Source organism: Methylomonas koyamae (assembly GCF_019669905.1).
Lineage (GTDB): Bacteria > Pseudomonadota > Gammaproteobacteria > Methylococcales > Methylomonadaceae > Methylomonas > Methylomonas koyamae.
Map to the genome: position 1 here is coordinate 4701644 of NZ_AP019777.1, position 57101 is coordinate 4758744.

51 protein-coding genes and 2 pseudogenes (2 of these 53 running past the window's edge) are annotated in these 57101 nt (G+C 58.5%); 30 read left to right on the forward strand and 23 right to left on the reverse strand.

Translation table 11 applies throughout. From position 1 onward, the window contains the following. On the forward strand, positions 1 to 4074 hold the 3' portion of the coding sequence (locus MKFW12EY_RS21160) for a filamentous haemagglutinin family protein (protein WP_221053719.1). It extends 6297 nt beyond the left edge of the window; the window shows 4074 of its 10371 coding nt (coding positions 6298–10371); the start codon falls outside the window, past its left edge; its stop codon occupies positions 4072 to 4074. Between the two features lie 240 nt (positions 4075 to 4314). On the opposite strand, the gene MKFW12EY_RS21165 is transcribed toward MKFW12EY_RS21160, so the two are convergent. Both MKFW12EY_RS21165 and MKFW12EY_RS21170 read right to left on the reverse strand, forming a co-directional pair. Further along, complete coding sequence (locus tag MKFW12EY_RS21165) at positions 4315 to 5484, reverse strand: glycosyltransferase family protein (RefSeq protein ID WP_221053720.1); 1170 nt, start codon at positions 5482 to 5484, stop codon at positions 4315 to 4317. Between the two features lie 25 nt (positions 5485 to 5509). Further along, entirely contained in the window at positions 5510 to 6916 is a 1407-nt protein-coding gene (locus tag MKFW12EY_RS21170; protein WP_221053721.1) for a hypothetical protein, read from the reverse strand. A gap of 150 nt (positions 6917 to 7066) precedes the next feature. Between MKFW12EY_RS21170 and MKFW12EY_RS21175 the strand changes: the two genes are divergently transcribed. From MKFW12EY_RS21175 to mtgA, 9 genes are all read left to right on the forward strand, one after another. Further along, the gene (locus MKFW12EY_RS21175) at positions 7067 to 8044 is read left to right on the forward strand and encodes a hypothetical protein (RefSeq protein WP_054763409.1); all 978 of its coding nucleotides are present in this window, start codon (positions 7067 to 7069) and stop codon (positions 8042 to 8044) included. A gap of 87 nt (positions 8045 to 8131) precedes the next feature. Continuing rightward, a complete protein-coding gene (locus tag MKFW12EY_RS21180; RefSeq protein ID WP_221053722.1) occupies positions 8132 to 10516 on the forward strand; it encodes a penicillin acylase family protein in 2385 nt (794 codons plus the stop codon). Positions 10517 to 10774: 258 nt separating this feature from the next. Continuing rightward, positions 10775 to 11251 (forward strand): type IV pilin protein, encoded by a 477-nt coding sequence (locus MKFW12EY_RS21185; protein ID WP_054763410.1) that lies wholly within the window; start codon positions 10775 to 10777, stop codon positions 11249 to 11251. A gap of 10 nt (positions 11252 to 11261) precedes the next feature. After that, entirely contained in the window at positions 11262 to 14135 is a 2874-nt protein-coding gene (locus MKFW12EY_RS21190; protein WP_221053723.1) for an EAL domain-containing protein, read from the forward strand. Between the two features lie 79 nt (positions 14136 to 14214). Next, positions 14215 to 14721, forward strand: coding sequence for a type VI secretion system lipoprotein TssJ (tssJ, locus tag MKFW12EY_RS21195; RefSeq protein ID WP_054763412.1), 507 nt, complete (start codon positions 14215 to 14217; stop codon positions 14719 to 14721). Between the two features lie 259 nt (positions 14722 to 14980). Continuing rightward, positions 14981 to 15484: an RNA polymerase sigma factor gene (locus tag MKFW12EY_RS21200; protein ID WP_054763370.1), complete on the forward strand. Its 504-nt coding sequence runs from the start codon at positions 14981 to 14983 to the stop codon at positions 15482 to 15484. A 139-nt stretch (positions 15485 to 15623) separates the two neighbouring features. After that, positions 15624 to 16583 (forward strand): FecR family protein, encoded by a 960-nt coding sequence (locus MKFW12EY_RS21205; RefSeq protein WP_221053724.1) that lies wholly within the window; start codon positions 15624 to 15626, stop codon positions 16581 to 16583. Positions 16584 to 16684: 101 nt separating this feature from the next. Beyond that, positions 16685 to 19117 (forward strand): TonB-dependent siderophore receptor, encoded by a 2433-nt coding sequence (locus MKFW12EY_RS21210; RefSeq protein ID WP_054763369.1) that lies wholly within the window; start codon positions 16685 to 16687, stop codon positions 19115 to 19117. 734 nt (positions 19118 to 19851) lie between these two features. Continuing rightward, positions 19852 to 20505, forward strand: a complete 654-nt coding sequence (mtgA, locus tag MKFW12EY_RS21215; RefSeq protein ID WP_245006382.1) for a monofunctional biosynthetic peptidoglycan transglycosylase — start codon at positions 19852 to 19854, stop codon at positions 20503 to 20505. A gap of 16 nt (positions 20506 to 20521) precedes the next feature. Here mtgA and yjgA read toward each other — a convergent pair whose 3' ends face one another. The 5 genes from yjgA to MKFW12EY_RS21240 are packed head-to-tail and all read right to left on the reverse strand — an operon-like array spanning position 20522 to position 24200. Next, on the reverse strand, positions 20522 to 21184 hold the full coding sequence (gene yjgA, locus MKFW12EY_RS21220; RefSeq protein ID WP_221053726.1) for a ribosome biogenesis factor YjgA: 663 nt from the start codon (positions 21182 to 21184) through the stop codon (positions 20522 to 20524). Between the two features lies 1 nt (position 21185). Continuing rightward, entirely contained in the window at positions 21186 to 21368 is a 183-nt protein-coding gene (locus MKFW12EY_RS21225) for a hypothetical protein (protein WP_054763368.1), read from the reverse strand. A gap of 28 nt (positions 21369 to 21396) precedes the next feature. Continuing rightward, complete coding sequence (locus MKFW12EY_RS21230) at positions 21397 to 21984, reverse strand: phosphoheptose isomerase (RefSeq protein WP_054763367.1); 588 nt, start codon at positions 21982 to 21984, stop codon at positions 21397 to 21399. Between the two features lie 3 nt (positions 21985 to 21987). Beyond that, positions 21988 to 22356, reverse strand: coding sequence for a YraN family protein (locus MKFW12EY_RS21235; protein ID WP_054763366.1), 369 nt, complete (start codon positions 22354 to 22356; stop codon positions 21988 to 21990). Then, on the reverse strand, positions 22356 to 24200 hold the full coding sequence (locus MKFW12EY_RS21240; protein WP_221053727.1) for a penicillin-binding protein activator: 1845 nt from the start codon (positions 24198 to 24200) through the stop codon (positions 22356 to 22358). Before MKFW12EY_RS21240 ends, MKFW12EY_RS21235 begins: the two co-directional genes overlap by 1 nt. A 19-nt stretch (positions 24201 to 24219) precedes the next feature. Here MKFW12EY_RS21240 and rsmI point away from each other — a divergent pair, with 19 nt between their 5' ends. Continuing rightward, positions 24220 to 25074 (forward strand): 16S rRNA (cytidine(1402)-2'-O)-methyltransferase, encoded by an 855-nt coding sequence (gene rsmI / locus MKFW12EY_RS21245; protein WP_064023168.1) that lies wholly within the window; start codon positions 24220 to 24222, stop codon positions 25072 to 25074. Positions 25075 to 25079: 5 nt separating this feature from the next. Here rsmI and MKFW12EY_RS21250 read toward each other — a convergent pair whose 3' ends face one another. The 4 genes from MKFW12EY_RS21250 to MKFW12EY_RS21265 are packed head-to-tail and all read right to left on the reverse strand — an operon-like array spanning position 25080 to position 28102. Further along, a complete protein-coding gene (locus MKFW12EY_RS21250) occupies positions 25080 to 25385 on the reverse strand; it encodes a hypothetical protein (RefSeq protein WP_054760735.1) in 306 nt (101 codons plus the stop codon). 38 nt (positions 25386 to 25423) lie between these two features. Continuing rightward, on the reverse strand, positions 25424 to 25978 hold the full coding sequence (locus tag MKFW12EY_RS21255; RefSeq protein WP_054760734.1) for a DUF2058 domain-containing protein: 555 nt from the start codon (positions 25976 to 25978) through the stop codon (positions 25424 to 25426). Positions 25979 to 26031: 53 nt separating this feature from the next. Further along, the gene (locus MKFW12EY_RS21260) at positions 26032 to 27252 is read right to left on the reverse strand and encodes a hypothetical protein (RefSeq protein ID WP_245006383.1); all 1221 of its coding nucleotides are present in this window, start codon (positions 27250 to 27252) and stop codon (positions 26032 to 26034) included. A 4-nt stretch (positions 27253 to 27256) separates the two neighbouring features. After that, positions 27257 to 28102, reverse strand: coding sequence for an outer membrane protein assembly factor BamD (locus tag MKFW12EY_RS21265; protein ID WP_064023171.1), 846 nt, complete (start codon positions 28100 to 28102; stop codon positions 27257 to 27259). Between the two features lie 83 nt (positions 28103 to 28185). On the opposite strand from MKFW12EY_RS21265, the gene rluD reads away from it, so the two are divergent. Genes rluD through MKFW12EY_RS21280 form a run of 3 tightly spaced genes read left to right on the forward strand, consistent with a single transcriptional unit; the run spans position 28186 to position 30675 of the window. Continuing rightward, entirely contained in the window at positions 28186 to 29136 is a 951-nt protein-coding gene (gene rluD / locus MKFW12EY_RS21270) for a 23S rRNA pseudouridine(1911/1915/1917) synthase RluD (protein ID WP_054760745.1), read from the forward strand. Further along, a complete protein-coding gene (gene pgeF, locus MKFW12EY_RS21275; RefSeq protein ID WP_221053729.1) occupies positions 29117 to 29845 on the forward strand; it encodes a peptidoglycan editing factor PgeF in 729 nt (242 codons plus the stop codon). Before rluD ends, pgeF begins: the two co-directional genes overlap by 20 nt. Beyond that, positions 29842 to 30675: a ZIP family metal transporter gene (locus tag MKFW12EY_RS21280; protein ID WP_221053730.1), complete on the forward strand. Its 834-nt coding sequence runs from the start codon at positions 29842 to 29844 to the stop codon at positions 30673 to 30675. Before pgeF ends, MKFW12EY_RS21280 begins: the two co-directional genes overlap by 4 nt. Positions 30676 to 30697: 22 nt before the next feature. On the opposite strand, the gene MKFW12EY_RS21285 is transcribed toward MKFW12EY_RS21280, so the two are convergent. After that, the gene (locus MKFW12EY_RS21285; RefSeq protein WP_054760732.1) at positions 30698 to 31285 is read right to left on the reverse strand and encodes a Uma2 family endonuclease; all 588 of its coding nucleotides are present in this window, start codon (positions 31283 to 31285) and stop codon (positions 30698 to 30700) included. A 133-nt stretch (positions 31286 to 31418) separates the two neighbouring features. Between MKFW12EY_RS21285 and MKFW12EY_RS21290 the strand changes: the two genes are divergently transcribed. The 4 genes from MKFW12EY_RS21290 to MKFW12EY_RS21305 all read left to right on the forward strand — a co-directional run bounded on the left by MKFW12EY_RS21290 (position 31419) and on the right by MKFW12EY_RS21305 (position 35025). Continuing rightward, on the forward strand, positions 31419 to 32432 hold the full coding sequence (locus MKFW12EY_RS21290) for an AraC family transcriptional regulator (protein WP_221053731.1): 1014 nt from the start codon (positions 31419 to 31421) through the stop codon (positions 32430 to 32432). 251 nt (positions 32433 to 32683) lie between these two features. After that, positions 32684 to 33970: an NAD(P)H-binding protein gene (locus tag MKFW12EY_RS21295; protein ID WP_221053732.1), complete on the forward strand. Its 1287-nt coding sequence runs from the start codon at positions 32684 to 32686 to the stop codon at positions 33968 to 33970. Beyond that, entirely contained in the window at positions 33967 to 34440 is a 474-nt protein-coding gene (locus tag MKFW12EY_RS21300; protein ID WP_054760730.1) for a DUF2269 family protein, read from the forward strand. Before MKFW12EY_RS21295 ends, MKFW12EY_RS21300 begins: the two co-directional genes overlap by 4 nt. Positions 34441 to 34443: 3 nt before the next feature. Then, entirely contained in the window at positions 34444 to 35025 is a 582-nt protein-coding gene (locus tag MKFW12EY_RS21305; RefSeq protein ID WP_054760728.1) for a DUF4166 domain-containing protein, read from the forward strand. A gap of 38 nt (positions 35026 to 35063) precedes the next feature. Here MKFW12EY_RS21305 and MKFW12EY_RS21310 read toward each other — a convergent pair whose 3' ends face one another. Together MKFW12EY_RS21310 and MKFW12EY_RS21315 are read right to left on the reverse strand one after the other, a co-directional pair. Further along, on the reverse strand, positions 35064 to 36278 hold the full coding sequence (locus tag MKFW12EY_RS21310; RefSeq protein WP_221053733.1) for an EAL domain-containing protein: 1215 nt from the start codon (positions 36276 to 36278) through the stop codon (positions 35064 to 35066). A gap of 382 nt (positions 36279 to 36660) precedes the next feature. Further along, positions 36661 to 37176, reverse strand: a complete 516-nt coding sequence (locus MKFW12EY_RS21315) for a septal ring lytic transglycosylase RlpA family protein (protein ID WP_054760721.1) — start codon at positions 37174 to 37176, stop codon at positions 36661 to 36663. A 241-nt stretch (positions 37177 to 37417) separates the two neighbouring features. On the opposite strand from MKFW12EY_RS21315, the gene MKFW12EY_RS21320 reads away from it, so the two are divergent. The 5 genes and pseudogenes from MKFW12EY_RS21320 (at position 37418) to MKFW12EY_RS21340 (ending at position 40697) form a co-directional block, all read left to right on the forward strand. Beyond that, positions 37418 to 38716, forward strand: a complete 1299-nt coding sequence (locus tag MKFW12EY_RS21320) for an NAD(P)/FAD-dependent oxidoreductase (protein WP_221053734.1) — start codon at positions 37418 to 37420, stop codon at positions 38714 to 38716. 25 nt (positions 38717 to 38741) lie between these two features. Beyond that, entirely contained in the window at positions 38742 to 39263 is a 522-nt protein-coding gene (locus tag MKFW12EY_RS21325; protein ID WP_054760719.1) for a YcxB family protein, read from the forward strand. 20 nt (positions 39264 to 39283) lie between these two features. Then, positions 39284 to 39784, forward strand: coding sequence for a hypothetical protein (locus MKFW12EY_RS21330; protein WP_157199292.1), 501 nt, complete (start codon positions 39284 to 39286; stop codon positions 39782 to 39784). A gap of 498 nt (positions 39785 to 40282) precedes the next feature. After that, positions 40283 to 40378 (forward strand): annotated as a pseudogene (locus MKFW12EY_RS23345) (DUF4160 domain-containing protein); the annotation flags it as partial. 31 nt (positions 40379 to 40409) lie between these two features. Next, entirely contained in the window at positions 40410 to 40697 is a 288-nt protein-coding gene (locus MKFW12EY_RS21340) for a DUF2442 domain-containing protein (protein WP_245006384.1), read from the forward strand. A gap of 458 nt (positions 40698 to 41155) precedes the next feature. On the opposite strand, the pseudogene MKFW12EY_RS23350 reads toward MKFW12EY_RS21340, so the two are convergent. Together MKFW12EY_RS23350 and MKFW12EY_RS21350 are read right to left on the reverse strand one after the other, a co-directional pair. Then, a pseudogene (locus MKFW12EY_RS23350) lies at positions 41156 to 41853 on the reverse strand (transposase); the annotation flags it as partial. Positions 41854 to 41856: 3 nt separating this feature from the next. Next, complete coding sequence (locus MKFW12EY_RS21350) at positions 41857 to 43491, reverse strand: alpha-D-glucose phosphate-specific phosphoglucomutase (RefSeq protein WP_054760712.1); 1635 nt, start codon at positions 43489 to 43491, stop codon at positions 41857 to 41859. Between the two features lie 72 nt (positions 43492 to 43563). On the opposite strand from MKFW12EY_RS21350, the gene MKFW12EY_RS21355 reads away from it, so the two are divergent. Together MKFW12EY_RS21355 and MKFW12EY_RS21360 are read left to right on the forward strand one after the other, a co-directional pair. Then, entirely contained in the window at positions 43564 to 44118 is a 555-nt protein-coding gene (locus MKFW12EY_RS21355; protein ID WP_064023187.1) for a L,D-transpeptidase family protein, read from the forward strand. An 87-nt stretch (positions 44119 to 44205) separates the two neighbouring features. Further along, positions 44206 to 44484, forward strand: coding sequence for an Lpp/OprI family alanine-zipper lipoprotein (locus MKFW12EY_RS21360; RefSeq protein WP_082409752.1), 279 nt, complete (start codon positions 44206 to 44208; stop codon positions 44482 to 44484). A gap of 65 nt (positions 44485 to 44549) precedes the next feature. Here MKFW12EY_RS21360 and MKFW12EY_RS21365 read toward each other — a convergent pair whose 3' ends face one another. From MKFW12EY_RS21365 to MKFW12EY_RS21375, 3 genes are all read right to left on the reverse strand, one after another. Beyond that, entirely contained in the window at positions 44550 to 45509 is a 960-nt protein-coding gene (locus tag MKFW12EY_RS21365; protein ID WP_054760708.1) for a L,D-transpeptidase family protein, read from the reverse strand. Further along, positions 45509 to 46417 (reverse strand): recombination-associated protein RdgC, encoded by a 909-nt coding sequence (gene rdgC / locus MKFW12EY_RS21370; RefSeq protein ID WP_064023189.1) that lies wholly within the window; start codon positions 46415 to 46417, stop codon positions 45509 to 45511. The genes MKFW12EY_RS21365 and rdgC overlap by 1 nt, the downstream gene beginning before the upstream one ends. Before the next feature lie 450 nt (positions 46418 to 46867). Further along, complete coding sequence (locus tag MKFW12EY_RS21375; protein ID WP_054760706.1) at positions 46868 to 47431, reverse strand: YceI family protein; 564 nt, start codon at positions 47429 to 47431, stop codon at positions 46868 to 46870. A 97-nt stretch (positions 47432 to 47528) separates the two neighbouring features. Between MKFW12EY_RS21375 and MKFW12EY_RS21380 the strand changes: the two genes are divergently transcribed. From MKFW12EY_RS21380 to fdxA, 5 genes are all read left to right on the forward strand, one after another. Next, complete coding sequence (locus MKFW12EY_RS21380; RefSeq protein WP_054760741.1) at positions 47529 to 47873, forward strand: DUF2069 domain-containing protein; 345 nt, start codon at positions 47529 to 47531, stop codon at positions 47871 to 47873. Between the two features lie 9 nt (positions 47874 to 47882). After that, the gene (gene hda / locus MKFW12EY_RS21385; protein ID WP_054760703.1) at positions 47883 to 48575 is read left to right on the forward strand and encodes a DnaA regulatory inactivator Hda; all 693 of its coding nucleotides are present in this window, start codon (positions 47883 to 47885) and stop codon (positions 48573 to 48575) included. Continuing rightward, positions 48572 to 49510, forward strand: coding sequence for a ketopantoate reductase family protein (locus MKFW12EY_RS21390; protein ID WP_221053735.1), 939 nt, complete (start codon positions 48572 to 48574; stop codon positions 49508 to 49510). Before hda ends, MKFW12EY_RS21390 begins: the two co-directional genes overlap by 4 nt. A 219-nt stretch (positions 49511 to 49729) precedes the next feature. Then, the gene (gene fusA / locus MKFW12EY_RS21395; RefSeq protein WP_054760701.1) at positions 49730 to 51841 is read left to right on the forward strand and encodes an elongation factor G; all 2112 of its coding nucleotides are present in this window, start codon (positions 49730 to 49732) and stop codon (positions 51839 to 51841) included. Between the two features lie 148 nt (positions 51842 to 51989). Further along, positions 51990 to 52313: a ferredoxin FdxA gene (fdxA, locus tag MKFW12EY_RS21400; RefSeq protein WP_054760699.1), complete on the forward strand. Its 324-nt coding sequence runs from the start codon at positions 51990 to 51992 to the stop codon at positions 52311 to 52313. 142 nt (positions 52314 to 52455) lie between these two features. Here the strand turns inward: fdxA and MKFW12EY_RS21405 are convergent, their stop codons facing one another. From MKFW12EY_RS21405 to MKFW12EY_RS21420, 4 genes are all read right to left on the reverse strand, one after another. After that, on the reverse strand, positions 52456 to 53151 hold the full coding sequence (locus MKFW12EY_RS21405) for a DUF3240 family protein (RefSeq protein ID WP_231914809.1): 696 nt from the start codon (positions 53149 to 53151) through the stop codon (positions 52456 to 52458). Between the two features lie 109 nt (positions 53152 to 53260). Continuing rightward, positions 53261 to 53566, reverse strand: coding sequence for a DUF3240 family protein (locus tag MKFW12EY_RS21410; RefSeq protein WP_054760695.1), 306 nt, complete (start codon positions 53564 to 53566; stop codon positions 53261 to 53263). Then, on the reverse strand, positions 53563 to 56625 hold the full coding sequence (locus tag MKFW12EY_RS21415) for an efflux RND transporter permease subunit (protein ID WP_221053736.1): 3063 nt from the start codon (positions 56623 to 56625) through the stop codon (positions 53563 to 53565). The genes MKFW12EY_RS21410 and MKFW12EY_RS21415 overlap by 4 nt, the downstream gene beginning before the upstream one ends. Continuing rightward, positions 56625 to 57101 carry the 3' end of an efflux RND transporter periplasmic adaptor subunit gene (locus MKFW12EY_RS21420; RefSeq protein WP_245006385.1) on the reverse strand. 615 nt of this gene lie beyond the right edge of the window, so the window shows 477 of its 1092 coding nt (coding positions 616–1092); the start codon falls outside the window, past its right edge; it ends in the stop codon at positions 56625 to 56627. Before MKFW12EY_RS21420 ends, MKFW12EY_RS21415 begins: the two co-directional genes overlap by 1 nt.

The following is a 57101-nucleotide window of genomic DNA, read 5'->3' on the forward strand; positions in this document are numbered from 1 at the left end:
CTGATTTTGTCCGCCGCCGCCGGCAAGCTGACGTTGAACGGCACCTGGTCCGGGCGCGGCTACCAAACCGCGGTTGGCGGCAATTTCGCACTGGATGCGAAAACCGTCTCGGTAGCCGATTTCTCCGCAATCAATGCCTATTTGGCCGGCGGTGGCTTCGACGGCGACATCGGCCTGCGCCTGCGCAGCGGCGACTGGAGCATAGCCGCCGGCGATACGCTGGCCGCGCGCAATATCGCGATCAGCGTCGACCGGGGCCGGCTGGACGTCGCCGGCAGCCTCGATGCCAGCGCAGCGCAAGCCGGCGCGATCCGATTAGCGGCCGGAGACGAATTGCATGTGCTCGCCGGCGCCCGCTTGCGGGCGGTCTCTTCGGCTGCCGGCAAAACCGGGGGTTCGCTGGCGTTAATTGCACTGGATGCCGACGGCGACGGCCGCCACGGCGCCAGCATCGCCGGCGGCGCGCAGATCGACGTCTCCGGCGGTGCGGGCGGCAAAGGCGGCAGCGTCGACCTAACGGTCGCCCGCACCGGTGCCGACGATGCCGCCGTGGCGATTGCGCCCGGCACGGTTGCCGGAGCCGCTATGCAGCGGGTCACCGCCACCGCCCAATACCGCGATGCCGTTCTGTCCAACAGCGCGATCGCGCAGTGGCGCGACCAGACCGAGGCCTATATGGCCGCCGCCGGAAACAACCAGGCGCTGAACGCGCGGCTGGGCGGCTTCAGCTTGCAGCCCGGCCTGGACGTACAAAGCCAAACCGATTTGACCTTGGACCTGGCCCAATCGTTGAAGTCGGCCAGCTGGACCCAGGTCGGCAGCGGCAGCAAGCCGATCTGGTCCACCCAACTCCCGGACAGCGCCGGCTTGATCAACGCATTGCAGCAAGTATCTAAAACCGGCGCGATCGGCAAAAGCTTCAACAATGCCGGCTCGATGCTGGTGACCGCGTTCGAAGACGGCAGCGTTAGCTACAGTCTGGCGGATAACAGTTATTACTACGATGCCAATCCGCAGTCGCCGACCTACCGCACTTTATTCGTGCAAATCGCCGGCAATCCGAAAAATCTCAGCGATACGCTGGTCGCCCACAACGGTTGGGATTTCAATCTAGCCGCCAAAAATGGCGCCGACTGGCGTTACGGTGCCGGCCAAACTCCCGGCGTGTTGAGCCTGCGCAGCGCCGGCAATCTGGCGATCAACCAGAACTTGAGCGACGGCTTTGCCTTATACGACGACAAGCAGTTGGCGGCATTGCTCGGCCAAAGCTCCTGCTTCCAATGCTTGCGCACGCAAGTGCTGCAAACCGGCCTGTCCTGGAGTTTCGACCTGGTGGCCGGCGCCGACTTGAGCGCCGCCGACCCGTTGGCGGTACAAATTTCGTCGGCGGCTGGCAACCTGACCATCGGCAGCGCCACGTCGGTGCGCACCGGCACCGGCGCAATCAATGCCGCGGCGGCCGGCGACATTCGGCTGGCCGACTCGTCTGCGACGATTTATACCGCCGGCCGCACCAGCATCGACAACCGCTGGGGCAACCTGAACCCCGCGGCCATCAATGCCGGCTTTTTCGTCGAATACCCGTTCGACGGCGGCAACATCGGCCTTAGCGCCGGCGGCACCGTGGTCGGCGCCGCCAGCAACCAGTTCATGTCCGATTGGCTGCAACGCGCCGGCAACTGGAACCCCAACGACGGCATCGGCCCTCAGGACCGGCCGACAACGTGGGGCATCATGTTCGACGGGTTGGGCAAAGACACCAACAACTACAACATCAACAATAAACTGGGCTTCCGGGAAAACGTCGGCGCCTTGGGCGGCGGCAACGTCAGCGTCAAAGCCGGCGCCGATATCCGCGATCTGTCGGTGATGCTGCCGACATCGGCCAAACCGGTTGGCGACGCCAGCCACAACGAATGGCAGGTTTTGGGCGGCGGCGACCTGACAGTCGTGGCCGGCGGCGATATTGCCGGCGGCGTGTTCTACGTCGACCGGGGTTCGGCTACGTTGCGCGCCGCCGGCGCGGTCGGCGGCGGCAGCCAGTTCAAGTCCGGGCCGGCGATCGCATTGGGCGATGCCCGGGGTCGGGTCGAAGCCGGCAGCGGCATCGAAATCGGTTCGGTTTTGAATCCGCTGGCGTTGCCGAAGAAAAGCTTCCTGTACGGCAGCAGCTATTTCACCCGCTACGGCAGCGGCAGCGGCATCGCCTTGCAAACCCTGGCCGGCGATTTGGTGCTGAACAACGATACCAAAACCATTGCCCAGGAATATAAGGTACTGAAGCAGGACCCGAAAATCGTCGGCAAAATCAGCGCCGAAACCTTTTTGGCCAGTTCCGACCTGCCGCTGTTGGCGCTTTATCCGGGAGATGTCAGCGCCAGCAGTCTCAGCGGCGACCTGAAAATCAACGATTCGATGAGTTTGTTTCCGGCCGCCGGCACCAGCCTGAATTTGCTGGCTTACGGCGACCTGGCTATCGGCAGCGAAGCCGCCGCGCTGGCCGGCGGCGAGGTTAGAGGCACCACGGTCAACCAGCTCGACGTCGATCCGGCGAAGTTGCTGTCGCCGGCGCAGCCGGCCACCACAGCCGGTGCCGCCACCCAGTACCTGTTTACCACGGTCAAATCCGGCCAGGAACAACTGGTGCACGCGGCCGTGCCGGTACATTGGCTCGACCAAAGCCGCAACTTGATTGCCGCCGCGACCGGTAGCCTGCTCGGTTTCGGCAATGCCACCTTGGCTACGGCAAAAGCCAGCGAGCTTTATGCCGGGCTGGATTTGGCCAATCTGAATCTGAAACTGCAGAATCTACACGCGGACGACGAGACCCGGCTGCTGGTAGGCCGGGACTTGGTTTATCCGATCGTACGCGACGCCGTATTCGGCAGGGTCGAAGGCGCTTCGGCCGGCCTGGAATTGGCCGGCCCCGGTTACTTGCAGGTATGGGTGGGCCGCGATGTCGATTTGGGCAGTTCGCTCGGCATCACGACGGTCGGCCCCAGCTACAACCCGGCATTACCCGCCAGCGGGGCCAGCATCGTGGTATTGGCCGGCAGCAGGCTGGGCAGCGACCCGGCGCCGCTGAACGACTTTCTGCACTATTACGTCGAGCGCGGCAGCTACCATGATCTGGCGGCGGAATTGGACCGGCAGACCGGCAACGGCGGCCGGCTGGCGCTGGCTTTGCGGATTTTGTTCGAAGAAATCCGGCTGTCGGCTCAAGCGGCGGCGACAAGCGGCGGCGCGGTGCGGGACGCCGCTTACCAGCGCGGCTACGCTGCCATCGCCCGGCTGTTTCCGGACAGTCCCGGCGGCGACATCGAATTGTTTTTCAGCCGGATTCAGACCTTGTACGGCGGCGATATCGATCTGTTGGCCCCCGGCGGCATGCTCAACGTCGGCCTGGCCTCGCTGCAGGGGCTGGACAAAACCGAAGACGAGTTGGGTATCGTCGCCCAGCGCGAAGGCCATGTGAACGTACTGGCCAACGGCGACGTGCGGGTCAATCAATCCCGGGTGTTTACGCTGGACGGCGGCGATATCGCGATCTGGTCCTCCACCGGCAATATCGACGCCGGCCGCGGAGCCAAAGCCGCCATCGCCACGCCGGCGCCGAAAGTGACCCGCGATGCCAACGGCAATCTGGTCGTCGTGTTTCCGGCCACGGTGTCCGGCAGCGGCATTCGCGCCCAATCCGGCTTTAACGCCAACCGGATCGGTAACGTCACGCTGGCGGCGCCGAAAGGCGTGGTCGATGCCGGCGAAGCCGGCATCGGCGGCCAGAACGTGACCATCGCCGCCACGGCGGTGATCGGCGCCAGCAACATTCAGGTCAGCGGCAACAGCGTCGGCTTCGGCCAAACCGTGGCGGCGCCGGCGGTTCCGCTGGCCGCCGCCAGCGCTGCGGCGGCGGCCAGCCGTTCGGCAGCGTCCCAAGAACCGACCGCCAGCGGCCCGGACGATAAACCGGCGGCGGGCCGCTCGGTCAAAGCCGCGCTACTGGACGCGCAAGTCGTCGGTTTCGGCCAATGCAGCGTCGCCGACGTAAAAGCCGGCAAGCCGGGCTGCAGTTGACCCGGTGCCGCATCCGGCGGCTCGACGTTACCCGGTGGACCTCCGTGCCGCGGCCAATGCCGTTAAATTAGGCTATGTTCGCGTTAGTAGTTGGCGTCGCCCCGGCACACCCAAAGGGCACAAGCGGATTGCCGGGGCCCAGAAGCCACGGATGGCAAAGTTTCAACACATCCTTGTGCCCTCGATCCCGGCAATTCACTTGTGCCCTTTGGGTATGCCGTAACGACCAATTTTCTTAACTTAATCAGACTGGCGCACCGAGGCGACGGCCTCTTCTACGATCAAGTCCAGCGCCGGCTTAAGGTGGCGTTGCGACAAGCGCAACGCCAACGATTGGGCAAGGGCGGCCAAAGTGGCATTGGCCGCGGCGCGGCCTAGCGTTTGCACGATAGCGGCAGCATCCCACGGTCTATCGATTCGAACCGCGATGCCCAGCTCGGCCAGTTGGTCGGCGACCAGGGCTTGTTCGACATAAACCGGAAGCAATAGCTGCGGCCGACCGGCTGCCAGCGCCGCATCCGCCATATCGATGTCCCCGGCATGCAGTACCAGACTGCAGTGGTTTAATTCCGGCATTAAATCGCAACGGCCAACGCTCAGTTCGACCGGCGTTCCTGCCAGCGTTGCCGCCAAGGCCGGCGGTGCGTTCGGTACCTGAATCCTGGATGGCACACCGGCGCTAACCAAAGAATGCAGGATACCGTCCAAATCGGGATGGTCCGGCGCCAGTCGGCCAAAGATCGCCGGCTGTGCGGGCAGTGCCGCCGGCCGGCCGGCCGGCAACGGTCCGGCCAGGCTATTTAGCCGGTACTGGGCATAAATATCCAATTCTCGATGGCAATAGACGACGTTGGCCCGGACCGCAAACGCCTCGGCAATGGAGCCCGGCCGGCTAGCGCCGCGCGCAACCAGCGCCTCAGATAGCGCGGCCAATAATTCCGTGGCTTCGACCATGGGTTCCAGATCGTCTCGAAACGGCGGCAAGTCGGCGCAAGCGAGCGGCGGCATCGTATAACCGCTACCCAAGCACACGACCGGCAAACGCCCGCGCGCCACCAATTGCGCCAGCGGGGCGAAATCGGCAATGACCAAGTCCGGAGCGCAGGCGGCCAAGCGCATATCTGCTGCATTCAGCATCCGGGTTAAAACTAGCGGCGAGGCGAATCCGACGCTGGCCAGCAAATCGGTATAGGACGCCGCCCGCTCGGCGCTGAACGGGGCGACGCTGTTCAGCCGCGGCCAGGCTATAGTCGGGAAGAACTGCCGGTAATACGCCGCCAACGGCCTCGGCAGCGCCAACCGGCAATGGAATCCGGCAGCGGCCAACCGGCGCGCAATCAGGCATAAGCGTTCGGCATATTCGACGCCGCCGCCCATTTCGTTGACCAACAGCACGCGCGGGCGAGTCACGTCGGCGCCGCAACCGGTTTAATTATTATTTAGGGCCGACTGGGCTGGTCGACACCGCATAGCGCTGATTGCTGCGCATGTTTTTGATTTGCTGGACGAAGGCGTTGGTCTCTTCGGGTACTAGCGAATCGGGGTCGGAGCGGCGGTCGCGGCCGATCAGCGTGGTCGGCTTGCCGAAATAGAGACGGATGCCGGCCTGGCCCATAGCGTAGTCCTGGCTGCCGTAGCCGCCTTCGGCAAATAAAGACAGGCCGGACAGCACTTCCAGATTCGGCCGGTATTCGACGCCGCCGCGGATCAGATTCTGCCCGCCGAAATGGTCGGCCGTGGCTTGCACGGCCAAATCGTCGGTGGCGTAATACTTTAATTTGAGTTGGCCGTAGCCGTCGCCGTTAAGCGTGCCGTCCTGGTAGCCGCCGCGCCCGCTCAACGTGAAGCGGGACAAATACCACTCGCCTTCCAAGCCGGCCCGATGCATGAACGCATCCGCCACGACCGGGATATTGCTAGGGTTTAAAAAGCCGAAGTCGAAGTCGTGCCAACGGTGGTAGCTGTAGGTCAAGCCCAACAAGCCCACGCTGGGGTCGCGCCAGAACAAATGGGCGCCGGTGCCCCAATAGGCGTTGCTGTCGATGGAGCCGGCGCCGGCATCGATCTGCAAGCCAAAGGAATGGCCTAGCGGTGCGGTAACGCTGCCGAAACCGATACCGCTGCCTTTGCCGTCGAAACTGCCGCCGCTGGCGCCCAATTTGCCGTTCAACTCCGAAACCGCCGGTTCGGCCGCGGCCGGCTGCGCCATATTCAGAAAACCCAGCCCCAGAATCGCGGCAATCAGCGGTTTCAAGCGGAAGCGAAAGCCGGCAAAGCGGCCAGCCGGTGCCGACACTTCTTGCCGGCAGGATAAGCGGTCCACAACCGCCGGCGCACCGGCGCCGGGTAAGGCCGGCAATACCTGCGGCGGCTGGACGAACTCCGCTCCGCGCCGGCCGGCTTCTTCGGTCAGCAATACCTGGAACTGGTTCAGCCAATCCCCGCCGGCCGTATCCTCCAGATAGAAAATCCGCCGTTTGGGCTCGAAACCGATCCGGCCGGTCCAGCCTTCCCCTCGCAGCGCGTTCGCGGCCGCGGCCGCGGCTTCGGCCCGGCGTAGCGCCAGGGTCGGATCGAACAGCCATTCGCCGCCCTGGCCGAACAAGTGCTCGAGGTTCTCTACGCCATCGGCGGACGACACATCCACGACGTCCAGAGCGGCGAACGCATCCTCGAACGCCAACTCGGCTAACGCCTGGAGGCTTGCCGCCGCATCGGCGCCGGCAATGCCGAACACCAGGCGCGGACCGGCGGCCGTTGCCTGCAGGCGGGCAAACAAAATAGGTGTGCTATAACGGTTGCAAAATTCGAGGATGGCTCGTCGTAACGGTTTTTTAATCATGGCTGGTCCCGGTTTGAGCTGGTTAGGAGGTAGGCGGCCGGGCGGAGCTTAGGCTGCCGGCGTGTCGAAATATCTTACAGATTTTAAGAAATAGCAAATACCTTTCAACCTTAGTCCGAAACGCTTGGTTCACTGTCGGATCGCCCATATATGAATTCTGCCGATACCGAATCCGGCCGCAGCAACGCCAACCGCGGCTTGCCGCCATTAACCTGCGCATGCGGCCGTTGCGGCCGACTGTTAGCCTACGAGGACCGGCTGATGCTGGCGGAGCTGACGGTTTGCGACGCATGCTCGGATGCATTTTCGCTATGCGTCGACTGCAATGCCTGGACGCTGTTAACGGAGCTGGAGGCCGAAAACAGTTGCAGCGCATGCCGGCAGGCGGCTTTGCCGATACAAGCCTACGCTTACAAACCGGAGCCGGTATTTTTCGGCACCGGCTCCAAGCTGTTCCTGGGTTTGGAATTGGAGCTGAATCTGGAAGAACGCAGTTGCGACCTACCCACCCTAGCCGGCGCCTGTTTGCAGATATTGCCTTATTGCTACGCCAAGAAAGACCGCAGCATCCGCTACGGATTCGAATTGGTCAGCCACCCGGCGACGTTAAACTACCACCGGACGGCATGGGCGCAAGCGCTGCCGGCCTGGAACCGGATCCGGCAAACGCACCGGTTTTGCTGTGCCGGCCAGACCGGCATACACGTCCATCTATCGAAGGCGTTTTTCAGCGCCGCCGAACTGGCCAAGCTGGTTTATTTTTGCAACCAGCCGACCAACCGCGATTTTCTGGCCGCCATCGGCCAACGCCCGCTCGGCCATTGGTCTCGAAGCGAAGCCGGCGGCATCAAACAGGCCTTGAGCGGCGAATACGACCGCTACCGGGTATTGAATTGCAATCCGGCGGCGACGGTCGAACTGCGCTTGTTTAACGGTTCGGAACGCTGGGAAGACATCTTGAAAAACCTGGAATTCGCCGACGCCATCGGCCATTGGATAAAACAGCCGGACTGCCGCCCCGGCTGCGATTACCGACATTTTCTGGCATGGCTGCTGGGCAATCCTCAGCCCAGCGGCGGCTATGCCTGCCTGTCGGATTTTATCCGGCAGCATATCGATTTGTTGTAGCCAAGCCGCAACTCACCCGCCGGCCGTTGCCGTTTGCCCGAATCTCGGGTAAAACCCTTCGCAATTTTTCGAACTGGGTGGATAGGCATGGCTAAAGCTAAGAGATTCCGCCGCTATCTGGCGTTGGCCGGATCGGCGTCGCTGTTGGGTGCCGCCGGCCTCGGTTATGCCTGGCTGCGCAGCTCGTTGCCGGCTCTGGACGGCGAGCGTAACTTGCCGCAGTTGGCGGCGCCGGCGACGGTCGCCACCGACAGCCACGGCATTCCGTCGATCCGCGCCGGCAGCCGCAGCGACGCGGCTCGGGTGTTGGGTTACGTTACGGCCCGCGACCGTTTGTTTCAAATGGATTTGATGCGGCGCAAGAACGCCGGCCGCCTGGCCGAGATTTTCGGCGACAAGGCCTTCGCCAGCGACAAACAGGCGCGGATTTACGGCTTCAACGTCCGCGCCGGCCGCGTGTTTGCGTCGTTGCCGGCCGCGCACCGCGACTATTTGCAAGCCTATGCCGACGGCGTCAACAGCTATCTGCTGCAAGCCAGGGCGTTACCGTTCGAGTTCGGCGCCCTCGGTTACAGTCCGGAACCCTGGCAAGCCGAGGATTGTTTGCTGGTGGTGTTCGGCATGTTCGAAACCCTGACCGCCCGTGCCGAACAGAGCGAGCGAATGCTGAGCGTGATGCAGCAAACTCTGCCGGCCGACGTCGCTGCATTTTTTACGCCGGATACCGACCGTTATACCGACCAACTGTTGCACACCGCAGCGTCATTGAGGCCGCCGCGGCCGTTGCCGGCTGCGGCCTTGCAAACGCTGTTGGCTCAAAACGGAAGCGCAGTTCCGCAATTGGCCGACGCCGGCGCCGGCGAGTCGCTGGCCGGTTCCAACGCCTGGGCCGTCAGTGGCCGTAAAACCGCCGACGGCCGGGCGATTCTGGCCAACGACATGCATCTGAGCATCAACGTACCCAACATCTGGTACCGGATCGAACTGGCCTATCCCGGCGTCGAGGCGGTCGGCGTCAATTTGCCGGGTACGCCGTTTCTGATCGCCGGCAGCAACCGGCATCTGGCCTGGGGCATGACCAATGTCGGCGGCGATTTTCTGGATTTGGTCCAACTCGAAACCGATACGGACCATGCCGGGCAATACCGGGTCGGCGCCGAGTGGCAGGACTTCGAACTGCGGCGGGAGACGATTCGGATCAAGGGCGGCGGCGAACGCGAGCTTACCGTCCGGGAAAGCCGCTGGGGTCCGGTCGCCGACAAGCCTTTGCTGGGCCGGCCGGTGGCGATTCGCTGGGCCGCGCTGGATACGGCAGCGGTCAATACCGAATTGCTGGAATTGGAGCAAAGTCAGAGCCTGGAGCAGGCCTTGGCAATCGCCAACCGTGCCGGCGGGCCGCAGTTGAATATTTTGTTCGCCGATAGCGGCGGCCATATCGCCTGGACCCTGACCGGCAAAATTCCGCTGCGGTTCGGCGGCGACGGCGCGGTCAGCAAGTCCTGGGCCGACGGCAAAACCGGCTGGAGTGGCTATTTGCCGCCAGAACGAATGCCGCGCAGCGTCGACCCGGAGCAGGGATTTCTGGCCTCGGCCAACGAACGCCGCTTCGGCGCCGATTACCCGGTCGTGATCGGCCATCAATTCGCCAACGGTTACCGGGCGTTCCGGATTTCGCAAAAGCTCGGGCAAATCCCGCAGCACGACGAATGGTCGTTGTTCAATCTGCAATTGGATACCGAATCGGAGTTTTTCGATTATTACCGGCAACTGGCCTTGCGCGCGCTCGGCGCTATCGACCCGGCCGCGCAAGCGGATGCGGCGGCGATGCGGGATTATCTGCTGGCCTGGAACGGCCGGGCCGACAGCGATAGCCTGGGCCTGCCGTTGTTGGTCGAATTTCGCAAACAACTGATAGAAGCGGTATTTCCGCCGTTCCTGGCGGCTTGCAAACAAGCCGATCCGGATTTCAGTTACGCCTGGAATTATGCCGATACGCCGCTGCAAGCCCTGCTGAACGCCGCCGATCCGGCACTGTTGCCGGATGCCGGCCGCTACCGCAGCTGGGACGGCTTCGTCGCCGCGCAACTGGAACAGGCCGCCGCTAAACTGCTGCAGCGCAATCCCGGTAAACGCTTGGCCGATTTGACCTGGGGTTCGCAGAACAAGGCGGCTTACGCCCATCCGTTCAGCAAAGCCATGCCGTTTTTGGCGGCATTTTTGAACGTGCCGGAGCAGACTCTGGCCGGCTGCACCGGCTATTGCGTGCGGGTGGCCGGCGCCAATTTCGCCGCCAGCGAGCGGCTGGTGGTTTCGCCGGGACATTGGCAGGACGGCATCCTACATATGCCCGGCGGCCAGTCCGGCCATCCGCTGTCCGAGTTCTACATGGACCAACAGCCCTACTGGCTGCAGGGCCTGCCGCTGGCATTGCAAGCAGGCGACGCGGCATACCGATGGACGCTGAAACCCTAACCGGCACCGATGCCGGCATGGTCTCGCCTGGCGGCCGGCGGAGCAACCCTAAGTTCTTGGTCCGATACCGTAACCCTCGACATTCCGCTATATTTGGCGACGGCTTGGCGCGAACGCGTTACGCGATCGGCGTTGGATTTTCGCCGCCGGCAATTTGGCGGCAGGTGGTTTTAAGGTAACCTCCCGCCATTTCGCGCCTGTTTTCGGCCGTGCCAATAGTGCCTGACCGACGCATCCGACAATATTGGTTATCCAGCAATGTTAAGCAACAAAATCGACCGATCCGGTTTCACATTTATCGAGGCGCTGCTGGCGACGGCTATCGTCGGCATCTTGGCGGCAATTGCGGTTCCGGCCTATAACGGTTACATCGACCGCACCAAAAATTCGCTGGCGATCAGCCAGATCATGGCGATCCAGACCGAAATTGAACGCTACTACACCCGCGAATTCCGCTATCCCGACGCGCTGGCCGATTTGGGCGCAGCGCTGCCCGGAGCCGGTCTCGATCCGTGGGGCAATGCCTACGTTTATCTGAACATTATCAACGGCGGCCCCGGCGTGAAAGGCGATGTCCGCAAAGACCATGCCTTGAATCCGATCAATACCAATTACGACCTGTACAGCAAGGGCAAAAACGGCGTGACCAAAAAGCAAATCAGCCAGAAAGACAGTCTGGACGACATTATCGTCGCCCGCGACGGCAGCTTCGTCGGTTTGGCGGCGGATTTTTGAGTTAACGGCCATGAGCTGGACGCTGCCGATATCCAACAGCAAGGTGGCGCGGCGGATTTTGCTGTCGTTCGTACTGGCGGCTCTGGTGCCTATCCTGCTGTCGGGTGCGCTTTCCTACCGCCAAGTGGAAAGCCAGTTGCATAGCCAGACCGGCAAAGCCCTGCAGCGCAGTTGCAAGGACTACGCTTACGGCCTGGTCGGGCGATTGATATTTCTCGACAGCGCGTTGCGCATGGCGGCGTTACGGTTAGGTCAAGCAGACGTCGGCCGCGGCAACCCGGTGATCGGCGAAGAAGGTAAACAATGGCTGCAGGGCCAATTTGCCGGCGCTGCGCTGGCCGGCCCGGACGGCCGGGTCCGGCCGTTGTTCGGGGACGACGAGCTGCCCGGTCTGGCCGCGTCGGAGATGGCGGCGGTCGGCTCCGGCAAAACCTTGATCAAGGTGGCGGCGAATCGGGCCGGCGGCTCCGGCTTGTGGATGGCCGTCAATCTGGTCGAAAACCGGCCGGAAGCCGGGGCGCTGATGGTGCAATTGAAGCCGGAACAGCTGTGGGACGCGGAAAACCTGGATCCGAACAATCTGGTGTGGGTCATGGACGCCGCCAGCCGGCAGGTGTTGTTCGCTTCCGAGGCCGAATACGCGCTGCCGGCCGACGCCAGAGACAGTCTGGCGCAATTGAACGGCGGCCAATTCGATTGGCAAATCGGCGGCGAAACCTATTTGACGGCGTCGTGGAAATTGCCGATCAACAATCTGTTTGCCGGCTCCGATCTGGTCATCGTCCAAAGCCAGCCGGCCGCGGTGGCTTTTGCCGGCATGCGCCAATTCAGCGCGATTTATCCGCCGGTGATCGCGCTGGCGCTGCTGGCCGTGATTTATTTGAGCCTGCGCTTGATCGCCAAGTACTTGACCCCGCTGGCCAGCCTGAAAGCCGCCACCCAGCAAATCGCCGCGGGCAATTTCGAGACCCGGATCAATATCGACAGCCGCGACGAATTCGAAGCCCTGGCCGATTCGTTCAACACCATGGCGCAACGCCTGCGCGGCCAATTCGATCTGCTCGCGGCGATGGCCGAAATCGACCGCACCATTCTGTCGGCCTTGAATGCCGAGGATATCGTCGAAATCGCACTGAGCCGGCTGCCCGGCATCCTCGGCTGCGATTTGATCTCGGTCGCCGATGTCGACCCGGTGCAATTGGCCGTCGGCAACATCCGGATTCGCCGCGCCGGGCAAGCTAGCGAGCTGTTGGCCGAACCTTTATTGCTGGAGCGCCATGACTTTAGCGGATTGCTCGAGGCCGGCATCCAACTGCTGACCGCCGAACCGAACCGGCCGCCGGCGTCGGCCTATCTACAGCGTTTGCACAGCGACGGTAATTGGCAATACCTGATCTTGCCGGTGGCTATCAACGGCGCCTTGGCGGCGCTGCTGTGCCTGGGCTACCGGGCGCCGAATACCTTGTCCGCCGAAGCGAAACAAGCCGCGGCCAATTTTGCCGACCGCATCGCCGTAGCGTTGTCGAATGCGGCCTGGGAGGAAAAACTCTACCGTCAGGCGCATTACGACCCGTTGACCGGCCTGCCCAACCGCTTGGTGCTGCACGACCGGCTGGAGCAGGAACTGGCCCGAGCCAGCCGCGACGGTGCGCAGATTGCGGTGTTTTTTCTGGACCTGGACCGTTTCAAGAATATCAACGATTCGCTCGGCCATTCGGCCGGCGACGAGCTGTTGGCGCAGGTGGCGCGGATTTTTCTGCAATGCGTGCGTAAAACCGATTTGGTGGTCCGGCTGGGCGGCGACGAGTTTGTCGTCGTGCTGTCGGACTTGCATCTGCACGCCAATCCGGCCGTATTCGCCACAGCAATCGCCGAAAAAATTCTGGCAGCGCTACAGCGCACCCTGGTCGTGGCCGGGTTGCCGGTGACGGTCGGCACCAGCCTCGGCATCGCCATGTTTCCGGGCGATGCCGACAATGTCGAGGACTTGTTGAAAAATGCCGATGCGGCGATGTACCACGCCAAGAGCGAGGGCCGTGGCGTGTTTCGGTTTTATTCGCCGGAATTGAATGCCGCGGCGTTGGAAAACATCAAACTCGAACACGAACTGCGCGAGGCGGTGGCCCGGCAGGAATTGCTGGTCTATTACCAGCCCAAGGTGGATTGGAGCGGCCGCATCGTCGGCGCCGAAGCGTTGATCCGTTGGCAGCATGCCGAGTTGGGCATGGTGTCGCCGGCCAAGTTTATTCCGCTGGCGGAACAGACCGGATTGATCGTCGAAATCAGCGACTGGGTGCTGGAACAAGCCTGCCTGTGGGCTAAATATTGCCACGAGCAGGGTTTTACGCCGTTACGGATTTCGGTCAACTTATCCGCGATCGATTTCAAACGGCCGGATCTGGTGGACAAGGTGGCCGCGATCTTGCACGCGACCGGCGTCGATCCGCACTGGCTCGAACTGGAGTTGACCGAGTCGGTCGTGATCGGCGACGTCAAAAGCTGTATCGCCCGGATGCTGCAGTTAAAAGCCCTGGGTTTGACGCTGTCGATGGACGATTTCGGCACCGGCTTTTCGTCTTTGTCCTACCTGAAGCAGTTACCGTTGGACGTATTGAAAATCGACCAATCCTTCGTCCGCCAGCTCGATACCGACGATAACAGCGAAGCCATTGTCCGGGCGATTCTGGCCTTGGCTGACGGCTTGGGTATGGAAACCATCGCCGAAGGCGTCGAAAACCAGAGCCAAGTGGAATTTTTGAAGCAACAGCATTGCGCGTTGTTTCAAGGCTATTTGTTCAGCCGGCCGTTGCCGGCCACCGAGTTTTTGCATAGTTTGCAAGCCGCTTCCGGCCGGCCGGAAGCGGAACGGCCGGTTTCGCAATGAGCGTTTGCCGCCGGCTGCGCGCAAGGCGTCCGCTCTATGGCAGAATGCGGTATTACGATTTTAATTAGAGGGTATTGCCATGCCGTTATCCAGACTGCTACCGATTTTATGCAGCGTTATGTTGCTGTCCTGCGCCGAGACGCCGGAAGCACCGGCGCCGATCCCGCCGACCCAGTTGACCTTGCAAATCAATGCCGGCAAACAATTGAATCCGGACGCGGCCGGCAAAGCCTCGCCGGTATTGCTGCGGATTTACGAACTGCGCGAGCAGAGCGGTTTCGCCGCCGCCGATTTCTTTACCTTGTTCGATAAGGAGCAGGTTGCGCTAGGCGGCGACTTGCTGCGCAAGCAGGAGTTGCTGATCAAGCCCGGCGAACAGAAAACGCTGCCGATCGAACCCGCCGCGGACACGCGCAAGATCGGATTTTTCGCCGCGTTCCGCAAACTGGACGACGCCCAATGGCGAGCGCTGGCGCCGTTGGTCTTGCACCAAAACAACACGATAACGTTGGATATGGACCGTAACGCCCTCGCGGCCAAAGCGACTGCGGTGGAGCCCGCTCCGGCGGCCCCGGCCGAGCACTGAGTCGCCGGCCGGCACGGATTCTCGCCTTGGCCGCGCCGGCAGGTGCGGACAGGGTCCGCTCCGTTTACTGCCGCCGCCGCGAATCGTTATTAAACTATGTTAAATAAATCCTCCCGCTGCGGCATATCGCCCATTTATTGCGTGCCGTAGCGGCCGAAATGTTTCCGGACTATCGCTAAGCCGTTGTTGCAATAGGAGCAGGCGGCAACCTGGCACGAGTATTGGTTGCCTCCGGCCATCGCTTCGCCTAGCCGGGACCATGAGCACCATTCTAAATATTTCCGATCTGATCAAAACCTACGACGACGAATTGCGCCGCGTCACGTTCCGGCGTTGCGGCTGCGTAGACACGGCCGGCGACATCGTCCAGGAAACCTACCAGCGCATGCTGGCCGGCGACTTGTGGCGCCAGGCCGAAAATCCGCGGGCCTTGTTGCACCGCATCGCCGCCAATCTGGCAACCGATTACGAACGCCGCCGTCAAGTGCGCGAACACTATGCCCACTATGAAGACGCTACGGCGGAGGACGCCGGTGCCGATAGCGCGGCCGATCCGGAACAGATCAACGTCGCCCGCGAGCGCCTGAGCCGGCTGGTTTCCGCGGTGGAGCGGCTGCCGCCGAAATGCCGCAGCGTATTCGTCATGCGTAAATACGACGGCTTCAGCCATGCCGAGATCGCCGAACGCTTGGGCATCTCCCGCAATATGGTCGAAAAGCATCTGCGCAACGCGCTGGCGGCATTGCAGGACTGCGACGACTAGCCCGCCTCCTGTTTTTGCGCCATCGCGCGTCCTATAATGGCAACGCTTCCACCCTTAGGCTGCCGATGAAAACGCCCACTCCCACTTGCCAACCGCTGCCGCGCGCCAGCGTCCTGCCGACCGGCAGCGAGGTAGCGCGATGAAGATCGCCGAATCGGTCAAGGCCGAGGCCCGCGCCTGGTGGGTTAAGTTGGACGGCGGTAGCGACGATCCCGAACTGTTAGCCGAATTCCAGCGCTGGCTGGCGGCCGATGCCGCACATCGGGAAGCCTATCGGCGTTTGCAGCAGTTGTGGAGCGATCTGGCGGAAGTGGAAAGCCGCTTGGTTCCGGCGTCCGCCGACATGCCGCTCCAGCCGCGAGAACCGGTTTCGGCGAAAGTCCGGCAGCGGGTCCGGTTGCCGCTGGCGCTAGCGGCGAGTGTGGCACTGTACTGGCTGAGTCCGTTGTCGCTGGGTTTGCGCGCCGATTTTCATACCGGTTTCGGCGAAGTGCGCGACATTGCGCTCAGCGACGGTTCCAGCGTGCATTTGAACGGCAACAGTGCGCTGCAGGTGCAATTCGGCAACGGCCAACGCAGTTTGACGCTGCTGCGCGGAGAAGCGCTGTTCGAAGTTAGCCCCGATCCGGCCCGGCCGTTTCGGGTGCAGGCCGGGGACGGCGTGATCACCGCGTTGGGCACGGCCTTCAACGTCCGCCTGGACGGCGGCCGGGTAGTGGTCGGCGTCACCGAACACAGTGTTGCGCTGGAGCTGCAGCGCGACGGCAGGCCGCAACGCGGCGTGCTGCTGGAAGGCCAACAGGCCGCGTTTGCTGCCGAGCAAGGTATCGGTCCGGTGCAGGCGGTAGACAAGCTGGCCGCTTCGGCCTGGCGCCGCGGCAAACTGGTGTTCGAAGACCGGCCGCTGGGCGAAGTCGTCGCCGAATTGAACCGCTACCATCGCGGGCTGTTGCTGGTCGGCGATTCGGCGCTGGCCGAACGCCGGGTCAGCGGCGTATTCGCCACCGGCCAGCCGCTGGCGGTGCTGGCCGCGCTGGAGTCCGCTCTCCACATCCGTTCCACCCGCCTCGGCGATTATCTGATTCTGTTACACCGCTGAAACCGGCATTCCGGTTTTTTTCCTGCCCTCGCCTCCTGTTTTCGGCTGCTGGTGCGTCAAAACCAGTGTTAGCCATCAGATAACAACGTAGAGGGATATTCATGACAGCGAAACACACCAAGAATCGGGCCGGCCGGAGCTGGAAAAGGCAGGTCGCGGCTTTAGCCCTGGGCGCGGGAATTGCGGTTACGCCGGCCCATGCCGACAACGCCGTGCGGCCGTTCGATATTCCGGCCGGGGCGCTGGCTACGGCCTTGAACCGGCTGGCCGAAAGCGCCGGCTTGCAATTGGTTTACGACGCAGCCATCGCCGAAGGGCTGAGCAGCCGGCCGCTGCGCGGCAGCTACACGCCGGAAGCGGCGCTGCAACAGTTGCTGCGCGATAGCGGTTTGAGCTACCGCATTGTCGAGAACGGCAACGTGGTGATCGAAAAGCAGGCGTTGAATTACCGGCAGGACCCGGCCGCATTGCCGGCGGTCAACGTGATCGGGAACAAGGCTTACGACCCGAACAATCCGTTTAACCCGTTTTACGCGGTACCGGACGCATCCACCGCGACCAAATCCAATGTCGCGATTATGGACACGCCGGTGTCGATTCAAGTCGTGCCCCGCTCCATCCTGAACGACCAACAGGCGGTCCGCTTCGAGGACGCCGTGATCAACAACGTCAGCGGCGTGCAGCGTTCCTACGGCACTGCCGATATGTACGAAAGTTTCATAATTCGCGGCTTTAATTCGACCGAACAAAACTACCGGAACGGCTTCAGGCGCTCGATGGGTAAATTCGACGTGGCCAACATGGAACAAATCGAAGTGCTGAAAGGCCCGGCCGCGGTGCTGTACGGCCGCTTGCAGCCCGGCGGCATGGTCAATTACGTGACCAAAAAACCGCTGGCCACGCCGTATTACGCTCTGCAACAGCAATTCGGTTCGTTCAGCGAATTTCGCACCAGCGTCGATGCCACCGGGCCGCTGGATCAAGCGAAAACGCTGCTGTACCGCTTCAACGGTGCTTACGATAGCGGCGAGTCGTTTCGCGACATCGTCGACCACGAACGTATTTTCATTGCCCCCTCGCTGACTTGGCGGCCGAACGACCGCTTCGAAGCCAATCTGGATCTCGAGAAACGCCACGACAACTACATGGACGACTACGGCGTGCCGGTGTTGGACAACAGGCCGGTCAACGGCCGGCGCAATTTGTTCACCGGCGATCCGGCGTTCCGGCCGCGCCAGGACAACACGCTGGTTTACGCCGACTGGAGCTTCAAATTCAACGACGACTGGGCCATCAAACATAAATTCCAGTGGGACGAAACCGACATCGTGTTCGGCGGGCCGGGACCCAACGGCAAGCTGAATGCGGACGGCCATACTCTGGGCCGCTGGGTGATTACCGGTACCTCCGAACGGCGCTCTTATTCGACCAGTCTGGATCTGACCGGCAAATTCGAGACCTACGGCCTGAAACATAACGTGCTGGTCGGCGGCGACTGGTTTTTCTTCAACCAGGATGCGCCGGACAATATGTTCGCCTCCAGCGACTGGGGCGATCCGATCAATTCGACCTTCGATATCGACAATCCGCGCTACGACACCATCGATGTCGCCGCGGTCAACGCGATCCGACCCAACTGGTTCTGGCGCGAGCGCGAAGATTGGTACGGCGTTTATTTCCAAGACCAGATCACGATCTGGGACAAATTGCACATCATGGGCGGCGGCCGCTACGACATGGCCGGCTACGGCGGCTTCGGCGGCACGTCCTGGGAAGCCACCAAAACCGGCTTCAGCATGCAGCACGAGGATAAATTCACGCCGCGGGTCGGTGTCCTGTACCAGCCATGGGAATGGTTATCGGTGTACGGCAATTACGTCGAATCCTTCGGCAGTAACAACGGCCGCAATGCCTTAACCGGCGGCACTTTTCGACCGCAATCGGCCGAACAGTACGAAATCGGCTTCAAGACCGAGTTGTTCGATAAACGGCTGTCGTCTACCGTGGCCTATTACCATCTGAAAAAAACCAATATGCTGACCGCCGACCTCAGCACGCCCGATCCGTTGGACCAAGTGGCGATCGGCGAAGCGCGCAGCCAGGGCATCGAGGTCGATATCAAAGGCCAGCTCACCGAGAATTTCAATCTGGTCACGACCTATGCTTACACCGACGGCCGGGTTACCAAAGACAACAACGGCACGGAAGGCAAACGTCTGCTGAACGTGCCCGAGCACCAGGCCAGCCTGTGGGGTACCTACCAGTTTACCGAGCATTTCAAGGCCGGCCTGGGCGGCGTGGTGGTCGGCAAACGCGAGGGCGATACCGCCAATACCTTTCAGTTGCCCGGTTATACCCGACTGGATGCGATGGCGGCTTATGTGCAGCCGATCGGCAAAACCCGCCTGACCGCGCAAGTCAACGTCTATAACTTGCTCGACAAGGAATATTTTACCGGCTCGACCTCCTGGATACCGACCGCCAACGTCGGTGCGCCGATTTCGGCGATGGGCTCGTTGAAGCTGGAATACTAAAATCCTGCCTAGCGTGCGAAGAGGCCGTTCCCGCTCGACCGGGAGCGGCCTTGCCGCTTTTCATTTTCTGTTTACGAACAGGCAGACGCTGCTGCCGGTCTGGCTCTAGCCGGACACAACGTAACGATGGGTTGCGATTGCGGATTTGCTGATTTTTGGTGCGGATTGCACCAGATTGAATGCCGATTGCACTCCGTGCCGGCAGCGAATGTGCGCTGTTGAGGTCATCCCTGCCTGGATAGAAGTGTTTCGTCCACGCTTCTATCCAGGTATTCCCTGGCGTCGTTGTTTTCCATGTTCACGGGGGAGAGAACTTAACATCCTTGATGCCGCAATTTATATAACATTATTCGTGCCAACTCCGTATGTTGGCGTTTTTTCGGGTCGGCAACCGATTCGCGGCGCCTGACAGCTTGATTACTATGTTATATGCCGCAGCGGAAGCGTGTTTTTAGGCGATTTGACGCAATTTTTCGTTGGGCCTGCCGCTGGCCGAAATTGAGGGCCGACGGCCTGACGCACCCGTTCGCCAACGTTGCACAGATTTGGTGCCGATTGAATCGCGCCCGGCGGCAGGGCGATACATCGCCATTACCGGTTAATCGTGGATAATATCGGATTTGTTGATCACGCCGGCACCGCTTGTGAAGCATTTTCGCCACCCCGCACGTTATCGATTGCCGCCTAGCCGGCGGAGCAAGCCGGCTTCCGGTTGGCCCAGGCGGGCGAAACGTTTGGCAGCCTATGCCGTTGGCTTTTTTCTGGCAGGTTCTTTATTGCTGGTAGCGGCGCTACGGGTTTTGCCGGCGCCGACTTCGGCCTTCATGCTGCACCAGCATATCGACGATTGGGTCGAGGGCAAGGGTTACCGGCCGATCAGCCAGCGTTGGGTCAGCCGCGAGCGGATTTCGGCGCATGCCTTCCATGCCGTGGTCGCTTCCGAGGACCAATTGTTCTACCAGCATAACGGCTTCGACGTCGATGCGATCGGCAAAGCCTTCAACCAGTATTTACGCGGCGGCAAGTTGCGCGGCGCCAGCACGATCAGCCAGCAAGTGGCGAAAAACCTGTTTCTGAGCCCGGCGAAAAATTTCGTGCGCAAGGCCTTCGAGATTTGGTTTACCGTCTTGATCGAAGCTTTGTGGGACAAGCGGCGGATTTTGGAGGTGTATCTGAACATCGCCGAATTCGGCGACCATTTGTTCGGTATCGAGGCCGCCAGCCGGCATTATTTCGGCATACCGGCCCGGCAATTGTCGGCGGCGCAAGCGGCCTTGCTGGCCGCCACGCTACCGAATCCGATTCTGTTGAAAGCCGACCAGCCCAGCGCTTATCTGCTGAAACGGCAAAGCTGGATCCTTGGCCAGATGCGGGCCTTGCCCGATTGAGGGAACCGGCTGCAGATCAGTCCAGATCGTGTTCCGGCTCTGCGTCGTCGGTTGCGGCGGAATGGCCCGTGTCGCTAATCAACTGTTTCAGGTATTTGTAGAGCAGGCGCGCCGACTTCGGCGGTTTAGCCTCTTTGGCTTCTTTCAGCGCGTTGCGTTGCAGTTGGCGCAGATGCTGGGTGTCCGCTTCCGGAAATTCGGACACCAGTTGCGTCAGCGCGGCATTGCCGGCTTCGCCCAACAGTTGGTCGCGCCAACGCTCGGCCTGGTGATGTTCGCGCACGCCGTGGGCGCTGCGGTTTTTCAAACGCGCCAGCTTTTCCCGGATCGCGTCGACGTCCAGCTCGCGCATTTGGCCGGTGATGTACTTCAGCAGGCGCTTTTTCGCGGCGTTGCGACCCATTTTGCCGGCGTCGCACAGCGCTTTTTCGATGTTCTCCGGCAATTCGAACTCGGCGATGTGCGCCGGCGCCAATGCGCTGATTTCTTCCGCCATCGCGAAAATCGCCGCAATCTCTTTTTTGATCCGGGTCTTGTTGGGCCTAACCGCGTAATATTCGACTTCGTCTTCTTCTTCCGCTTCGTCGTCGTAGGCAAATTGGGTGCGGTCGTCGTAGCCGTCGTCCTCGAAATCGTCCTCGTCTTCGAATTCTGCGTCGTCGTAATCTTCGTGTTTCATGTCAAACCATAGCTATTAAAAACAATACGAACATGGCCACCGCAAGCAGCGGCACGATCACGCCGGACCAATCGGACGGGCTGTTTTTGCTGCGTTCGATCGCGGCTTTGACGCCGGGGCGCATCCAGAACAGGATCAGCAGGGCCAATAGGCCCAGCAGCAGATTTTCCCAGGTCGATTCCATAACTTGCTCGCGAGTCGGGTCCTGCGGCCTAGCCGCCGAACAATTGGTGGTCGATCAAATCGCACAGGCAGTGCGAGATCAGTAAATGCACTTCCTGGATGCGGGCGGTGGAATCGGACGGCACCCGGATTTCGATGTCGGTCTCGTTCAACACGCCGGCCAGAGCGCCGCCGTCCTTGCCGCTGAGGGCGATGACGGTCATGTCGCGGTCGTGGGCGACTTTGACGGCCTTGACGATATTGCCGGAATTGCCGCTGCTGGTATAAACCAACAGGATGTCGCCGGCCTGGCCCAGCGCCCGCAATTGTTTGGCGAACACTTCGTCGTAGTGGTAGTCGTTGGCGATCGAGGTAATGGTCGAGGTGTCGGTGGTCAGCGCAATCGCCGGCAGCGCCGGCCGTTCCCGCTCGAAGCGGTTCAGCATTTCCGAGGAAAAGTGCTGGGCGTCGCCGGCCGAACCGCCGTTACCGCAGGTCAGTACTTTCCGGTCGTTGACCAAGGCTTCGACGATTTTCTGCGAGGCGAATTCGATCAGCTCGCACAAGCTGGCCATCGCATTCTGCTTGGTTTGAATGCTGTCGGAAAAATGGGCGATGATGCGGTCTTGTAAGCTCATAGTTCAGGTTTGAAACGCGTTTTTGATCCAATTGAGGCGGTTATCGCCGGAGATTGCCACGACATCGAAACGGATCGCGCAATGGCTCAGGCCGTTGATTATGACATAGTGTTGCGTGGCCGCGACGATGCGCGCCTGCTTTTGCGCGGTAATACTGGCCAACGCGCCGCCGAATTGCTCCGATTTGCGGTAGCGGACTTCGACGACGACCAGCACGGCACCGTCGCGCATGACCAGATCCAGCTCGCCATGTTTGCAGCGGTAATTGCTGCAGACCGGTTGCAGGCCTTGTTGTTGCAGATAGGCGGCGGCCCTTTGTTCGGCGCCGGCGCCTTTTTGCAGATGGGCCGGTTTGGGCTTGCCGAACAGCATTATTCGACGTAGGCGGCCGCGGCCGGTACGCCGGCCTTGAATTCGGCACAGGCCAATTTGCGGGTGATGCGATTTTCGCCGTTCAACGCTAACCGCCCGGTGGCGCCGGGGTAAGGCGTGGCGGCCAGTTGGCCCAATTGGCCCAGCAGATTGAAGGCATCCACCCCCAGCGCCACCAACTTGATCTGGCTGTCGCTCAGGCCTTGCCAAGCGCTTTGCAATGCCTGTTGGCTGAGCGGTCCGCCGTAGACCTCGCCGAACAGCCAGGGCAAATCGCAGAACGCGATTTTGCCCAATTCGGTGTCTTTGGCCGGATTGGGCCGGCCGCTGTAGATGTTCGGCATCGCGTAGACGGCAAGCTCGCTGCTCTGGCTGTAGCGCAATTGCGGCGCAATTTCTCTGGCCTGTTCCGGCCCGGCGCTGATGAACACGGCCAGCGCCTGTTTTTCGCCGGCGGCATTCACGCTCGGCGCCAGCAAGGCTTTGACCACGGCGCTGAAATCGCGCGATTTCGGATCGTAACTCTGCACCCCGAGCACCGAGCCGCCGCCGGCTTGCCAGGCCGACATCAGATAATGGCGGATGCGTTGGCCTTGCGGCGTTTCCGGCGTTAACAGCACCGCGTTCTGCAAACCATCGCGGCGGGCTTTCAGTGCCAGTTGTTCGGCGTCGTCGATCGGGCTCAAGCCGAATTGGTACAGATTGGCTTTGCTCAGATTTTCGACGTGGTTCAAGGCCAACACCGGCACGCTCAACTCGCCGCTGTCGGCCAAAGTCTGAATCTGCTCCTTCACCAACGGGCCGATCACCTGTTTGGCGCCGTCGGCGACGGCCTGTTTATACAGCGCGACGATATCGCCGGTTTCGCTGTCGTAATATTTCAACGCCGGCTGCGGCGCGGCGCTGGCCGCCAGGCGGTAGGCGGTGGCCAAGCCGTTTCTGACCGCTTTGCCTGCGGCCGCATATTGGCCGGAATTGGGCAGCAGCACCGCGATGATCGGCCCGCTGGCTGCCGTCGCCGCCGGTTGCGGCGTTTCCGGGCCGGACTCGGCCGCCGCTTCCGCAACAACGGCCGGCGCCCCGTTCAAATAGGCTTGCAGGTAGTCGGCATTGGCCGGATGGCCGGGGAAGGTTTGCTTCCATTGCTGAATTTGGCCGGCGCTGTCGAAACCAGGCAGATTGCGTTGTTTCAGAATTTTGGCCAACGCCATCCAGCCGCTCAATTCGTCGGCGACCGATGCGGTCGTGCTCAGGGTTTCGTTCGGCAACACGCTAAGCGCGTCGAGAATGGCGATAATGTTTTGCTTTTGCCGGTCGCGGTCGGTCAGAATCCGGCCCAGTTTCAACCGCATCCGCACGCCGGCCAACACGTCGCCGGTCAACGAATGGGCGAAAGCCATCGACTGGTAATAGGCGATCTGATCGGCTTCCGCCAACACGGCCGGACGCACGCCTTCCAGTTTGCGCACCGCGCTTTCGGCATCTCCGCTACTGAGCGCAATCTCGCCGTCGAGCAATTTGTATTTGCTGGTTTGCTCCGGATTCAATTCGGCCGGATTGACGCCGTCCAAGGCCTGGCGAGCGCCGTTACTGTCGCCGGCTTGCAAGCGGGTATCGGCGTCCAGCAGCCGCAGCGCGCTGCGGCTGTCGTGCAAACGGTAGCTACGCGCCGTGGTTGCGGCTTCCGCCGGTTTGGGCCGTTTCGCGCTGGCCGGCGGCTTGACTTCGAACTGCGGTTTGCGGGTCGGCGGCTCGCCGGCGCAAGCCGACAGCAGCAGCAACCCGAAAACGCAGCAACCCGGCAAGCGACGCGGCATAATGGCGGCCAAATTAAATGCGGACATGAGAGGCCTTGGAAAACAGATGTACGGAAAATTATACGTGGTTGCCACGCCGATAGGGAATCTGGCCGATTTCAGTTTCCGAGCCTTGGAAGTATTGAAACAAGTGGATCTGATTGCCGCCGAGGACACCCGCCACGTCAAGATGCTGTTGTCGCATTACGGCGTCAACAAGCCGCTAACCTCGTTGCACCAGCACAACGAGGACAAGGCTTCGTTGGGTTTGGTCGAACGGATGCAGCAAGGCCAATCGGTCGCACTGGTGTCCGACGCCGGCACCCCTATCATCAGCGATCCGGGCCTGCCGCTGGTCAGGTTGGCCCGCCAGCACGGCATCGACGTGACCCCGATTCCGGGCGCTTGCGCCTTGATCGCCGCCTTGTCGGTGGCCGGTTTACCGACCAGCCGTTTCAGCTTCGAAGGCTTTCTGCCGCGCACCGCTTCGGCCCGGCGCGAATTTTTTCGAGACAAACTCTCCGACGAATCGACCTGGGCCTTTTACGAGTCCAGCCACCGGATTCAGGCGGCGCTGGAAGACATGGCGGCGGTGTTTCCGGCCGAGCACCGCATTGTCGTGGCGCGCGAGATTACCAAGCTGCACGAAACCATCGCCGACGGTAGTCTGGCCGAGGTGTTGGTGCGGGTACAAGCCGACGAAAACATGCGCAAGGGCGAGTTTGTCGTTATCGCCGCCGGCAGCCCGCCGGCGGAAAAATCGGATCAAATCAGCGACGCGGAACGACGGATATTAGCTTTGTTGCTGCAAGAATGTTCGATCAAAACCGCCGTCGCCCTGGCGGTGGAAATCACCGGCCAACGCAAGAAAACGCTATACCAGGCCGCGTTGGCGATGCAGGGCGAAAGCGGCGGCCGATAGTCGGGTCAGTTGTAGCGGCCGCTGGGGTCCGGCGTGAAGACCCCGACCGGGCGGGCGAAGGTAAACCGCGCCGGGGTCAGTACCAGGGCTTCGGCGCCGATGGCAAAAGCATCGTGCGGCGGCGCGATTGCGGCAAAAGCCGTCAGCGGCGATACCGCGGCGAACAGCGCGGAACCGACCAGCGTCGCGATCAAGCCGACCGGCCGGGCAACGACGACGTCGACCAGAAAGGCGCCGGTCGGCGTCCGCTCCTCGGCGGCCAGCGGAGCAGCGGCCAGCAGTAATAGGCTCAGGGCAACGGCTTTGTGCATGGCGGAACTCCTGTGTTTCTAAATTTGTTGGCGGCCGGCTACCACATCAAGTCGTCCGGAATCTGGTATGCCGCGTACGGGTCGTCTTCGGCGGCAAGATCTTGGCTGGCTTCGTTCAACACCACCACGCTGGCCGCATCGCGGATTTGAATCTTGCGCGCCACCTCGGCCGGAACGATTTCGTAGCGGTTTTCCAGTTTGGCGATGCCGGCGCGGCCGTTGCTCAACGCATCGCGGACTTTTTCGGCGACGTACAGGGTTTTGACTTTATTGGCGTCGGTGAAGTTGTAAGCCACGCCGTTGGCGTCCTGGGCGATGCGATTCAGTTCGACGATTTGTTTGATTTGCGCCGCCAGGGCTTTCTGTTCTTCGGCCAGCTTGCGTTGCCGGTTCAATTCGCGGTCGCGTTCGGCTTGTTGTTGGCGCAATTGTTCCGCACTGAGTTTTACTTCGTCGACAGTCTCGACGCCGTTATTGCGCTCCAGTTTGGTCTGTTTGCGCTTTTCGGCCTTGACCTGTTTCAGCTTGGCGTCGTTGGACAGGCCGGATTTCAACAGTTGTTCTTGCAGCGACAAGGTTTGCGGTTTTTTCATGGCGAACGGGCGGAAATGGACTTAAAAAACGCCGGCAGCATAGCACAAAGCGCTTATTGGCCCAGCATCTTGCCGGTGGCGTACTGCCACCAACTCAGCGGCTTGGTCAACGGCCGTTCGCAGCGGTCGTAGCCCTGGTATTCGATGCCGCGGAAAATGTCGTCGCGCAGCCAGCGGTAGGCGGCCGGCGCACTCTGTTGCAGCCGCTCCGGAATCAAAATGTATTGCGCGACCAATTCGGCCAGTTTTTCCTGGGTATTGCCGTCGTAACGGCCCTGGTTGACCTCGCCCAGATACTCGAAGGCCTCGAACCATTTCGACGGCCACAGCGCCAATTGCGCTTCGGCGATGGTTTTCATGATGTCGGCGTCGTTGGAGATCTTGTGGTACTTGTAGAAAAAGTACAGGTCGTCTTCGCCGTTCCAGAAATGGAAATTGTCTATGGTATGCGCAATCTCGTGAACCACGATGGGTAGCCGGAAATCGACCAGATACTGCACGCCGATGTCGCGGTAACTGCCGCCTTCCTTGCCCTTGTCGAACGCTTTCACGGTAAACACGATCAGATTCTGGCCGCTGAACACCTGGGCCACGGTTTGCGAGCGGAAGCCGATACCGGGTACCAGAGTCAACGGATGGGTGTGGTCCTGCCAGATGCTGTTTTTGTAATCTTCCTGAAACGCGTCGCGGATCAGTTGTTGCATCGCTGTGGGTTTGTCGGCGATTTCCTGTTCCAGCTTGTCCACCGGTTTGGCTTTGCTGATGCTTTGCCGCAGAAAGGCCGGAATTTTGCGGATGGCTTTCTCGAAGATACGCAGATGGTCGGCGGAAAAGCGTTTCACCTCGTAGCGGTAATCGTCGCTGTGTTTGACCACGGTTTTGGTGTCGTAAAACAAGGCCAACGCCCGCCAGGCGGCTTCGCGGTCGCCCCAGTATTTTTCCAGTACGCACAGCTCGCCGGCGGCGTTACCGGCGCAGTCTTCGCGGTAATCGGCCAAATCGTCCAGGTGGTCCTGATTTTTGTGGTCGGTCAACACCGCCACGGCCTGGCTGCGCAATCCGGGATGCTCGGTTTCGTAGAAACGGATGATGTCGGCCAGTGCGGCGGTCGGCGTATATTGCTGTTGGCTGGTGGCGCACAGCAATTCGGCGGTTTGCGACAGCGTAAAGAAGTGGTTTTGAAATAACGGCGCCGGCGTAGCGCCGGCGGTTGCGGCGTAACCGAGCAAAAGTCCCAGTCCGCCGCGGTGCAATAAGGTGGACGGCGCGGTCAAACGCTTATTTGTCCAGACCCATCGCATCCCACAGTTTTTGAATCGCGCCTTCGTCTTTGTAATTGCCTTGCGGGGCACCGTTCGGGTAATTCAGTTTAAAGACGCGTTCGGCATCTGTGGCCAGTTCGTCCATGCCCAATTGGCGGTAGCCGTCCTGCATGATTTGCAGCGCAAACGGCACCGCCGGCGTGCGCTGGTATTCCTTGACGATGTAATTGGCGCGGTTGACGGCAGCGATGTAGGCTTTGCGCCGCATGTAGTAATCGGCGACATGGACTTCGTACATCGCCATGTTGTTGCGCAACGCGACCATGCGCAGCTTGGCGTCGGCGGCGTATTCGCTGTTCGGATAGCGGCGGATCAGTTCCTGGAAGTTGTCGTAAGCGTCCTTGGCCGGGCCGGGATCGCGTTGCGAGGAGTCGGTCGGCAAAAAGCGGTCGATGAAGCCGATGCCGCGGTTGTAGTTGATCAAGCCTTTCAGATAATAGGCGTAATCGACTTTGGGGTTGCGCGGATGGATTTTGATGAAACGGTCGGCGGCAGCAATCGCGGCTTCCGGATCGTCGTTCTTATAGTAAGCGTAAGCGACGTTGAGTTGGGCTTGGGCGGCGTAGTCGCCGAACGGGTAGCGCGATTCCAGCGCTTCGTACAACGTCACCGCCTTCGAGTAGTTTTTGTTGTCCAACGCTTCCTTGGCTTTTTCATGGAACATTTTGTCGTCCCAGCCGGCGTATTCCTCTTCCTTCTCGCTGGCCGAACCCTTGCTGGAAAATGCTTCCAAGGTTTCGCAGGCAGGCAGCAGCACGATCAGGCCGGCGGCGAAAACGGTTTTTACTAAAACTAATCGCATACGTTTATCAACACGTTGTAATATTGCTGGTTTTTTGCGGCATTTGGCAGCATTTGGGCCGCGAGTATAACTTAAAAACGACTATGACGATATTGACGGCAAGGGTTCCCGAGGAACTGGCGGGTATGCGGCTGGACCAGTGTTTGGCCGAGGTGTTCCCCGATTATTCGCGCAGCAAATTGCAGACCTGGATCAAGGCCGGCCGGGTGCTGGTGGACGGCGAGGTCATGAAAGGCCGCGAGAAACTGGACGGCGGCGAGGAGATCGAACTCGACGCCGAAGCCGAGCGCGTCATCGAATATGCCGCCCAGGAAATTCCGTTAGACATCAAATACGAAGACGAGTCGCTGCTGATCGTCAACAAGCCGGCCGGTTTGGTTGTACATCCGGCGGTCGGCAATTGGGACGGCACGCTGGTCAACGCCTTGCTGAACCATGCGCCGCAACTGGAAACCTTACCGCGCGCCGGCATCGTGCATCGGATAGACAAGGACACCAGCGGCTTGCTGATGGTGGCCAAGACCCTGCAAGCCCACAACAGCCTGGTCGAGCAGTTGCAGGAACGCAGCATCCACCGCGAGTACCTGGCCCTGGTCAAAGGCTGGATGACTGCCGGCGGGACGGTCAACGCCCCGATAGGCCGCCATCCGGTGGACCGCAAGCGCAACGCGGTGCGCCGCGACGGCAAGGAAGCGATCACCCATTATCGGCTGGAGCAGCGCTTCAAACGCCATACCTTGATTCGCTGCAAACTGGAAACCGGCCGCACCCACCAGATTCGGGTGCATATGGCCCACATCAATTACCCGCTGGTCGGCGATCCGGTCTACGGCGGCCGCTTTCAAATGCCGGCCGATTGCAGCCCGGCTCTGGCCGACGCGTTGCGCAACTTCAAGCGCCAGGCGCTGCATGCCGCCAAGCTGGGGCTGGAGCATCCGGAAACCGGCGACTATTGCGAATGGGAGCAAGCGCTGCCGGACGACATGGCCAAACTGATCGAATTACTGGCCGAAAATGAACTGGATCAAGCCTGATTGGCCGCTGCCGGCCAAGGTGCGGGCGGCAGTCACTTTGCGTAGCGGCGGTGTCAGCGTCGGCAGCTACGCCAGCCTGAACCCGGCCGGCCACGTCAACGACGATCCGCAGCATGTGCAACGCAATCGGCAAATCATCCGCGACCTGCTGGAATTGCCGGCCGAACCGGTTTGGTTGCAGCAAGTTCACGGCATCGATGTGGTCAAGGCCGACCAAGTGCTTGCCCTGCCAACCGCCGATGCCAGTTATACCGACCAAAGCGGAGTCGTCTGCGCCGTATTGACGGCCGATTGCCTGCCGGTATTGTTTTGCGGCGACGGCGGCGACAAAATCGCCGCGGCACATGCCGGCTGGCGCGGTTTACAGGCCGGCGTGATCGCTGCGACCTTGCGGGCTATCGATTGCCGCGAGGTCTCGGTTTGGCTGGGCCCGGCGATCGGGCCGCAGCATTTCGAAGTCGGCGCCGAGGTACTCGAGGCTTTTCTGGCGTCCGATCCGGGGCATTTCGCGGCTTTTACCGCGCACGGCCCCGGCAAATGGCTGGCCGATATTTACCAACTGGCGCGCCGGCAACTGGCCGGGCTGGGCGTGGAGCGGGTGTTCGGCGGCGACTATTGCACTGTGGCCGATCCGGCACGGTTTTACTCTTACCGCGGCGACGGCGCCACCACCGGCCGCATGGCGAGTTTGATCTGGAGAGTTTCTTGAGCGTATTGCTGTTTATCGTTTTGTTCACCGCACTGGGCGGGGTTTTGAGCGTGCTGGCGGCGGCCTTGTTTTTGCTGCTGCCGGAGCCGCAGCAAAAACTGGTGTTACCGCACGGCATCAGCTTCGCCATCGGCGCGTTGCTGACCGGGGCATTTTGCGGTTTGATCCCGCATGCCTTCGAAGAAGTGCAACCGCAACAACTATCGACGCTGTCGGCGACCATCCTGGCCGGCATTCTCGGCTTTTTCGTGTTGGAAAAACTGCTGGTCTGGCGCCATTGCCATTCCAATGCGTGCGAGGCGCACGGCGAGGACTCCCACGACGACCACCATCACGGCCATAACCACAGCCACGGCAGCGGCCACCGGCCGGCCGGCATGTTCATCATCCTCGGCGACGGTATTCATAATTTCGTCGACGGCGTGTTGATCGGCGCGGCGTTTTTGACCGACGTCCAGCTCGGCATCGTCACCAGTCTGGCGGTGGCTGCCCATGAAATTCCGCAGGAGGTCGGCGATTTCGCGATATTGCTGCACAGCGGCTACCGCCGCGGAGAGGCGTTGTTTTACAACGTCCTGGCAAGTCTGACCACCGTGGTCGGCGGCGTGTTGGCCTATTTCAGCCTGGGCGATCTGCACCACGTGCTGCCTTATTTTCTGACGCTGGCCGCGTCGAGCTTCATCTATATCGCCGTGGCCGATCTGATTCCTTCGCTACACCAGAAAACCGACATGAAAACCTCGCTGCAGCAGATCGGTTTTATCCTGGCCGGCGTCGTATTGATTTTGGTGATGCAGGGTATTGCCCACCGGTTCGAGGGCGCCGCTTAGCGCCTCTAGGATCGGTCCGGGTTTAAGTCGAGACGGCCGGCGAAACCGGTTCGCCAAATTCGACACCCTCGTAAATCTCCTTGACCGACAATTCGAAACCGACCGATTCGAACCGGACCTGCTCGCCAGCCTGGTAAAGCTGCAAATCCCACTGTTCGCTACGGCGGTAACATTCCACGCGTTGCGTATCCTGGGCGACCAAGACGTATTCTTCCAGGCTTTCCAGCTTGCGGTAATGGTGGAATTTCTCGGCACGGTCGTAGCGTTCGGTAGCATCGGACAAGATTTCGACGATCAATTTCGGCCGGCTGTTGTAATGTTCGGCCGTATCCGCCGCCGCACAGGTCACGTGCAGGTCCGGGTAAAAGAAACAGTCGTCGCTGGCGGTTTGGACCCGAACCTTCATGTCGGAATTGAAAACCCGGCATGGCGAACCGCGCAAATGAGCAAACAAAGCGCCGGCCAAATTCATGCTGATCAGATTGTGCGCTCGTTTGGCACCTGACATCGCATAAACTTCGCCGTTGATATATTCGTGTTTGATTTCGCTGAGCAACTCGCCTTGCAGGTAGTCTGCGACGCTCAGGTGTAGTTTTTCCGCTAAAGCCATAGCCTGTATCCGCTGGATTGGGTCCGCCGATTGTAACGGCTAGCGCCGGCCGACGGTAGTCCTGACCGAGCTGCAAGATGGCGGAGCGGCCGATAGCCGCTAAACTCTGTTTTTTTCGATTTCGGTGGATTCGATGCAGATAGCGGCCTTGTTAAGTATCGGCTTTTCTTTTGGGGCGGCGCTGTTGTTGGTCGCCGGCAATTTATTGCAAAGCCGCGAGCCTTTAATTTGGCCTTCGCGATGCGCCGGGTTTGTTTTGATTGCCGGTTTGGCTGCGATCCAGACGGGTCACTTGGCCTGGCTGACTCTAGCATATGACGCGCTGCATTCCGCCGGTTATCGGCTGGCGTTGTACCTGGTCGCCCCCGGTTTTTACTTCTTCAGCAGGCATTTATTAACGGCCGACGTGCGCTACCGTTGGCGGGACCTGCTGCATGCCGCACCGCTGCCGCTCTGCGGCGTGTTGCCGCAAACGTTGGCAATACCGGGCGCATTTCTGCTCGGCAGCGCGTATTTGATCTGGCTGGCACATGCCGTATACCGCTTGCGGGCGCAACGCCAGCGGTTTCGGTTGGAGCTGGTCGCGCTCGGCACCTTGTTCGCGATTGCCGTCGCCGTGCTGCTGCTGGGGTTCGTCTGGCCGTTACTGGCTGAGGCCGATTTCATTCAAGCCTATAGCCTACTGATCGGGCTGGCCTTTTTTGCCGTGGCGCTGACCTTGCTGCGCTTCCCGGCTATTACCGCCGATGTGGCGGAGGCTGCGCAGGCCTCGTACGCCGAATCCACCTTAAAAAACGTGGATAAGCCGAAAAAATTGGCCGAGCTGGAGCGTTTGATGCGGCAGGACAAACTCTACCGGCTGGACACTTTGAATCTGGCCTTGCTGGCCGAGCAATTGGCACTAAGCCAACACCAGTTGTCGGAATTGATCAATACCGAATTTCGCCAGGGCTTTTCCCGCTATATCCGCGAACAGCGCATCGAAGACGCGAAGAAACTGCTCGTCACCGAACCGGAGGCGTCGGTATTATCGATTGGCCTGACGGTGGGTTTCAGCACCCAATCCAACTTCTACGCTGCATTTCGGGAAATTGTCGGCATCGCGCCGGGGCAGTACCGTAAGCTCCACGCAACACCGCCTTCCTAAATCCAACCGCCACTCCGTTTTTATCATGTTGTAATGCTATAACTCGTTGTAATTAATCGTTTTAATTTTGACGCGGAATTTTTTATTCCTGCCCTATCAATCCGGAAGTTGCGGCGGTTGGCACGGCCTAAGCTGAGCCCGCCCTGTAACTTTTGGAGCAAAACGATGAACTTTTCAACGATATATTTACTTTTCCCCCGTGCGCTGCCGGCCTGTTCGCCTGTGTTCGAAGCGATTGACGGGAGGCGGCCATGAACGTCCTGTTAACCGGCGCAACCGGATTTATCGGCCGGGCGATTGTGCTGGCGTTATTGGACCGGGGGCATCGCGTCACGGCTTGCTGCCGGCGGCCGCAGCGTTTGCGGCTGCAAAGTCCGCTAATATCGCCGCTGGCGCTGGACTTTGCCGAGGCGAGCGAGATCGAAACCTGGTTACCGCACCTGCAAGGCATGGATGCCATCGTCAATTGCGTCGGCATCATCGCCCCCAGCCCGGGCCAAAGCTTTCGCCAATTGCATAGCCTGAGCCCGATTGCATTATTCCGGGCCGGCACCTTGGCCGGGGTCGGCAAGATCGTGCAAATATCGGCGTTGGGCGCCGACGACGCCGCCGAATCAGCCTACCACTTGAGCAAGAAAGCCGCCGACGACGCGTTGCGCGAACTGCCTGTGGAATGGTTCGTGTTGCAACCGTCCCTGGTTTACGGTCGCGGCGGGCGCAGCCACGCCTTATTCCAGGCTCTGGCGGCCTTGCCGGTGCATCCGTTACCGGACGGCGGAGCGCCGATGCTGCAACCGATTCAGGTCGACGATGTCGCTGCCGCGGTCTGCCGCTGCCTGCAAACCGGCTGCGTCGGACGGCGAACGATCGCGTTGGTCGGTCCGGAGCCGATCAGTTATGCCGATTGGCTGCAAGGCCTGCGAGCGCGACTCGGTAAAGCGCCGGCCAAACCCTGGTATTTGCCGCCGACGGTCACCAGCGTCGGCGCCGCATTGGGCGGAATCTTGGGAGAACCGATCTTGAACCGGGCCAATCTGGCGATGTTGCAACGCGGTAGCACTGCCGATCCGGCGCCGCTGACCGCATTGCTGGGCAGGCCGCCGCGAAACGCAAAGCGGTTGTTCGCCGAAGATGCGACGCAGGCCGAGCGCTGGCAGGCCGGCTTGTACTTGCTGCGGCCGTTGTTGGGCTGGACCATTGCCTTTGTCTGGCTGTGGAGCGGCGTCACTTCTCTGCTGTTTTATCCGCACGAAGCCAGCTATGCCTTACTGGCGGCTACCGGCATTACCGGCGCCGCAGCGCCGCCGACGCTTTACGGGCTGGCGGCGTTGGACATCGCCATGGGCTTGGCGACCTTGGCACGGATACGCTTGCCCGCACTGCTGCTTGGCCAGTTTGCCATCGTGCTGGCCTATAGCCTGGTGGTGGCGTGGCGGCTGCCGGAATTCGCAGTTCACCCGTTCGGACCGTTATTGAAAAATCTACCGTTTTTAATGTGTTTGCTGGTTTACCGGGTATTGGAAGGAGAACGGCCATGACCTATCTGACCTTGAAATTGATTCACATCCTCAGCGCAATCGTGCTGTTCGGCCTGGGTTCCGGCACAGTGTTTTACAAAGTGATGGCCGACAAAAGCGGCGACCACGCGGCCATTGCCGCCACCAGCAAGCACGTGGTGCTGGCGGATTGGTGGTTCACGACGCCGACGGTAATCATTCAGCCGCTGACCGGCGTGTTGCTGGCCGAGCAGTTATCGGCTTCGTTCGGCGACGGTTGGTTGTGGTGGACCTTGCTGCTGTATTTGCTGACCGGCCTGTGCTGGCTGCCGGTTGTGATGTTGCAAATCCGGATGCGCGATATCGCCGCCGATTCGCTGGCCCAAGGCCGGCCGTTGCCGTCGATCTACCACTATTACGCCAAAATTTGGTTATGGCTGGGAGTGCCGGCGTTTTTCGGCATGATCGGCATCACCACTCTGATGGTGTTTCACAACTCGCTTTGGAGTTAAACCATGTCTAAACCACTGATGCAACGGGTGTTAGGTAGCGATTGGCAACAATTGCCGGAAGCGATTCAACGCCATTACCGGCTCGGCGAAGGCGAGGAAAGCCGCTTGGCCGGCACGATGCAGATCGACTATCCGGTTTACCTGTTTCCGTTAATCTGGCTGATCCATCTGTTCGGCGGCTTATTGCTGTGGCGGGCACCGGCAGCGCATGCCGAAGTGGACAAAACCGCCGACGCCGCCGGACTGATCTGGCGGCGCAGGCTGGATTACCCGGACGGCCGCAGCGACTGCTTCAATTCGCGGATGGCGTACGTCGCCGATCGCGAACTGGCCGAATACATCGGCTTCGGGTTCGGGCTGCGCTTGCAGGTCTCGGTCGAAAACGGCGATTTGCTGTACCGTAGCCTGGGCCACTTCTGGCAATGCGGCAGTTGGCTCGTGCCGATCCCGGATTGGTTGCTATTGGGATCGGCGACGATCAGGGAGCATGCGCTCGCCGCGGACCGGTTTTATCTGGATTTCGAAATCCGCCACCCGTGGTGGGGTTTGAGTTACCAGTATCGGGGCGAGTTTGCCTACCGATGATCCGTAGCCAGTTGGCCACAGGGGGCGTTGAAGGGCACCTACGCCGACGGAAACAAATGGTGCCCTTCCCAACTGCGGTGGGCCAGGTGCATGTCCATCAAACCTTTATGCTCCAGGCGTTGCAGGCAGTCCAGGATGACTGCCGACAGATCGGAAAACTCGGTCAGAATCGGCGTCAGTTCGGCGATAGTGCCGCCGTTGTTGACGGTATCGATTAGTTCGCTGCCCAGATTGTGAAATTTTTTGTGCGGTAATTCGATCTCGTCGAAATCCTGGCAGCCGACGAATTGGCGGCCGGCACCGTAATACCATTTGCCCAGGCGGCAACTTCTGTAATCCAACGGCAGTTGGTAGTGGTTGCGCTCGCCGGATTGGCCGGGGTTGGTGGCGATGCGCACTACGTCGCTAACCAGCTTTTTCCGCCATTGAATGTGGTCGACGATGGCCATGTGGATCAGCCCTATCGGCAGGCCGGACCAACGTAAATCTTGCTGGATAAAGTAAATAAAATCGCTCAGCGGCAGCGGCCGGCTCAGCCAATAGCCTTGCACTTTAGTGCAGCCCGATTCCAGCAGCATTTGGTACTGCAGATCGGATTCGACGCCTTCGGCGACGATACCGATATCCAGTTCGTGAGCCATCCGGATCGACGATTCGGCAATGGTCTGGTTCTTGGGATTGTCCAACATGCGGCCGACGATGCTGCGGTCCAGTTTGATCGTGGTAAACGGCCATTGGCTCAAGGTTTCCAACGTCGAATAACCGGTGCCGTAATCGTCCATCGCCAGACCGACGCCGGCATCGCACAGGGTTTGTATGTTTTTTCTGACATCCGGGTCGGCGTTCAATACCGTGGTTTCGGTGATTTCGATTTGCAGGTTCTTGGTCGGGATACACAATTGCTCCAAGGTTTCCAGCACCATGGTGCAGAACCGGCCGTCGGCGAAATCCTGGGCGGAAGCGTTGACCGAGGTCACCAAGCGGCTGTCGATGTCGCTGAAAATCAGTAAATCCCGTGCCAGTTTGGCGAACATCCGGTAACTGATTTGTTTAATCAGGCCGGTTTGCTCGGCGAGCGGAATGAAATCTTTGGGTAGGACAGTTTGGCCGTCGGGCCGCTGCCAGCGGATCAGCGCTTCGGCGCCGATCACTTTGCCGGTGATCAGCGAGACTTTCGGTTGGTAGTAGTAAACGAATTCGCCGGCGTCCAGCCCGGCCAGTATGGTTTGTTCAGTGATTGCGGAATCGGTCATGTAGCGCTATGTAAAATCCCAGGTAGTTTGTAGGCGATATTAAGCCTGAAACAGCGCCGCTAGCAAAAGTAACGCCTTGATTTAGCTGGATTGCCCGCAATTTTTCAGATGAGTGAGCGAATAGGTTGCTGTTGCACGTAGCGCTGGCGTTGGCGTTGGCGGCTCGGCGCCGCTACTTTTTGCCAGGGCCAAAACAGCGTCGATTTTTTTCGACGTGTTGAAGCCGATAAGCAGCCGGGATTAACGATCGAGCGATGCCCGGTTTGTTTCTCGTCCCCTCTTTTTAGACTCAGGCCGGCTGGTTCATTCCCGGTATGGCGGCGTAAGGTCTGATCTCCAAGCATCCGGCTGCGACGCGGGCCGGTCTCTCGGCTTCGCCCGTTCAGTTCGAACCGGACGCGGCATCCAGAACTTCCACCGACACTTGTGCCAAGCCGTTGACGCCGATGCGTTTGGCGGCGCCGCGCGACAAGTCGATCAGACGGGCATCGACGAACGGGCCACGGTCGTTGACCGTGACGTCGATATGGCGGCCGTTTGCCAGATTGGTGACCCGGACTTTGGACGGTATCGGCAGGGTTTTATGTGCGGCGGTCAGGCCGTTGGGTTTGAAACGGTTGCCGTTAGCGGTGCGGCCGCCGGATTCGGCGCCGTACCAGGACGCCAGTCCGACTTCCCGGTAACCTTCCCGGCTTAGTAACGGAAAATAGGTTTTGCCTTTCACCGTATAAGGCTGGTTATAAACCGCTTGGTCGCGGTAAGACGGTACTTGCGCCTGCGAATCCGAAGGCGGCAGCGGCGGCTCGGAGGCGCATCCGGCCAATAACAGTATCGAACTGAGTATCCTCAGGTGCGGCAATTTTTTCGAAGCCATGTCGTAATCTAAGTGGTTGAACATAGTCGGTCCTTTTCCAAGGGACTGGGGGGCATGGTCCGTTGCCAAACTTAACGGTTCATTAAATCCGCCGTGGCTGCGGCAGGCCCGGCAGTGGCATTTCCGCGGCCAAACGCCCGGCCCGTCAAAATCGGCCAGCCTAGATGCGATTGGTTATAATGCCGCGAGTCAGGGAATTCAAAACAATGCAGGGACGGCGCTTTCAATGCTCGGCCAAGGCCGGCATCACTCGAGGGGGAACAGCATGGCGGAAAAACACAAGATATTGATCGTCGGCGGCGGCGCGGCCGGCCTGGAATTGGCGACCGAGCTGGGGCAAAAACTCGGTAAAGCCGGTAAGGCGGAAATCACGTTGTTGGACGCCGCCTCGACCCACATCTGGAAGCCGCTGTTGCACGAAGTGGCGTCCGGCACGCTGGCCGAAGCCGAAGAGATCGAATATCTGTCGCAAGCCCACCGCAACCATTTCCGCTTCCTGTTCGGCAAAATGGAAGGCTTGGACCGCGCCAACAAGGAAGTCGTCGTCGCGCCGATCACCAACAAACAAGGCGCCGAATTGATACCGCAGCGCCGCTTCAAATACGACACGCTGGTGATGGCGGTCGGCAGCGTCAGCAATACTTTCGGCATCAAAGGCGTCGATAAATACTGCCGCTTCATCGATACCACCAAGGAAGCCTTCCGCTTTCAAAAGCAATTGGTGGAAACCTATTACCTGCAATCCTACGCCAACCAAAACCAACAGCGCGACAAGCCGCTGTCCATCGTCATCGTCGGCGCTGGCGCCACCGGGGTGGAACTGTCGGCCGAATTGCACGAAGTGACCAAATTGCTGGCCACCTACGGTCTGGAAGGCTCTATCGGCGTCAACATCACGATCATCGAAGCCGCGACCCAATTGCTGCCGGCATTGCCGGCCAAGCTGTCGCAAGCGACGATGGAGCAATTGGTCAAATTGGGCATCAGCCTGAAACTGGGCCGACGCGTGACCGAGGTCACCGAAACCGCGGTGCATACCCACGACGGCGAAGTGTTCGATGCCGATCTGAAAGTCTGGGCGGCCGGCATCAAAGCGCCGGACTGGATGAAGAACCTGGACGGCCTGGAAACCAACCACATCAACCAGTTGATCGTCGACCAAACCTTGCAAACCAGCGACCCCGATATTTTTGCCATCGGCGATTGCGCCGCCTGCGAATGGGTCGGCCACGGCGGCAACGTGCCGCCCCGCGCCCAATCCGCCCATCAAATGGCATCGGCCGTCGCCAAGAGCATCGTCAACCGCCTGAAAGGCAAGCCGGGCGTTAAATTCGTTTACCGCGACTACGGTTCGCTGGTGTCGCTGGGCAAATTCAGCACGGTCGGTTCGTTGATGGGCAGTTTGATGGGTACCGTCAGCGTCGGCGGCTTTATCGCTTACATGGTGTATTTGTCGTTGTACAAAATGCACCAAGTGGCGATCCACGGCTACTTCCGCACCGCGATGCTGACCTTGTCGAACCTGTTCCGGCGCAGTACCCACGCCAAAATGAAAATGCACTAACCCACAACTCCACCGAGCGATACCCATGTTAGAAATCGAATACGAATTCCGCGAAGAAGACCTGGTCCACTTTAATGAGGAAAGGCTGAAAAAAGACCCGGAAATGCAGAAAAAGCTCCGCCAAAACCGCATCTTCGCCCCCGGCGTGATGATGGCGATTGCCTTGTTTTATTACGTGTACTACGTGGACATGAAAACCACGGCCTACATCACCATCCTGGCGCTGGCCTGGTCGTTCGCCTCGCCGTTCATTATGAAGATGGATTTGCGCCGGCAGTTTTTCAACAAATACACCGAAGCGGAAAAAAAGGCTTTATTCGGCATCCACTGGCTGAGCATCGAGCCGGAATTTTTGCAGGAACGCGCCCCCGGCGGTAAAAGCAAAACCCCGTGGAAAGACATGTTGCGGGTGGAGAAGCACAAAGATTACGTCTACATATACGTCGATATCGACGCGGCGATTGTGATTCCGCGGGCTACGGTCAAGAAAGGGGATTTGAAGGCGTTTGCTAAGCAGGTTGAGGGGATGATTGAGAGGGCGAGTTGAGCGTTTACTAAGGAGCAAAAGTGGATTCTTCAGCACTGTGGGGCCTATTCGGTACCGTCGTAGGGGCATCTGCAAGTATCGCCGCTGCTTGGTTGGCTGCTAGAAGTTCGCATGATTTAGAAATCGTAAAGAGCCAAAGCGAACGGATTGAGCAAGCCAGAGCCTTTCAACGGCAAACGCTGCTTGAGCTTCAGGAGGCGGTTCACGATGTTTTAAGACTCATTTGTCGCATCCAACACGAAGACCGTCTGGCACATCGCGCGGGTCAAGAATGGGACAAAATTATGCTCCCCGATGAATTGAGTGAGGGAGCCCGACTCGCTTTTAGGCGTGTCTCCATCGTGGTTGAACGCGTTGCCGACGATCATTTGCGTGAGATCGTCAAACACTTGATGAGCGGAGCAACGCAGGCTTTACTTGCAAAATCTGAGTTGGAGGCGAGCTCTCAACTTGACATGACGACACAGCAATCCGAGCTAGTCTTCCAAGAGATCGGTACCGTGCTGAGGCGTTACTACTAAGTAGCCGTAGGGTGGGCACGGGTTTTGTGCCCACGCAGTCAATAGGCTTTCGCGTTTTGTGTCGCTAGCGCGACGACTGGTTTTAATGTCGGGTCTCGGCCCGACAGCCGAGTAACTTTTCTTTGTTTGGCCAAAGAAAAGTCACCAAAAGAAAAGCCACCCGGATGCCGCTTATTCCCTGCGCTCCTCGCTTTTGAACGGGGTTGCCGAAAGGGGCTTCCTGCCCCTTCGGCAACGCGCCGCATCCCTGCGGCGCCCCTAGCGGGCTAATCCGTTCAAAAGCTCCGGTGCTCGGCGCGGCATACGGGAACAAAACCATCCCGATTTAACGGTAGTCCGTAGATTAGCAAAGCGTAATCGGACGCAAGACTCGCATCATTCCCCCGATTACACTTTGCTAATCGGGGCTACGACAGGAGAGAAGGCGCTGATATGAGCCCAACCGTTTTTAAAGAGGCCGGTTTTCGCTTTTATTTCTTCTCGCGGGAAGAACCCAGAATGCATGTGCACGTGCAGGCACAAAACGGTGAAGCTAAATTCTGGCTGGAGCCGACTATCACGTTGGCGCAACACACTGGATTGTCGCAAAATGACCTTAACAAAGCCCTCCGGCTGGTACAGGAGCATGAAAATGAAATTCGCGACGCTTGGAACAGACACTTCAGCCGTAGAAGTGACCAATATTTCGCAACACGGATTTTGGTTGTTGCTGGGAGACGAAGAGCTTTTCCTGCCCTTCGCCGAGTTTCCGTGGTTTCGGGATGCCAGTGTAGGCAAAATTCTGCGTGTCGAACGCCCTTCCGCCAACCATCTTTACTGGCCGGATTTGGATATTGATCTGGCTGTTGAATCGATTCGGCAACCGAATCGGTTTCCGCTGGTCAGCTCCGTAGGTACGATTAGCGAAGCGTAATCTTGCGCAAGACCCGCATCATTCCCCCGATTACGCTTCGCTAATCGGGGCTACGATACTTGTTATACCCCTTTTATGGAAAAATGTAGGCCGGAATAAGCGTAAGCGTTTCCGGCGACTAAGCTAAATTGCCGGAAACGCCTATCGGCTTATTCCGTATATGGACTCCTCCCGTTATGCAAGCGGAACACTTCTGTTGGTAAAAGGTACCACTGCACACGCATATCCGGCCTTTGCTTGAGTTTGATAGACTCTGGCCATAATGGGCTATTCTCGCGCGGGTGCCTTATCGCCCTAGCGTGCTCTTAGGCACAGCGGAATAATCAGGTTTCACCAGCCCCGGTTCGTCCGGTTGCCATCAGGGTGTTGCTTCGCAATCGAATGGATTGCTCTTCTATCTCAATCGGTTTTTGGCTATCAGGCACAAGCAGATTCCCAACCGGCCTGTCTCGGTCCGGTTGGTAGTCGATGTTCTTGCTCAATAACGCCCAGGCAATTCGGGCGTTTTTATTGGCTAAGGCCACGGCGGCGATGTTTTTGCTGCGTCGCTCGCTGAGGGTTTGCAGCCAGCGGCTGCGCGGATCGTCTTATTGTCCGGCGAGTTTCAGGACGGCCCGCGCTCCGTGAATCAACAAGGTCCGCAATAGGCATCGCCGCGCTGAATGATGCCCAACAGCCTTTCCTTACCGCCGCAGCTATGCTGTCTCGGCGTCAAGCCCAGCCAAGCCGCCATGTCCTGCACTCGCTTGAATTGCTTGCCGCAACTAGAGGATTGCTGCCCTCTACCAGCAAGCCCGGCAGCGCTTTGCGCAAGGTTTCCAGTCGCTGGCCGACGACGATGCCGTATTCGGCCAACAAGCCACGAATTTGATTGGCTTTTTGGTACGCTGACCGCTCAATTGGCTACGTATCCGAGCGTGGCCTGCTGGCCTTGCTGGGCCACGCTCTTGATCGCCACGAAAGCGCATCGAGGGTTTGGCGACCTGCGGTGCGATCAATTTGACAGTAGGCCCCAGCTTTTACCGTTCTCGCTCCAATAGTGAGCACTGCTGCAGGCTTCCAGACCAATCAAACCCGCCGGCAAATCCCGAAAATACGCCAGCATTTGCTCGCGTTTGAGCTTTTTCTTCGGCACCGGTTGTTGATGGCTATCGATCTATCAGGTAATCACGTCCGGTTCGGTTCTACCGGTACGTTTTTTGACTTCGCACAGTTGTTCGGCAATGTCGATCAATTCGGCCAATGCCGCTTGGGCATCCTGGTCATGCTTGCGGATGTCGCGCTCGTAACGTTCCAGGTAAATACGCAAGGTGGCGCCGACGGTGCCGGTGCCGGACAGGCGGAACACGATACGCGAACCGTTAACGAAGCCGATTCTGATACCTTGGCGGCTGCTGACGCTGCCGTCGACCGGGTCGGTGTAGCTGAATTCGTCGGCGTATTTCACTTCGTAATCGCCCCAACTCTTACCGGGCAGCGTGTCGAGTTGGCCGCGCAAGTGATCGACGATGCCATTGGCGATTTCGGCGTCGACGGCTTCGTAATCGTGGCGGCAATAGATGTCGCGGCCGTAGGTTTGCCAATGTTCGCGAACGATGTCTTCCACCGATTCGCGTTTGCGGGCGATCAGGTTCAGCCAAAACAATACCGCCCACAATCCGTCTTTTTCGCGCACGTGGTTGGAACCGGAGCCGAAACTCTCTTCGCCGCACAAGGTGATTTTGTCGGCGTCGAGCAGATTGCCGAAGAATTTCCAGCCGGTCGGCGTTTCGTAGCAAGGCAGGCTGAGTTTGTCTGCAACGCGGTCTACCGCCTGGCTGGTCGGCATCGAACGGGCCACGCCGCTGATGCCTTTGGCATAAGCCGGGATCAATTTGGCGTTGGCAGCCATGATCGCCAAGCTGTCGCTGGGGGTGACGAAGATATTGGCGCCCATGATCATATTGCGGTCGCCGTCGCCGTCGGACGCGGCGCCGAAGGTCGGCGGATTGGGGCCGAACATGATTTCTGCCAATTCGTGGGCATGTACCAGATTCGGGTCGGGATGGCCGCCACCGAAGTCTTCCAGCGGTACCGCATTGAACACCGAACCGGGCGCAGCGCCGAGCACGTCTTCCAAGATGTGTTTGGCATAGGGGCCGGTAATCGCGTGCATCGCATCGAATTTCAGCGTGATAAAGCCGTTCTGGATGCTTTGTTTCAATAGATCGAAATCGAAGATCCGCGCCATCAATTCCGCATAGTCGGCCACCGGATCGACGATGCGGATTTTGACGCCGCCTTTTTCGACCTCGCCGACCGCATCCAAATCGACATCGCCGAACCGGGCTTTTTTGTAGCCGGTAATGGTTTTGGTGTTCTCGTAAAGCTTGTCGGTGAATTTTTCCGGGGCCGGTCCGCCGTTACCGACATTGTATTTGATGCCGAAATCTTCCTCGGGCCCGCCCGGATTGTGACTCGCCGATAGAACAATGCCTCCGAAGGCGTTGTATTTCCTAATAATATTTGACGCAGCAGGTGTAGACAACAAACCGCCTTGGCCTATAATAAGTTCACCGAAACCGTTCGCGGCCGCCATCTTGATGATGATTTGAATGGCTTTCCGGTTGTAGTAACGGCCGTCGCCGCCAATCACCAAAGTTTGGCCTTGGTAACCTTCCAGGCTGTCGAAGATGGATTGGACGAAATTTTCCAAATATTTGGACTGCTGGAAGACCTTGACCTTCTTGCGCAAGCCCGATGTGCCGGGCTTTTGATCGTCGTAGGGAGTGGTTTTGGTGATTGTTGTTGTCATATGCTACCCTTTGTAATACCACGGTTCGAAAGGGTTAAAGTACACCAAAATTTTGATTATTTACAGATTGCCATGTTAAAGAAAAAGTTACTAGGCGCTTTGATTGTACTGGGAAGTTCCGCGTCCGTTAACGCTTTCGCAACGGATGATGTGTGGCTGCTAGTCGATACTCAGAAGCAAAATATGGAAATACGCAAAGGGGAGAAAACCGTTGCCGTTCTCGAAAACATCGCCATCGGCCGTAACGGCGCCGGCGAGAAAAGCCACCGCGGCGACGACGTCACGCCGCTCGGCAATTACCGTATCGGCTGGATCAACGACAAGAGCGCGTTTCGTAAATTTTTCGGCCTGACTTACCCCAACGTCGAACATGCCGACCACGCCCTAAAGCAAGGCAAGATCGACCTCGATACCTACGAGGCTATCGCCAGGGCCCACTCCTATGGGCAAGTACCGCCGCAAAATACCGACCTGGGCGGACAAATCGGCATTCATGGTTTGGGCAGCGGCAGTCTGTCCATCCACAGATCCATGAATTGGACACACGGATGTATCGCATTGACCAACGATCAAATCGACCAGTTAAGCCAATGGGTAGAAAAAGGGACACTCGTAACCGTGAAATAATGTTGGTAAAATCCAAAAAAATGTTGGACAATTGCCACCGTTTTTCATTCTTTATTTTTTGAAACCACAATCAAGGGGAAATAAACCATGATGAGAGCTATTAAATTATCAGCAGTTGTTGCCGTTGCAGCTTTGGCTACCGGTTGCGCAAGCACTTCTGACCTGGAAGCTTTGGATGCACGCGTTGGCACTTTGGAAGGCAAAGTAGCTACCGCATCTGCTGACGCTGCTTCTGCAAAAGCTGCTGCTGCTGAAGCTGCTGCAAAAGCTGCCGCTGCCGAAGCTGCTGCTAACCGCGCTGCTCAATATGCTCAAGACACCAACAGCAAATTGGACCGCATGTTCAAAAAATCACAACACAAATAAGCTTTAAGCTGTTGTTGATTTAAAAAGCCCGTGAGCCGAAAGGCCACGGGCTTTTTTTATTGTCGCTAGTTTGGTGCGACTTGGCTTTGCACGACCGGCGGAGTTGGTGCCGGACGCTCGTAGATCGCGGTCGGTATACCGGTAGACTTTTCGATCGCCGCCTTCAACACCGATCCTTTGATGACCGGCATCTTGCCGCCGTTGGCTTGCTCGATCAAGTCCAATGCCGCATGCAAACGCTGCTCGAATGTAGCCGGCGTTTCTTCCATATCCGGATAGGCCTCAAGATACAAAGTATCGCGATACCAACCGACCTTAATCGGCTGGTTGACGATATTGACCTGAGTACCGACTTTGACCATCGGGAAAAACTGCTCGATGTCGGCCGGATACATCCGAATGCAACCATGGCTGACGCGCATGCCAACACCGTTAGTTTTGTTGGTACTGTGGATCAGATAGCCGGGTATACCCAATTTAAATGCGAATAAACCCAACGGATTGTCCGGCCCCGGCGGATAATAAGGCTCCAGCACGTCGCCTTCGGCCAAATGCTCGGCAATGATGGACGGCGGCGGGGTCCAGGACGGGTTTTCGGTTTTACCGGCGATATGGGTCTTACCCAGCGGCGTCTTCCAATTGTCTTCCCGGCCGATACCGATGGCATAGGTAACCACTTTGCTGGAATCCGGATAATAATAAATCCGCATCTCCGGCAAATTAATGACAATGCCTTGGCGCGGCGCATTCGGCAAAATGAAACTGCTGGGAATCCGCACTTGGGTGCCTTCGCGCGGCAACCAGCGGTCGACATAAGGATTGGCCAACACGATTTGATCCTGCCCAAGCCTGAAATTGACCGCAATATCGATCAGCGTGTCTTCCTGCTTGGCGGATACGTACTTGACCTCGTGCGGCGGATTGCCTATCAGGCTCTCGCCGGGCCGATCCGGCGCCGGCAAGGTCAATGCCGAGACACTGCCGCTTACAGCCAACAACAGGCCGGTTAATAAACGAATTTTCATCAGATAGCGCCCTCGGCGTTAAACAACTCAAGCAGACGCGGTAAAAACTGTGCAAGTTCCGCAGTCATAATGGAAAAATCGGCGTCGAATTGCTCGGTTTCGTCGAACGCTTCGATATCGGCCGCCTGATCCTGAATCAAATCCAGAAACTTCAAGCGTTTGACGGCAAGATTTTCGTCCAGCACGAACGACAACCGCTCGGCCCAACTCATCGCTAATTTGATCACTTGCTTTCCGCTATCCAAGTGATTTTTGATCTCCGGCAAAGCCAAGTCGTGCCGCTTGCAGCGAATAATGGCGCCTTCCTCTTCCGGAGAACGCAACTCGCACTCGTCTTCGATCAGAATATCCTTGGGCGAGGCATTGTCGGTCAACCATTGCGTCATCACGCCGGCAGGCTTTGCCGTGGCCGTCATCGGCACGACCGGCAAAGAGCCCAAACATTTGCGTAGCTGGCTCAGCAAATCCTCGGCTTTTTTTGCCGACGCCGCATCGACCACCAGCCATCCGCCCTGACTGTCGATGTAGGCGTAGGTTTTTTTGGAAAACGAGAAGGCCCGCGGCAACAGTTCGAAGATCAATTCGTCCTTGAGCCGATTGCGTTCCTTTGCCGGTAATTTACGGGCCTCCCGTTCTTCGATTTCGCTGATGCGTTCTTGTAGCATTTCGTTGACCACGGAACCCGGAACGACTTTTTCCTCTTTTTTGCCGCAGAGCATGAAAAAGCCATTATTCGCGTGCACCAGGGCATCGGCCGCCCTGCCCAACGGCGGGGTCCAGCCGAAACTGAATTCGTCGTGGCTACCGCAAGCGCGGAACGGCTGTTGCTGCAACTTTTGCTCCAGCTCCTCGGCTTTCAGCTCGAACGGTTCGGTGAAACGGTAGACGGCCAAATTTTTAAACCACATGAAATCGCTCTTTTTTCAAAACCGGCAATTATCGCAAATTTGTTCCGCCGCTTGCACCTGTGAAGACTTAAAAAGCCGAAGGAAATCGCCGTTTCGGCCCCAGAATTGGCGGCGGCCACGGAAGTTATGCACACAAAGCCTACACCAACCAGCCGCAAATAACGCTTGACAAAATAACTCTTTGAAATAAAAAAGAATAAGGATAAGGCGTTGATAAATATCAAAAAACAAGCCTGTCCAAATTTTATACAATTTAACGAAACGCCAGTATTTGCGGGCAACCGGCGGGGCTTTCGACATTCAATACACAGAGTTATCCACAGACATTGTGGTTAACCGAAGATTTTTCAGCAGCAAGAAGCGCTTAGCGCATAATAGCGAGAATGCCTTGAGGAGTTCACGTAACCCGAAAGCTTTTCCAAGCCGCCGGCGTACGCCAACCACTCCGGTTTAGTCTTTGACCGCTTCGACTTGGATCAACACTTTGACCTGGTCGGCAACCGCAGGTACGTATTTGTCGACGCCAAATTCGGAACGCCTGATCGTAGCCGAGGCATCGGCACCGCAACTGTACTTCATCCGTAACGGATTGATACTGCAATAAAAATGCTGGACATCTAACCGCACCGGTTTACTGACGCCGTGCAGCGTCAACACGCCGTCGGCCCCGACCAATGTCTCGCCCTGGAAAATCAATCGGTTGGATTTGAAACTCATCACCGGGTATTTTGCGCTATCCAAAAAATCCGGCCCGCGCAAATGTTGCTCCAATTCGGCCAGTCCGGTGCTGATCGAAGCGGTATTGACTGAAATGTCTATGCTGCCGGTAGCGGCCGCGGTATCCAGCAACACCTTGCCGGAAGTTTCGTTAAAACGCCCGCGCTGAGTGGAGAAACCCAAATGGTTTATCTCGAAACTCGGAAACGTGTGCCGGCTATCGATCGTATAACTGTCGGCAGCCAAGACCGCACAACTGCATAAACTCGCGCCAATTACAGCCCAAAAACGCACCATGACATTCTCCAAAAGCAAAAAGACCAAACTGCATTATGGCAAAGAGTTTGTGATAATGAGCGGGTTAACATTCCACCGCCCGGCGAGCGCCGCATTCATGCAGAGAATCCATTACTACTACATCGCGTTGGCCGGATTTTTCGGTTTGTTCTTGTTGTTGATGGCGTGGCATACCGTATTGTCGCCATCTACCCGCTTTCCGACGGCGCTGATCTTAATTGCCAGCGTCGGCCCGCTACTGCTGCCGTTTCGGGGTCTGTTGCACAGAAATTTGAAAAGCTGCACATGGATGAGCTACCTCAGCTTGCCGTATTTCGCCCACGGCATCGCCGAATCTTACGTCAGCCAAAGCCAACGCCCGTATGCCTTGCTGGAGGTGTTGTTCAGCTTAATGCTGTGTTTCGGTGCCGGCTTATACGTTTACAAAGCGGAAAAAGCGTAAACCAAACCGATGCAAGTCCCGTTACAGTTCGAATTCCAGGCCAACCAGACCTTCAACAGCTATTACGCCGGGAATAACGGCGAAATCCTCGACCAATTGCAGAGGCTGGCTACCGCGGGGACGGAACAGCAAATTTACCTGTGGGGCGAGAACGGCAGCGGCAAAAGCCATTTACTGCAAGCCTGTTGCCAACTCGCGACGCAGGCCAATGTAGAGCCGTTCTATTTGGCGCTAGCGCCGGACTGTCTGCCAAATCCGGCCTTACTGGAAGGCTTAGAACATCTGGAATTGGTATGCCTGGACAACATACAGCACATTGCCGGCCATTCGGATTGGGAACACGCCTTTTTCAATTTTTACAACGCCCACCGCCAAGCCAGTCACCGGCTGCTGCTGGCAGCCGACTGCCCACCCAAATATTTGAGCTACCAATTGCCGGACCTGAAGACGCGGATGGGCTGGGGACTGACCTTGAGAATTCAGCCGTTGCGGGACGACCAATTGATCGACGCCTTGACCCATAAAGCACATTTTTTGGGCTTCGACATCCCGCCCGCCGTCGGCCGCTTCTTGCTGAACCATTACGTGCACGACATCGCCGCGCTATGGTCATTACTGGACAAAATCGACCGGGCGACTTTGGCCGCGCAACGCAAACTGACGATCCCGTTTTTGAAACAGATTTTGAGCGACACGCCGTGAGCAGCAAAATACTGATCGTCGGTGCCGGGGCGATAGGCGGCTTTTACGGAGCCTTGCTGGCCAGATCCGGCGCCGAAGTCAGTGTGGTTTGCCGTTCTGATTACGACTACGTCCGCCGTCACGGCTTCGAGATCGACAGCCATACGCTGGGCCGCTGGCGATTTCGTCCGGCGCAAGTGTTGCGACAGGCGGGCGATTACCGCGATTGCGCCGATTATTTGCTACTGTGCAGCAAAGTCGTGGCCGACATCGACCGCGTCGGCCTGATCCGGGAAGGCCTGGCCGGCAAGACCGCAATCGCGTTCATCCAAAACGGCGTCGATATCGAAGCCGAATTGCTTTCCGCCTTCCCGGACAGAGTCCTGATCAGCGGCTTGGCTTATATTTGCTGCAATCGGGTGGCGCCAGGCCACATCAAGCATCTGGCCTACGGCAAACTGACTATCGGCGCGCTCACCCCGGACTCTGCCGGGCTTGGCCAACGGCTGGGGGATTTATTCGCCGCCGGCGGCGCCGACTGCGAAATCAGCCGGGACATCGTCGCCAGTCGCTGGCAGAAATGCGTCTGGAACGCGCCGTTCAACCCATTATCGGTGCTGTCGGGCGGCCTAGCGACTCAGGCGATCTTGCAGAGCCAGGAAGATTTTGTCCGCGATATTATGCAGGAGGTTTGCCGAATCGCCTCGGCATCCGACCATCCGTTACCGGACGATACGGTCGATCTGAATATCGAGCGCACGCGCCACATGCCGCCTTACAAAACCAGCATGTTGCTGGATTTCGAACACGGCCGACCGATGGAAACCGAGGCCATTCTCGGCAATGCGGTTCGCGCCGCGCAACGCCTCAACGTCGAAACTCCGCGCTTGCAAGCGCTCTATGCGCTGATGCGCCTTAGAGAGCTGCAAATTCGGGAAAATCGCGCGCCGCAATAATTCGCACAATTGACATTCCGTTTTTTTTGATTTTTCGGTTAGAATGTGAAGATTTTCATTGACCTTGTCATTGAAGAAGCCGTGTGCATTTCGCCTCATACCTAACAAAGCGAAGAGCGGCCGCATACTTCGCTAGGCTAGCAGCTATGTGATCCACAACGACCGTGGCAATGGTGCTGGGGTTTAAAGAGTTTTTATGTTCAATTTTAGAGTACAACCATGACTGATCTATCGCTTTACAGAAACATCGGTATCTTCGCGCACGTCGATGCCGGTAAAACCACTACCACCGAGCGGATTTTGAAGCTGACCGGAAAAATCCACAAAATCGGTGAAGTTCACGAAGGCGAATCAACCATGGACTTCATGGCTCAGGAAGCCGAACGCGGCATCACCATTCAGTCGGCGGCCACCACCTGTTCTTGGGCGGGCAGCACCAAGCAATTTGAACCACACCGCTTCAACATCATCGACACCCCGGGCCACGTTGACTTTACTATCGAAGTTTATCGTTCCTTGAAAGTATTGGACGGCGGTATCGGCGTATTCTGCGGTTCCGGCGGCGTTGAACCGCAATCCGAAACCAACTGGCGCTATGCGAACGACTCCAAAGTCTCTCGTCTAATCTACGTCAACAAGCTGGACAGACTGGGTGCCAATTTCTACCGCGTCGTCAAACAAGTCGAAGACGTGCTGGGCGCGAAACCGGTTGTCATGACCTTGCCTATTGGCGAAGAAGAAAATTTTGTCGGCGTAGTCGACCTGCTGACCCGTAAAGCCTGGGTCTGGGACAACTCCGGCGACCCGTTGAAGTACGAAATCCAAGACGTACCTGCCGACATGGTCGAGCAAGTCGAAGAATGGCGCGCGAAACTGATCGATTCAGTCGCGGACCAAGACGACGAGATCATGGAGAAATATCTGGAAGGCGAAGAGCCTACCATCGAAGAAATCAAGCACTGCATCCGCAAGGGCACCATCGCGATGGACTTCTTCCCGACCTATTGCGGTTCATCCTTCAAAAACAAAGGCGTGCAATTGGTGCTGGACGGCGTCGTCGAATACCTGCCGAATCCTACCGAAGTCAACCCACAGCCTGAAACCGACATCGAAGGCGTGCCAACCGGCGAACACGCGATTGTCGATCCGGAACGTCCGTTCCGCGCCCTGGTTTTCAAAATCATGGACGACCGTTTCGGCGCCCTGAACTTCGTCCGTGTTTATTCCGGCAAGCTGAAAAAAGGCGACTCGGTATTGAACACCTACACCGGCAAAACCGAACGGGTCGGCCGGATGGTGGAAATGCACGCCAACGACCGTAACGAGATCGAAACCGCGCAAGCAGGCGATATCGTCGCGTTGATCGGTTTGAAAAACGTCCAAACCGGCCACACCCTGTGCGATCCCGACAAACCGGCCACACTGGAACCGATGGTATTCCCGGACCCCGTTATCTCCATTGCCATTGCGCCGAAAGACAAAGGCAGCAACGAAAAAATGGGTATCGCCCTGGGCAAAATGGTTCAAGAAGATCCGTCCTTCCGCGTCGAAACCGACCAAGAATCCGGCGAAACCATCATTAAAGGTATGGGCGAGTTGCATTTGGATATCAAAGTGGACATCCTGAAACGGACCCACGGCGTCGAGGTCAACGTCGGCAAACCTCAGGTTGCTTACCGCGAAACCATCACCAAGCGCGTCGAAGACGAATACGTCCACAAAAAACAATCCGGCGGTTCAGGCCAATACGCGAAAATCAACTACATCATCGAACCCGGCGAGCCCGGCAGCGGCTTCCAGTTCGAATCCAGCGTGGTCGGCGGTAACGTACCTCGCGAATACTGGCCGGCGGTCGAGAAAGGTTTCAAAGCCAGTATCGACAAAGGTGTATTGGCAGGCTTCCCTTGCTTGGACTTCAAAGTCAACTTGACCGACGGTGCCTTCCACGCGGTCGACTCGTCATCGATTGCGTTTGAAATCGCCGCCCGCGCTGCGTATCGTCAATCGATTCCAAAAGGCGCACCGCAATTGCTGGAGCCGATCATGAAAGTCGACGTGTTCACACCGGAAGCTCACGTCGGCGACGTGATCGGCGACTTGAACCGCCGCCGCGGCATGATCAAATCGCAAGATCCAGGCGTCACCGGCGTCCGCATCAAAGCCGACGTGCCGCTGAGCGACATGTTCGGTTACATCGGCGACTTGCGCACCATGACATCCGGCCGCGGCCAGTTCTCGATGGAGTTCTCGCATTACGCGCCTTGTCCGAAAAACGTCGCGGACGAAGTCATCAAAGAAGTCAACGAACGCAACAAAAATAAGGACAAGTAAATTGTCCGGAACCGGGGGCTTATCGCCTCCGGTTCGATTTCGCGTTCCGGCTCGCGAGCCGACTGCTCGATAAACAGGCTTATTTTCAACCATAAAGTTTCCGCCACGTACGGAAACTTGTTCCAGTACCTAACCTTGGAAGAACATTATGGCTTTTGTAATTACCGAAAACTGCATTAAATGCAAATTCACCGACTGCGTCGACGTTTGTCCGGTGGACTGCTTTCACGAGGGGCCCAACTTCCTGGTCATCGACCCGGACGAGTGCATCGACTGCACGCTGTGCGAACCGGAATGTCCGGCGAACGCTATCCATGCCGAAGACGAATTGCCGGAAGGCCAGGAACACTTTGCGGCATTGAATGCGGAATTGGCCAAAGTCTGGCCGTTGATCACCGAAGTGAAAGACGCGCTGCCCGACGCCGACGAGTGGAACGGCAAACCCGGCAAATTCGCACTGTTGGAAAAATAAACCCGTTCTCTTATTCGAACGAACCGGACCACTGCCCGTAACCCGCGGCTGTGGTCCACCTCATTCGGGCCGGCATTGCGCCGAATTTGCCAAACCGCTGCTTAAGCTGGCCGCCCGCTCCCTACCAGATCCGGCTGCCGCTTTAAATCTCGCCTTTCTCGATTACCGGCATGATCCAATAATGGATGCCCGAGCCGGAAAACTCCTGTTTCAGCCTTTCCAGCAGCGCCGATATCGCCATTTTTTCGGCGTAGATTTGGAAACGCGCGGTTTGCTGTTCGTTGGCATCGGCAGCCGTCAGGAACTTGGTCATCCGGTGCTCGCCGTAACTGTCCTGGTCCAACTCGAACCCCGCTAAGCACTCCATCATCGCCGCTTCCAAATCCGGCGGGACGATAAACGATATCGAGAACTGTTGGTGATTGACCGACTTGAAAAAGTCGTCTTCGCTATTAAACCGATCGGACGCGTTTTTGATGACTTGCAGATATCGGCCGCGGCGGCGGTCGCCTTTGCGTCTGTCGGCAATATCGGCGGGTACTTCGGTCTGGTTTTGGCGGGGATCGTTGTACCAACTACGATGGTAATAGGGCCTGACCACGACCATCCGCCCGTTAAACCGCCGATTTTTCAAAGCCTTGACCACGCGTTGCACGGTAATATCGGAATCCAGCGTTACCAAGCCGTGGTATTCGATGGTACCGACCCGGGTGTCTTGCAGCGCCAAAATCTCCACATCGACAATTCGTCCGGACTTTCTGAAAAAACCGTTGTTCAGCGCGGGAGCCACGAATTCGGAGATTTCTATATGCCGGGTGTTGGCGGGGATTCTGCGCAAAAAAATGTTCATAACTGTTAATGTGGCATGGGAATTAGCTCGTTACACAACGTTTAACCGGTGTCCACAGAACTGTAGCACTCCCAACCTGATTCTGCATACTTTATGCCTAAATAACGCCCTGTTCGATTGCCGGAACCAGCCAGTAATGCAGCCCGGAGCCGGCGAACTCCTGTTTAAACCTAGCCAACAACGCCGGGATATGCTGCTTTTCCACATACATCTGAAAGCGGAGCTTGCGCTGGTGTCCGGCGACTTGCTCCGCCAGCGACAAGCCCTGGACATTGTGGTCGTGGACATTGGCCGGAAAACTGGAAAAACCCTGCTGCCAATCCAAGGCCAACAGACAGTCGACCAACGCGTCTTCCAAACTCGGCGGCGCCGTCACGGTCAAAATAAATGCATCGCGGTTCATCGTCTAAGCTCCGGGCTGCGGCCGAACAATTTGTACAGTATCGGCAACACGATCAGAGTCAGCAAGGTGGACGACAACAGGCCGCCGGTCACCACAATCGCCAACGGCCGCTGGATTTCCGAGCCCGGCCCGGAGGCGAACAACAGCGGGATCAAGCCGAAGGCGGCAATGCTGGCGGTCATCAATACTGGCCGGAGCCGGCGGGCGGAGCCGACCACGACGACGCGGGCAATGTCCATGCCGGTTAAGCACAATTGGTTGAAATAGCTGACCATAACCACGCCGTTCAATACGGCGATGCCCAATAATGCGATAAAGCCTACCGATGCCGGCACCGACAAGTACTCGCCGGACAACCATAGCCCGAACACGCCGCCGATCAGCGCCAACGGAATATTAGACAACACCAACACCGCTTGCCGTACCGAACCGAAGGTGGAAAACAGCAACAAGAAGATCAACCCCAGCGATAGCGGAATCACCAGGCTCAAGCGTGCCGACGCCCGTTGCTGGTTTTCGAACTGGCCACCGAATTCGACGTGAAAACCTTGCGGCAATTTGACCCGTTCCGCTACGGCTTGGCGTGCCTCGTCGACAAAACCGACCAAATCGCGGCCTTCGACGTTGCTGCGGATCACGACGAAACGCTGGCCCTTTTCCCGGTCGATAGAAACCACGCCTTCCACCGGCTGAATCTTCGCCACCGCAGTAATCGGCACATGGCCGCCGTCGGGCAGCGTCAATTGCAGATTGTCGAAGTCGGCGGTGTTACTGGCCCCGCGCAGCAACAGCGGCGTACGCTTGACGCCCTCCTGGACGATACCGAGTTGCACGCCTTCGATTTGGGCGCGCAACAAGGTTTCGATGCCGTTGGCATCCAAACCGAACCGTCCGGCAGCCTGGCGGTCGATACTGACCTGCAAAAACTGCATGCCCTCGTTCTTACGGGTAAACACGTCGCTGGCGCCGGGGATGGTTTTCAATACCGCTTCGATCTGTTCGGCCTTACGATTCAAAATTTCCAGATCGGCGCCGAATAATTTGACGGCAACGTCGCCGCGGGTGCCGGTCAACATTTCCGAAACCCGCATTTCGATAGGCTGGGTAAAACCGAAGGCGATACCCGGCGTGTGGTCCATGATCTTGCGGATTTCCTCGATCAACTGTTCCTTGCTGTCCATCCGCCATTCCGACTTCGGTTTCAGAATCAAAAAGGTGTCGGTATCGTTTAGGCTCATAGGGTCCAAACCCAGTTCATCGGTACCCACCCGCGACACGACATTCTTCACTTCCGGAATATGTTCGAGAATATTTTTCTGCACTCGAACGTCCAGCGCCACGGAATCGAGCAATGTAATGGACGGCAGTTTTTCCAATTGCACGATGATGTCGCCTTCGTCCATCGTCGGCATAAAAGTGCTGCCTATTTGAGTGAACACCAGCAAACTGGCCGCCAGCATCGCACCGGCGCCGACAAAGACTTTTTTACTGTTGTCCAAACACCAGACCAGTATAGGCTGATACCACTGCAATAATTTGCGCGGCAACCAAGGCTCTTCGTGCGCAACCTGCTTGATCAGCAACGAGGCCAAGACCGGAATCACCGTCAAAGACAAAATCAACGAACCGCTCAAAGCAAATACGATCGTCATTGCCACCGGTCCGAACAGCTTGCCCTCCAAACCTTGCAAGGTCAAAAGCGGCAAAAACACGATGACGATGATTAAAATCCCGGAGGTCACCGGCAACGCCACTTCGCGGGCGGCCCGGTAAATCAAATGCAGGCGCGGCAATCGTTCCGCCTTATGGTGATCGGCCAGCAAGGTGATTATGTTTTCGACAACGACCACCGCGCCGTCGACCAGCATGCCGATCGCGATCGCCAGACCGCCCAAACTCATCAAGTTAGCGGACATCCCGAAGGCATGCATCAGGATAAAAGTCACTAGCGCCGCCATCGGCAAGGCCATCGCCACGGTCAGCGCCGCCCGCAAATCGCCCAAAAACAAGATTAGCAACACCACCACCAACACGATCGCTTCCAGCAAGGCTTTGGATACCGTGTCGACTGCCTTACCGACCAGTACACCGCGGTTATAAAACACGTCTAAACGCACGCCATCCGGCAAGCTGGGTTGCAGTTCCGCCAGTTTAGTTTCGAGTTGTTCGATGGTTTGGCGCGCATTGGCTCCGCGCAGGCTCAGCACCACCGCGGTCACCGCCTCGCCGTTGCCGTCCTTGCTGACTGCACCGTAGCGGGTCAGCGCGCCGATCCGTACCTCGGCAACGTCTTCCACCCGAATCGGCGTACCCTGGTGCTGGGCAACAACAATCGATTTGACATCCTGCTCGTTTTTGATGCGGCCCTCGGCCCGCACGATTAAGGCCTCTTCGCCCTCGGTCAAACGCCCGGCACCGTCGTTACGGTTGTTTTTTTCCAGCGCGGCCATCAATTGCTCGATGCCGATATTACGCGCCGCCATCCGCACGTTGTCCGGTACCACTTCGAAACTGCGCACCAAGCCGCCCAGCGCATTGACGTCGGCCACACCTTTAACGGTGCGCAAGGCCGGCCGTATGGTCCAATCCAACAATTCCCGGCGCTGCATCTGGGTTAAATCGCCGCCCTCGATCGCGAACATGAACATCTCGCCCAATGGCGTCGTCATTGGCGCAATGCCGCCTTGTACACCGTCCGGCAAATTGCTCCAAATCCCGTTTAGGCGTTCCGCCACCTGTTGCCTGGCCCAGTAAATATCGGTGCCTTCCTCGAAATCCAGCGTGATGTCGGTGATGGCGTATTTGGCCAACGAGCGCAGCATGGTCTGGTGCGGAATCCCCAGCAACTCCACTTCGATCGGCGCAGTGATCCGCGCTTCGACTTCTTCCGGAGTCATGCCGTTGGCTTTGACGATAATCTTAACTTGAGTCGGTGATACCTCCGGAAAAGCGTCTATCGGAATATGCTTGAGGGCAAAATAACCGCCGCCGGATAACAACAGCACAGCCAGCAAGATCAACAGACGCTGGGTCAGCGCAAAGCGAATCAGCGCGGCCATTATTCATCGCTCCCCAAACCCAACCAATTGGCCTTCAAAGCGACCGCGCCTTTGACGGCGATTTGTTCGTTGCCGGCCAACGCGCCGCTGATCAATGAGTCGCTGCCTTGCTTGCCGTTGACGGTCACTTCGGTCACGGCAAAGCCGTCGGCATTGCGCACGAAAACATAACTGCGGCCTTCGTTTTGCGACAGCGCAGAATTCGGCACGCTAAAGCCGCCTGGAAGGCCTGGTTGCAGAATTTGCACGTTGACGTTCTGCCCGACCCGCAAACCTTGGGGTTTACCGTCGACCACCGCCCGAGCCAATACTGTCTGGTTATCGGCGTTAACGCTTTGCCCCAACAGGCTGATCGTCGCCGAAATATCGCCGGGTTCCAGCCGCACCCGATCGCCCACCTTGACGCTGCTAAGGCGCTCTTGGGGGATACTGATTTCCAGCCATAATTCCGCCAAGTCGGCGATGCGGTACATCGG

Coding starts and splice junctions, on each gene's coding strand:
- MKFW12EY_RS21170 (WP_221053721.1), bottom strand. CDS start 6,916: ATGATTAAAAAACCGTTACGACGAGCCATCCTCGAATTTTGCAACCGT.
- MKFW12EY_RS21175 (WP_054763409.1), top strand. CDS start 7,067: ATGAATTCTGCCGATACCGAATCCGGCCGCAGCAACGCCAACCGCGGC.
- MKFW12EY_RS21180 (WP_221053722.1), top strand. CDS start 8,132: ATGGCTAAAGCTAAGAGATTCCGCCGCTATCTGGCGTTGGCCGGATCG.
- MKFW12EY_RS21185 (WP_054763410.1), top strand. CDS start 10,775: ATGTTAAGCAACAAAATCGACCGATCCGGTTTCACATTTATCGAGGCG.
- MKFW12EY_RS21190 (WP_221053723.1), top strand. CDS start 11,262: ATGAGCTGGACGCTGCCGATATCCAACAGCAAGGTGGCGCGGCGGATT.
- tssJ (WP_054763412.1), top strand. CDS start 14,215: ATGCCGTTATCCAGACTGCTACCGATTTTATGCAGCGTTATGTTGCTG.
- MKFW12EY_RS21200 (WP_054763370.1), top strand. CDS start 14,981: ATGAGCACCATTCTAAATATTTCCGATCTGATCAAAACCTACGACGAC.
- MKFW12EY_RS21205 (WP_221053724.1), top strand. CDS start 15,624: ATGAAGATCGCCGAATCGGTCAAGGCCGAGGCCCGCGCCTGGTGGGTT.
- MKFW12EY_RS21210 (WP_054763369.1), top strand. CDS start 16,685: ATGACAGCGAAACACACCAAGAATCGGGCCGGCCGGAGCTGGAAAAGG.
- yjgA (WP_221053726.1), bottom strand. CDS start 21,184: ATGAAACACGAAGATTACGACGACGCAGAATTCGAAGACGAGGACGAT.
- MKFW12EY_RS21225 (WP_054763368.1), bottom strand. CDS start 21,368: ATGGAATCGACCTGGGAAAATCTGCTGCTGGGCCTATTGGCCCTGCTG.
- MKFW12EY_RS21230 (WP_054763367.1), bottom strand. CDS start 21,984: ATGAGCTTACAAGACCGCATCATCGCCCATTTTTCCGACAGCATTCAA.
- MKFW12EY_RS21235 (WP_054763366.1), bottom strand. CDS start 22,356: ATGCTGTTCGGCAAGCCCAAACCGGCCCATCTGCAAAAAGGCGCCGGC.
- MKFW12EY_RS21240 (WP_221053727.1), bottom strand. CDS start 24,200: ATGTCCGCATTTAATTTGGCCGCCATTATGCCGCGTCGCTTGCCGGGT.
- rsmI (WP_064023168.1), top strand. CDS start 24,220: ATGTACGGAAAATTATACGTGGTTGCCACGCCGATAGGGAATCTGGCC.
- MKFW12EY_RS21250 (WP_054760735.1), bottom strand. CDS start 25,385: ATGCACAAAGCCGTTGCCCTGAGCCTATTACTGCTGGCCGCTGCTCCG.
- MKFW12EY_RS21255 (WP_054760734.1), bottom strand. CDS start 25,978: ATGAAAAAACCGCAAACCTTGTCGCTGCAAGAACAACTGTTGAAATCC.
- MKFW12EY_RS21265 (WP_064023171.1), bottom strand. CDS start 28,102: ATGCGATTAGTTTTAGTAAAAACCGTTTTCGCCGCCGGCCTGATCGTG.
- rluD (WP_054760745.1), top strand. CDS start 28,186: ATGACGATATTGACGGCAAGGGTTCCCGAGGAACTGGCGGGTATGCGG.
- pgeF (WP_221053729.1), top strand. CDS start 29,117: ATGAACTGGATCAAGCCTGATTGGCCGCTGCCGGCCAAGGTGCGGGCG.
- MKFW12EY_RS21285 (WP_054760732.1), bottom strand. CDS start 31,285: ATGGCTTTAGCGGAAAAACTACACCTGAGCGTCGCAGACTACCTGCAA.
- MKFW12EY_RS21290 (WP_221053731.1), top strand. CDS start 31,419: ATGCAGATAGCGGCCTTGTTAAGTATCGGCTTTTCTTTTGGGGCGGCG.
- MKFW12EY_RS21295 (WP_221053732.1), top strand. CDS start 32,684: ATGAACGTCCTGTTAACCGGCGCAACCGGATTTATCGGCCGGGCGATT.
- MKFW12EY_RS21300 (WP_054760730.1), top strand. CDS start 33,967: ATGACCTATCTGACCTTGAAATTGATTCACATCCTCAGCGCAATCGTG.
- MKFW12EY_RS21305 (WP_054760728.1), top strand. CDS start 34,444: ATGTCTAAACCACTGATGCAACGGGTGTTAGGTAGCGATTGGCAACAA.
- MKFW12EY_RS21310 (WP_221053733.1), bottom strand. CDS start 36,278: ATGACCGATTCCGCAATCACTGAACAAACCATACTGGCCGGGCTGGAC.
- MKFW12EY_RS21315 (WP_054760721.1), bottom strand. CDS start 37,176: ATGTTCAACCACTTAGATTACGACATGGCTTCGAAAAAATTGCCGCAC.
- MKFW12EY_RS21320 (WP_221053734.1), top strand. CDS start 37,418: ATGGCGGAAAAACACAAGATATTGATCGTCGGCGGCGGCGCGGCCGGC.
- MKFW12EY_RS21325 (WP_054760719.1), top strand. CDS start 38,742: ATGTTAGAAATCGAATACGAATTCCGCGAAGAAGACCTGGTCCACTTT.
- MKFW12EY_RS21340 (WP_245006384.1), top strand. CDS start 40,410: ATGAAAATGAAATTCGCGACGCTTGGAACAGACACTTCAGCCGTAGAA.
- MKFW12EY_RS21350 (WP_054760712.1), bottom strand. CDS start 43,491: ATGACAACAACAATCACCAAAACCACTCCCTACGACGATCAAAAGCCC.
- MKFW12EY_RS21355 (WP_064023187.1), top strand. CDS start 43,564: ATGTTAAAGAAAAAGTTACTAGGCGCTTTGATTGTACTGGGAAGTTCC.
- MKFW12EY_RS21360 (WP_082409752.1), top strand. CDS start 44,206: ATGATGAGAGCTATTAAATTATCAGCAGTTGTTGCCGTTGCAGCTTTG.
- MKFW12EY_RS21365 (WP_054760708.1), bottom strand. CDS start 45,509: ATGAAAATTCGTTTATTAACCGGCCTGTTGTTGGCTGTAAGCGGCAGT.
- rdgC (WP_064023189.1), bottom strand. CDS start 46,417: ATGTGGTTTAAAAATTTGGCCGTCTACCGTTTCACCGAACCGTTCGAG.
- MKFW12EY_RS21375 (WP_054760706.1), bottom strand. CDS start 47,431: ATGGTGCGTTTTTGGGCTGTAATTGGCGCGAGTTTATGCAGTTGTGCG.
- MKFW12EY_RS21380 (WP_054760741.1), top strand. CDS start 47,529: ATGCAGAGAATCCATTACTACTACATCGCGTTGGCCGGATTTTTCGGT.
- hda (WP_054760703.1), top strand. CDS start 47,883: ATGCAAGTCCCGTTACAGTTCGAATTCCAGGCCAACCAGACCTTCAAC.
- fusA (WP_054760701.1), top strand. CDS start 49,730: ATGACTGATCTATCGCTTTACAGAAACATCGGTATCTTCGCGCACGTC.
- fdxA (WP_054760699.1), top strand. CDS start 51,990: ATGGCTTTTGTAATTACCGAAAACTGCATTAAATGCAAATTCACCGAC.
- MKFW12EY_RS21410 (WP_054760695.1), bottom strand. CDS start 53,566: ATGAACCGCGATGCATTTATTTTGACCGTGACGGCGCCGCCGAGTTTG.
- MKFW12EY_RS21415 (WP_221053736.1), bottom strand. CDS start 56,625: ATGGCCGCGCTGATTCGCTTTGCGCTGACCCAGCGTCTGTTGATCTTG.